Source organism: Gemmatimonadaceae bacterium, assembly GCA_035606695.1.
In the GTDB taxonomy this organism is placed as follows: domain Bacteria; phylum Gemmatimonadota; class Gemmatimonadetes; order Gemmatimonadales; family Gemmatimonadaceae; genus JAQBQB01.
The window spans coordinates 115,344-164,821 of sequence record DATNEW010000035.1; the positions used below are offsets into that span (position 1 = coordinate 115,344).

Consider the following 49,478-nt stretch of genomic DNA (forward strand, 5'->3'; position numbering starts at 1 on the left):
CGTCACGTCGGAGAGGTAGTCGTAGCGCTGCGACGGGTCGTCGTGCAGCCACTGCACGATGTCGTGCAGCCTGGCGGTGTCGACGATCACCGTCGTCTCACCCCACACGACCGTCACGGCCTTGATCGCGGCCCCGAACTGCTGCGTGAGCGCGGCGGCCGAGGGATTGGCCTCGCCCCCGCGATGCGGAACGTTTTTTTGCGTCGTCGGCGCGGGCGCGGACGGTCCCGCCGCGCTGCCTGCAACGACCGGTTGAAAGCTCGAGCTCACAGGCGTATCACAACCCGGAACGTGTCTGATGAACGGAGTTGCCGAACGGCTCCGACAGTTCGTCGATCACCTCCGGCGCAATGTAGAGCTGGCTCTTCGGATCAGGCTCCATCTCGTTGCGGAGCGAGGGATCGCCGGAGCGCTCGTTCATGACTTTCTTCTGCAGCATCAGGATGCCGTACAGCAGGCCCTCGGGACGCGGCGGACATCCCGGCACGTAGACGTCGACCGGAATGATGTTGTCGATGCCCTGCACCACCGCGTAATTGTCGAAGATGCCGTTGCCCGACGAGGCGCACGCGCCCATCGAGATGCACCACTTCGGCTGCGGCATCTGCTGCCAGATGCGCCGCAATACCGGCGCAAGCTTGAACGGCACACGGCCGGCGCAGATGAGCACGTCGGCTTGCCGCGGCGAGAACGCCTGCCGTTCCATGCCGAAACGGGCCAGATCGTACTTGCTCGCCGCGGACGCCATGAACTCGATCGCGCAGCACGCGGTGCCGAACGGCATCGGCCACAGCGAGTTCGAGCGGCCCCAGTTCACCAGCTTGTCGAGCGTCGTGAGCGTCCACGGGACGTCCGTGGTAATTGCGGTATTCTCGCGGTCGCGCGACGCGGATGAGTCGGTGCGTTCGCTGCGGCTCAGTCCCATTGCAACGCTCCCTTCTTCCACACGTAGATGAAGCCGACGAGCAGGATGGCGATGAACACAAGCATCTCGCTCAAGCCAAAGAGCGACATCTGTCCCTTCGGGCATATGTCGTTGACGAGCGGCGACGTACACGACAATTGCCGGTAGTACGCGCCCCACGGAATCATGAACACCGTCTCGATGTCGAACAGAATGAACAGCACGGCCACCATGTAGAACTTCACGGAGAAGCGCTCGTGCGCGTCTCCCAGGGGTGGCATGCCGGATTCGTACGGTGTGTCTTTGACGGCCGAGGGCCGGGGGCGGAGTGTGAGGTGGGAGAGCCCGAGCATCATCACCCCATTGAGGATGACGAAGCCGAGCAGGAGCAGGACTGGGAAGTACGTGTGAAGCATGTGTCTCCCAACTTCGTGAAATCTTTCACTAAGTCCAGCGTGGGAAAACTAATCAGTGCCTGAAACGCGGGTCAATGCGATGGGCGATGGGCGATGGGCGATGGGTGCTGGGCGTGATTCGTTCTCGCGGTTGAGTGTCATGCGCCGTTCGCATAGCTTCACGCGTCCAATGGCCGACGCATGGCTGCGCCGAGCCCGCCCATCGCCCACCGCCCATCGCCCAACGCATGACCATCATGTCCGACCGCTGGATCACCCGAATGGCTCGCGACCATCGTATGATCGAACCGTTCGAGGACCGGCAGGTCCGCAAAGGCGTGATCTCGTACGGCGTGAGCTCGTACGGCTACGACATGCGTGTCGCGCGCGAATTCAGGATCTTCACCAACGTCCTGAACTCGATCGTCGACCCCAAGGCGTTCGATCCGAAATCCTTCGTCGAATACGAAGGCGACGTCTGCATCGTGCCGCCTAACTCGTTCGCGCTCGCGCGATCGGTCGAATACTTCCGCATTCCGCGCAACGTGCTCACGGTGACCGTCGGCAAATCGACGTACGCGCGGTGCGGCATCATCACGAACGTCACGCCCTTCGAGCCCGAGTGGGAAGGCTTCGTGACGCTCGAGATCTCGAACACGACGCCGCTGCCGGCGAAGATCTACGCGAATGAAGGCATCGCGCAGGTGCTGTTCTTCCGCGGCGAGGAAGAGCCCGAGGTCTCGTACAAGGACAAGGGCGGCAAATATCAGAGCCAGGTCGGAGTCACGCTGCCGAAGCTCTGACGAAGCGCCCGTCAGCGCGTCAGCGCGTCAGCGCGTCAGCGTCTCAGCGTCTCGAGAGGGCGAGCCCGGCGAGCGCCTACCACTGTCCGAGCAATGCACCCTGAGCGTCGAAGAGAAACGCCTCGCGCTGCGCGAGGTACAGGCAACAGTCATTCGGGCGTTCCGGACAGACGACGACGACGTTCCATGGGCCCAGCGCTTCGTCCATCACCGTGAGAAAATTGGGACCCGGTCCGAACGTCCCGGCCGCCGGCGATCCCGAGAACGGCACCCCCGTCTGCGCCGGCGTGTAGGGCGGCACCCCGCTCGCACCGCCAACGACGGTCTCCGCTCCGTTGTTCACGGTGATCGGGAGCGAATTCCAGGTCAGGTTGTAGACGTAGATGGAGGCCATGCCCCAACATGGCTCGCTCGGCCGAGTTCGGCAACCGGCGCGCGCATTGGAGATTCCTAATGTCGCAGACCAGAAAAAGATCGCACGCGGACTAACGCTGGCACCGCACGGGCTAACGCGGACGAAAGCCACGGCCCCGGCACCGAGGCGAGAATCGGTTAGTGGACCCGCGGCTTTTCTTATTCTTTCGCTGTTGTGGTGTTCTGGTGTCGTCCGCGTTAGCCCGCGATGTGTCAGCGTTAGTCCGCGTGCGATCTTTTTCTGGTCTTCCGCGCTACCCGACGCCTCCCAGCACCTTCTCTTCCCGCTTCTTCGCGGTCGCCACCAGATAATCGCGATTCATCCGCGCGATGGTGTCGATCGAAATCTCCTTCGGACACGCCTCCTGGCATTCGCCATACAGCGTGCAATGGCCGAACTCCTCGGCATCCATCTGCGCGACCATGCGCAAGGCGCGGCGCGAACGCTCGGGCTGACCCTGCGGCATCAAGCCGAGATGCGAGATCTTCGCCGCGGTGAAGAGCGAGGCCGAGCCGTTCGGACACGCCGCGATGCATGCACCGCACCCGATGCACGCCGCCGCATCCATCGAGGCGTCGGCGTCCTGCTTCGGAACCAGGATCGCATTCGCGTCCCGCGCGCCGCCGGTGTTCACCGAGACGTAGCCGCCCGCGGCGATGATGCGATCGAGCGCGCCGCGATTCACCACCAGGTCCTTGATCACCGGAAACGCGCGTGACCGCCACGGCTCGATGTAGATCTCGTCACCGTCCTTGAAGCTGCGCATGTGCAGCTGGCACGTCGCGGTGCCTTTCATCGGTCCGTGCGCGACCCCGTTGATCATGATGCCGCACGACCCGCAAATACCTTCGCGGCAGTCATGATCGAACGCGATCGGTGCCTTGCCCGACTCGACCAGCGCTTCGTTCACCGTGTCGAGCATTTCGAGGAACGACATGTCCGGGCTGACGTCCGGCGCGTCGTAGCGCTCGAGCGCACCCGGTGCATCGGCGCTTGGTTGGCGCCACACGTGGAGTATCAACTTCATGCTGTCATCCCGAGCGAATGCGAGGGATCTGGTATCACGATAGAGAGGCCGGCTAGGCGCACGAGACGCAAGATGCCTCGTCGCTCCGCTCCTCGGAATGACGGGCGCTCGGTCACTTGTAACTCCGCTGCGAGAGCGCCACGTTCTCGAACGTCAGCGGCTCCTTGTTGAGCACGGGCGGTTGATTGTCACCGGCGTATTCCCACGCCGCGACATACGCAAACCGATCGTCGTGACGCAGTGCTTCGCCGTCCGGCGTCTGATGCTCGACGCGGAAATGCCCGCCGCACGACTCCTCGCGATGCAGCGCGTCGATACACATCAACTCGGCGAGCTCCAAGAAGTCCGCGACGCGACCCGCGTGCTCGAGCGACTGATTCAGCTCTTCGCCCGTGCCCATCACGCGCACGTCGCGCCAGAATTCTTCACGCAATTTCGGTATGAGCTCCAGCGCCTTGTTGAGTCCTTCGGCGCTTCGCGCCATCCCGCAGTATTCCCACATGATGTGGCCGAGCTCGCGATGAATCGACGCCACGGTGCGGCTGCCATTGATCGACAGCAGGCGTTGCGTGCGCTGGCGAACGCCATCGAGCGTCGTTGTCACTTCTGTTGAACTTTCCGAAATCGGCTCGAGCTTGTTCGCGCCGAAATAGTCGCCGAGCGTGAGCGGCAGGACGAAGTAGCCGTCGGCCAATCCCTGCATGAGCGCGCTCGCGCCCAAACGATTCGCGCCGTGATCCGAGAAATTCGCTTCGCCGCCGACGTGCAAGCCCGGGATCGTGCTCATGAGGTTGTAATCCACCCAGAGGCCGCCCATGGTGTAATGCGGCGCCGGGTAGATGCGCATGGGTACCTCGTACGGATTCTCATCCGTGATGCGCTCGTACATCTCGAACAGATTGCCGTATCGCTCGGCGATCTTCTCTTTGCCGACGCGTTTGATGGCGTCGGCGAAATCGAGATACACGCCGCGGCCGCCGGGACCGACCCCGCGCCCCTCGTCGCACACTTCCTTCGCGGCGCGCGACGCAATGTCGCGCGGCGAGAGATTGCCGAAGCTCGGATACTTGCGCTCGAGATAGTAGTCGCGGTCCTGCTCCGGAACGTCCTTCGGTGACTTGCCGCAATCTTCCTTGCGCTTCGGCACCCACACGCGGCCGTCGTTGCGCAGCGACTCCGACATCAGCGTGAGCTTCGACTGATGTTCGCCGCTCTGCGGAATGCACGTCGGGTGGATCTGCGTGAAGCACGGATTCGCGAACGCCGCGCCGCGCTTGTATGCGCGCCAGATCGCCGTGGCGTTCGAGCCTTTCGCGTTCGTCGAGAGGTAGAAGACGTTCGAGTAGCCGCCCGTCGCCAGCAGCACGGCGTCGCCCGCATGCGCGTCGATGGCGCCGGTGACCATGTCGCGCGTGACGATCCCGCGCGCACGACCGTTCACCACGATGAGATCGAGCATCTCGGTGCGCGGAAACATCGTGACGCCGCCCTTGGCGATCTCCTTCTCGAGCGCCTGGTACGCACCGAGCAACAACTGCTGTCCCGTTTGCCCGCGCGCGTAAAAGGTGCGCGACACCTGCGCGCCGCCGAACGAGCGATTGGTCAGCAGACCGCCGTACTCGCGCGCGAACGGCACGCCCTGCGCCACGCACTGGTCGATGATGTTCACGCTCACCTGCGCCAGGCGATACACGTTCGCCTCGCGCGAGCGGAAATCACCACCCTTCACCGTGTCGTAAAACAACCGCTGAACGCTGTCGCCGTCGTTCTGATAATTCTTCGCCGCGTTGATGCCGCCCTGCGCGGCGATCGAGTGCGCGCGCCGCGGCGAATCCTGGAAGCAGAAGCACTTGACGTTGTAGCCCAACTCCGACAGCGACGCGGCGGCCGCGCCGCCCGCCAACCCCGAGCCGACGACGATGACTGTGTATTTCCGCTTGTTCGCGGGATTTACCAGCTTCATCTCGAAGCGGTGCTTGTCCCATTTGCGCTCGAGCGGCCCGCTCGGAGTCTTCGACCGAAGGTCCAGTGTCATGGCTAACGAATGAGGCCGACGATGACGCCGACCGGAACGAGCGTGAATCCCGCCCACAGCGCGATCGCGACGATGGCCGCGACGCGGCGATGCAGCGGATTGGGCGACTGCTTGGCGTGGCCGAGCGTGCGCACCGACGACCAGGCGCCGTGATAGAGATGCAGTCCCAGAAACACCATCGCGACGATGTAGACGAGCGCCACCCACCAGATGCGAAAGCTCGCGACGACGTTGCCGTAGATGTCGTGCTGGCCGTGAATGTCCGTCATTCCGCGCCAACCCGCCGGATCGATCGTTTCCGTCGTGAAGTGCAGGATGTGGAAGATGATGAAGAGCAGCAGGAACACCCCGCCCCACTTCATGGTGCGCGACGCGAGCGTCGACACCTGCGGCACGCGGCGCTGATACCCGATCGGCCGCGCGGCTTGCGAGCGCATGGTGAGCTGATACGCCATCAGCACATGGAGCACGACCGACACGATCAGCACGATACGGACGAGCCACAGCAGCTCGCTCGCCGGGCCGTGCAGCATCGCGCTGTATTCGTTGAGTTTGGATTGACCTTCGAACGCCTGAAGGTTCCCGGCCACATGGAGGATCAGGAAGCCGATACCGATCAGCCCCGTCACCCCCATGATGATTTTCTTACCGATGGTCGAGCGGTAGAACGTCGCGAGCTGGCTCATCTCACAGCTTCACGGCCTTCATCGGATCGCGGACTGCTTCGGCGCTCTTCTCGAGCGCGGCGCGTTCGTCCTTCGTGAGCTCGACCTCGATCACCTTCTCGAGTCCCTTGCGTCCAAGCTTGCACGGCACGCCAAGGAACAGGCCCTTCATGCCGTACTCGCCGTCCAGCCAGGCGGCGCATGGCAGAATGCGCCGCTGATCGTTGACGATCGCTTCCGCCATCTGCACCGCGCCCGCCGACGGCGCATAGTATGCCGATCCGGTCTTGAGATGCTTCACGATCTCGGCGCCGCCGTTTCGCGTGCGGTCGACGATCGCGTCGAGCTTGCTCTTTTCCATGAGCTGCGTGATGGGAATCCCGCTCACGCTCGTGTAGCTGATCAACGGCACCATCGTGTCGCCGTGGCCGCCGAGCACCATGGCCTGAATGTCACGCACCGAACAATCGAGCTCCGTGGCGAGGAACGCGCGATAGCGCGCGGTGTCGAGCACTCCGGCCATGCCGAGCACGCGCTCGCGCGGGAAGCCGGTGACTTCTTTCGCGACGTAGCACATGACGTCGAGCGGATTGGAGACGACGATGACGATCGCCTTGGGCGACGTCTTCTTGATCTCTTCCGACACCGACTTGACGATGCCGGCGTTGGTGTTGAGCAGATCGTCGCGCGACATGCCCGGCTTGCGCGCGATGCCCGCCGTGATGATCACGATGTCCGAATCCGCCGTCTCGGCGTAGCCGTTCGTGCCGATGATGCGCGAATCGTAGCCTTCGATGGGCGCCGACTGCCACTGGTCGAGGCCTTTGCCCTGCGGCACGCCTTCGACGACGTCCACCATCACGACGGTGCGAGCGAGCTCTTTCTCCGCGACGCGCTGAGCGGTCGTCGCGCCGACATTGCCCGCGCCGACGACCGTAATTTTGTTGACCATGTTGGGTTCGCTTTAGAGGTGAGGTACGAAGCGAAAGCTAACAACTTCGAGCCGACGCGCGAAGCTTCGCTCCGGATGACAAACAGTCATCCGCCACGCGTGTGCATCTCCAGATGCGGATCGCGCTTCAACCGCTCGATGCCGACGAGCACATCGCGCTCCGGCACACTCGCCCGCACTTCGGCACCGCGATCGCGCCGAGCCGACCAGACTGATTCGATGATGTGGGCGATCTCCTCGTCGGTCGCGCCGTCTCGCAGCGGCCCGCGGAGATCCGTGCCGCGCGGCGAGTAGAGACACAAATACCACAGTCCGTCGGCGGTGAGGCGGCTGCGATCGCACGTGCGGCAGAAGGGCGCGGTCGTCGACGCGATGATGCCGAACGTCGTGCCGTCCGACAACCGGAATCGCTCGGCCGGCGCGGCGTCGACCGGCGCGAGCGCCTCGATCCACCCGAACCGCTCCTCGAGCCGCGCGAGCATCTCGGCGCGCGATACAACCTGGTCCATCGACCAGTGTGTCGCGCCGCCGACGTCCATGTACTCGATGAAGCGCACTTCGGCGTTCACGGCGCGGCCGAATTCGATCAGATCCGCGAGCTCGTCGTCGTTGCGGCCGCGGATGACCACCGAGTCGAGCTTGGTCGCCGTGAAGCCTGCGTCGCTCAGCGACGCAATGCCGCGCAGCACGCGGTCGTGCAGCGAACGACGCGTGAGCTCGGCGAAGCGGTCGGGTCGCAGCGTGTCGAGGCTCACCGTCACGCGCCGAAGACCCGCGGCGCGCAACGCTTCCGCATGCTCGGCCAGCAGCACGCCGTTCGTCGTCATCGCGAGATCGCGCACACGCTCGTCTTCATCGAGCAGCCGAATGAGGGTCGGCAGGTTGCTGCGCAGCAGCGGCTCGCCGCCGGTGAGGCGAATCTTGTCGACGCCAAGCGAAGTGAAGATCCGCGCGACGCGGGCGATCTCCTCGAAGCTGAGCAGGTCGGCGCGCGGCAGCCACTCGTAGCTCTCCTGCGGCATGCAGTAGCGGCAGCGCAGGTTGCAGCGATCGGTAACCGAAATCCGAAGGCTGCCGAGCGGCCGGCCTAGTGCGTCGGGTCGACCCATTCACGCCTCCCGTCGACGTAGTGCTCGCGCTTCCAGATCGGCACGCGCTTCTTGAGCTCCTCGATCACGTAGCGGCTCGCGTCGTATGCCTTGCCGCGGTGGGGGTGTGCAACCGCGATGACCACGCTCGCGTCGCCAAGCGCGAGCGTGCCGATCCGGTGCTCGACGACGATGTCGTCGCTGCCAAAGCATTCGACCGCCTCGCGCGCGATCGCATCGAGCTCACGCTCGGCCATTCCGCGATAGGCGCTGTATTCCATGCCGGTCACCGTGTGTCCGTCGTTCACGTTGCGCACGGTGCCGACGAACACGATGGCCGCGCCGTTCGCATCGTTGGCGACTTCACGAAGCAGTGCGGCCGGATCGAGCGCGCGCTCGACGATCGCGGTGCGCATCAACCACCCGCAACTGGTGGAATGATCGCGACTTCGTCGCCCGGCGATAGCCGGAAGTCGCGTTTGGCGTAGCTCTGATTTACCGCGACGAGCGGCTCGTCCGGCAAACGCTCGGCACCAGGCAACGTGCGGACGCGTCCCATCAACTCGCCGACCGTCGAGCCGTCGTCGAGCTCGACCGAAAGCGAGCTCGTGCCGAGCTTGTCGGCGTAGGAAGCGAAGAGGAGGACGGAGATTTTCATGAAGCGGGCGTATGGGCGTATGGGCGTATGGGCGTATGGGCGAACGTCAAAGAGCCTAGCGCGACTCGCACGAATATTATCCTGTCGGCACGCCCATGCGCCTACGCGTCCATACGCCCATACGCCCAGTCAACCCATAAACGACAACGGCCCGATGCCATTCGCATCGAGCCGCGCATGAAATCGGAACGCGAAAGTGCTTATGCCTCCGAGAGTTCCTCTTCGTCCTCGAGCTGACTGATGTCGACGCCGGCGACCATGGCGCGCAGTTCCTTCGAGGGCTTGAACACGGGAACGGGCCGGGCCGAGACTTCCACCGGTGAGCCGGTCCGAGGGTTCCGCGCCATGCGTGTCTTGCGATGGCGAATCTTGAAGGTGCCGAACCCGCGCACTTCGATGTTCTTTTGCGTCTGAAGCGCTTCCTTGATCGACTCGAGAAACGCGTCGACCACGCGGGCGCAATCTTTCTTGGAGATCATCGGCCCAGCGGTGCGGGAAATCTGAGCCGTGACGCGTTCGACCAGGTCAGCTTTGGTCATTCGAATGCCTCATGTTCAGGCGCCCTGGGAGGGGGGCACGCTTACCGAACTTAGCGACGTTAACTCTTATGTGTCAAGAGTTTGGCTCACTTGATGGCGTCGACGAGCCGGCGTGGGAACGAACGGTTTTGATGAACTCGTCGAACAGCGGGCGGGCGTCGTGCGGCCCGGGCGCCGCCTCGGGGTGGTATTGCACCGCAAAGATCGGCCGTTCGCGATGCTTGAGCCCTTCGACCGTGCCGTCGTTGAGATTCACGTGCGTGACCTCGAGCTCGGGCGCCCCTGGAATCGCGGTCTCGGTGCCTTCGACCGCGAATCCGTGATTCTGCGAGGTGATCAGGACGCGTCCCGTCGCGATCTCCTTCACCGGGTGATTTCCACCGCGGTGGCCGTACGGCATCTTCACCGTGCGCGCACCGTACGTGAGCCCCAAAATCTGATGTCCCAGGCAGATACCAAAAATCGGCACGCCGCGGTCCGCGATTTCGCGCACGATTTCCGGCGCATACGTCACCGCGTCGGGATCGCCGGGGCCGTTCGAGAGGAACACGCCGTTCGGTTCGAGACTCAGCGCTTCGTCAGCCGTCGTTTCGGCGGGAATGACGGTGATGCGACACTCGTGTTCGGCGAAGAGCCGTAAGATGTTGCGCTTGATGCCGTAATCGTACGCGACGATGTGATACGGCGCATCCGGATTGCCCCACGTGTAGCGCTCCGGCGTCGAAACGACGGATGCGAGGTCGAGGCCTTCCATCGGCGGACAGGCATCGAGCACGGCGAGCGCTTCGCGCGTCGGCTCGGTGCCGAGGGCGATGACACCGCGCATCACGCCGGCGCTGCGGAGATGTCGCGTGAGGCGCCGCGTATCAACTTCTTCGAGCGCGGGAACTTGTGCCTCATCGAGCCACGTGAGCAAATCGCCTTCGGCGCGCCAGTTCGAGTACGTGCGCGACAATTCGCGCGCGACCACGCCGGCCACCTGCGGCCGCGCCGATTCGGGATCGGCGGTGTTGACGCCGTAGTTGCCGATCATCGGCGCCGTCATCACCACGATCTGTCCGCGAAATGACGGATCCGTAAAGACTTCCTGATAGCCGCTCATGTTCGTCGTGAACACGACCTCCGCCACTGTGGTGGCTTCGGTTGTAGCTATTTGACCACGAAAAAGGGTTCCGTCTTCGAGGAGAAGGAACCCTGGCCGTCCACGACGCTGAGCCACGTGAGTTACGGCTTCTTCGTCGCAGGGTTCGCCGGCTGCGTGGTCGTTGCCGGAGGTGTCGCTGCACCTGGCGCTGCACCTGGCGCCGCACCAGTAGCGGGGGTGTTCGCGCTAGGCGCCGGTGAAAGCGGAACCGCGGGATTCGCACCGCCCGCCGGTGCTGCCGGCACGGGCGCGGTTGCCGGAGCGAACGTCTGATCGAGCACCGACTTGGGTGCACGGCCGCGCGTCGAAGCGAGCGCGAGCAAGAACGACAATCCGAGGAACAAACCGCCGCACCACCAGCTTGCCTTCGTCAGCAGGTTGCCCGTTTGCCGGGTGCCCAGGAACGAGCTTGCCGAGCTGGAGACGCCACCGAACGACGCCGCCATTCCACCGCCCTGACCGGACTGCATCAGCACGGCGACGATGAGGATGATGCTGTCAATGACGAGAAGGATGAGAAGGATGGTATACAGCATCGGGCTGGCTCAGCGTGGCGGGATGTAAGCCTTAAATATCACAAGACTTAGCCCGTGTCGTCAAGTGTCGTGTACCGGCGCGTGGCGGCGGTCTCAGGTGCGACAGGTCGTCACCCACGCGTCCACGTCGAGACTCGCCCCGCCAACCAGCAAGCCGTCGACCCACTCCGCGGACAACAGCGTCGAACAGTTGCCCGGTGTGACGCTGCCGCCGTAGAGGACCGGTGTCTCATTCGATGCAGCTCCGACAATTTCGGCCATCGCCTGTCGAATGACGGAATGCACCGCGTTGGCGTCGTGCGGCGTCGCGGTCTTGCCGGTGCCAATCGCCCACACCGGCTCGTATGCGATCGCCATGGCGGCAATCGCATCGGTCGCGAGCTCCGACACTCCGGCGCGCAGCTGACGCACCACGACGTCGTTCGTGATGCCCTGCTCCCGCTCACTCAACAGCTCGCCGACGCACAGGATCGGAGTGAGACCGTGGCGCACCGCGGCCGCGCATTTCTTCGCGGTCTGCTCATCGGTTTCGCCGAAGACGTGTCGACGCTCCGAGTGGCCGACGAGGACGTAGCTCGCGCCGGCGTCTTTCGCCATCGGCGCCGAGTTCTCGCCGGTGAATGCGCCTTTGTCTTCCGTCCAGATGTTCTGCACGCCGAGCGCGATGTCGGAGCGGCTCGCGAGCGCGTGCGCGACGGTCGTCAGCGAGAGCGCGGGCGGGAAAAAAATGATCGTGCGGTCCGAGCGCGGCGCCCATTTCGCGGTGAACGCCGCCATGAACGCGCGGGCCTCCGTCGGCCCGAGATTCATTTTCCAATTTGCCGCGAAGATGGGGCGACGCACGTGAGTATTGATCGTTACTTGTCGTCGAGCGCGGTGACGCCGGGCAGCGCCTTTCCCTCGAGGAATTCGAGCGAGGCGCCGCCGCCGGTCGAGACATGGCTCATCTCGTCCGCGAGGCCGAGCTCTTCGACGGCCGCCGCCGAATCGCCGCCGCCGACGATCGTCGTCGCGCCTTTTTTTGTGGCCTCGGTCATCGCGTGCGCGACGGCCTTCGTGCCGGCGTCGAACGGCTTGGTCTCGAAAACGCCCATCGGTCCGTTCCAGACGACCGTCTTCGCGGCGCCGATGATGCGCGCGAATTCCTGCGCCGACCTGGGACCGATGTCGAACATCGCTTCGCCGGCGGGAATCGCGTCGCGCGCGACGGCGTGGCTCTTCGCCGCCTCCTCCAACGATGGGGCGACCAGCGCATCACTCGGCAACACGAGCTTCTTGCCCCCGCGCGCGAGCAGGTCTTTCGCCATGTCGACTCGATCCCCTTCGACGAGCGACTTGCCGGTCTCCAGACCCATGGCGCGGAAGAACGTGCATGCCATGGCGCCGCCGATCACGAGCTGATCGACGTTCGGCAGCAGCTGTTCGATGACGTCGATCTTGCCCGAGATCTTGGCGCCGCCGAGCACGGCGACGAACGGGCGTTGAGCATTCTCTAATGCGTTGCCCAGGTAGTCGAGCTCCTTCTGCATGAGCAGGCCGGCGACGGCGGGCTTGAGGTGGTGCGCCACGCCTTCGGTCGACGCGTGCGCGCGATGCGCCGAGCCGAATGCGTCGTTCACGAAGAAGTCGCCGAGCTGCGCCAAACCCCGGGCAAGGCGTTCCTCGTTCGCCTCTTCGCCGCCCAGGAAGCGCGTGTTCTCGAGCAACACGACCTGCACGCGATCGTCGTGCGTGGCTTTCACGGCTTCGTCGCTGTCGGTGCTCTCGACGAACCCCACTTTGACGTCGGGCAACAACTCCTGCAGCCGGCGCGTGACGGGCTGGAGCGAATACTTGGCTTCGGGTTTTCCCTTCGGCCGCCCGAGGTGTGACATGAGGATGACGCGCGCGCCTTTGGCGAGCAGCGCCTTGATCGTGGGCAGCGCGGCGCGAATACGCGTGTCGTCGCCGACCTGTCCGTGCTCGAGCGGCACGTTGAAGTCGACGCGGACGAGGGCGCGGCGGCCTTTGATTTCGGCGGCGGAGAGATCGTTGATGGTTTTCTTATTCATGCTTGCCGAAGCAATTGAGCGGAGGAACAACGACAAGGTCTGACCAAATCCGACAACGTCGGTTTCCCGACCTGGTCAGATCGTGTCTGACGTGGTCGTCGAATCATTTTTGTTGCGCTACAATCTCGCTCCCACATACCGCAACAGATCCACACACCGCGACGAGTAGCCCCACTCGTTGTCATACCAGCCCGAAACCTTGAGCAGCGTGCCGTCCACCACGTTCGTCGTCTTCGAGTCGAAGATGCACGAATGCGGATTGCCGATGAAATCGGAGGAGACCAGCTCCTCTTCGGTGTACTGCAGAATGCCGCTCATCGGACCGTCCGCCGCCGCCTTGAACGCCGCGTTGATCTCGGCCACCGTGACCGGTTTCTCGACGACGACGGCCAGGTCGGTGAGTGACACGTCCGGCGTCGGCACCCGGATGGCGATGCCGTCGATCTTCCCCTTGAGCTCCGGAATCACGAGCGACGTCGCCTTCGCGGCGCCGGTCGTCGTCGGAATGATCGACATCGCCGCCGCGCGCGCGCGCCGCAGATCCTTGTGCGGCAGGTCGAGAATGTTCTGATCGTTGGTGTAGCTGTGCACCGTGACCATCGAGCCGCGCACGAAGCCGAAGTTGTCGCGGACCACTTTCACCATCGGCACGAGACAGTTCGTCGTGCACGACGCGTTCGAGATGATGTTGTGCTTGGCCGCGTCGTACTTCGTCTCGTTCACGCCCATCACGATGGTGATGTCTTCGTTCTTGGCGGGGGCGGAGATGATGACCTTCTTCGCGCCGGCGTCGAGGTGCGCCTTCGCTTTCGCCGACTCCGTGAAGCGCCCGGTCGATTCGAGCACGATGTCCACGCCGAGGTCCTTCCACTTGAGCTGCGCCGGATCCTTCTCGGCGAATACCTTGATGTCTTCGCCGTCCACGACGATCGATCCGTTCGCGGCTTCGACGTCGCCCTCGTAGGTGCGATGCACCGAGTCGTACTTGAAGAGATGCGCGAGCGTCTTCGTATCCGTCAGATCGTTGACCGCCACGATCTCGATGTCCGCCACGCCCTGCTGCCGCGCGGCGCGCAGCACCTGGCGTCCGATGCGTCCGAACCCGTTGATCCCGACCCGAATGGCCATCCCAAGTCTCCGTTTTTTTTATTGTTCCTTGCTTCGGCGCTTCGCACCTCCGCTCGGAATTTCACCGATCGAGTTCCTTGCTTCGGCGCTTCGCACCTCCGCTCGGAATTTCGCCGATCGAGTTCCTTGCTTCGGCGCGTTGCTCCGCTCGCCCCTACGCTCGGAATTCTAAATTCTGTCAGTGATTGCCGGCGCGCGGCCGAAGGTCACAAAACTAACAATGCGTGCGCCGCCATCGCAGAGCGCGGCAGCACACGCGTTCAATGTGGCGGCAGTGGTGACGACGTCGTCGACCAGCACAACGTGGCCGCCGCGAAGCACGTTTCGCGCCGATGGACTCGCGCGAAACGCGCCCGAAACGTTGCGGAGGCGCTCCCCCGGTGTCAACCGCGTCTGCGTCTCGGTGTACCGCACGCGTTCCAATGCATCGACGAGCAACGGCACGCGCCAATGACCGGCGAGCGCGCGCGCGAGCAGCTCACTCTGATTGTACCCGCGCTCGCGCCGGCGCTTCGCCGACAGCGGAACGGGAATCACCGCGCGGCGCTCCTCGATGACGTCGATCGGCCACGAGGCGCGGCTCATCCGCAGGGCGAGCTCGGGCGCCACCGCGTGCCAGCCGAGGTATTTGAGCGTGTGCACGATGCCGAGTCCGACGTCGCCGGCCGCCCAGCAGACGCTGCGTGCGGCGCGCACGTAAGGCGGGAGCAATTCGCACCAACGACAGGCGTGCCCATACGTGGGATGACCGCACCGATCGCACCGCGGTGCCGGCAACAGCGGCAAGCGGGCCCAGCATGCGCCGCAGACGAGTCCCGTTTCACGCCGGTCGAGCAAACGGTCGCAGACTGGGCAGGCGCGCGGAAGGAATAGCTCCAGCGCGGTCATCCTGAGCGCTGACAGCGCTGACAACGAAGGACGGGTCAGGCTGACGTGGCGGCCTCCCACATCACACTCCGCAGCGCGTCGGACCCGAGAGCGTGGCCGAACCATCGCTCGAACGCCAGTGCGCCTTGCTCGACCAGCATCGGCAGCCCATCGATCGCACGAATACCGCGATCGCGCAGCGTTCGCACGAAGCGAGTCTCGCCGCGGGCGTATACGAGATCGAAGACGAGCGTATCCGGCCCAAGCACGGAGGGGTCGAGCGGAAGATCGTCGGTCCGGATTCCAATGGACGTTGCATTCACGACAAGCTGTGCGCCTTCGATGACGCCGACGTCATCAACCGGTTGCGCCACGGTACTGAATCGCTCACACAGAATTCGCGCGCGCTCCGGCGTGCGATTGAAGACGTGCGCGTAGCACCCCGGCCACGCTTCGACCGCGGCGAGCACCGCCGCGGCAGCGCCGCCCGCGCCAAGCACGCCGATGGTGATGTCGCGGGGCTCGAGAATGAGTCGAGCTCGCACGGCGGCGTCGAATCCGCCAACGTCGGTGTTGTCGCCGACCAACCTCCCTTCACCGTCGACCCAGAACGTGTTTACCGCCCCGACGCGGCGCGCGAGCGGAGTGAGCACGTCACACGCGTCGTGCATGCGCTCCTTGAACGGCACTGTCACGTTTCCCGCGACGCCTTCGCCGCGCAGCTGCGCGATCACGGTCTCCAGATCATGCGGCGCGACGTCGACTGGCTCGTAGCGGACGTGGATACCCGCAGCCTGAAGCGCCGCGTTCTGAAACGTGGGAGACAGGGAGTGCACCACGGGATGTCCGAGCAGCACGAGCCGCTCGGGGACACGCATGTCGCTCGCTCCGCTCGCTTCGCTCGGTGCGTTCTGTGCGTTCTGTGCGTTCTGTGCGTTCTGTGCGTCCACGTCCGCCGTATCGCGCCTCACTCGGCGCGCGAGCCGCGCTCCGCGGTGATGCGATCGAGCACCCGGCGGATTTCTTCCTCGAGCTCGTCGGCGGTCGCGCGATACACCTCGAGCTCCGCGCCGATCGGATCGCTGATCGGCCGCGTGGACTGACCATGTGAGGCGTAGTCGGACAGCAGAAACGCCTTGCCCGCGCCGCCGAGTGCTTCGATTCGCTCGAGGTGGTGTGGCGCCATCGCGAGGATGAGATCTGCATCGCGCACGAGATCGCGCGTGAGCGTCTGCGCCGCGTGGCCGCCCAGGTCCATGTTGCGTTCGATGCCGACGAGCAGCGATCCGTCGCTGGCCGGCGAGCCGTCGTGCGCGCTCGTGCCGGCGCTCAACGCCTCGACGTCGTGCAGGCCGCGCTCGATCGCGATCTTGCGCGCGATGGCTTCGGACATCGGGCTGCGACACGTATTGCCGGTGCAGACGAATAAAATCTTCATAAGTGTCCTGTCCTGTTTGTCATCCTTCGCCTCGCTCAGGATGACCGCACGGGCATCACGCATCTCCGATCAAATTGGGCACGCTCTCTCGAAGGACCTTCGCCGGGATTTCGCCCGGCCGAATGACGCGAGGCAAGCGGCCCGTGCAATCCAGCACCGTCGATGGCTTCGAGTGATTGAGCGATCCGCCGTCGAGCACGCGCAGCTGGCCGCGCGCGACGGCGTCGCTCCATTGCTCAAGAATCTCTCGCGCGGAGTTGGCGGGCGGAACCCCCGGACGGTTGGCGCTCGTCGAAGTGATCGCGTCGCCGTGCGCGCGAATCAACCGCGCGACGGCGGGATGACTCGTCCATCGCACCGCGATGCCGCCTTCGGGTCCGCGCAACCGATCGGGCACCCGGTTCTCGCCGCCGGGCAACACGAGCGTCAGCGGCCCGGGCCAGTGACGCGCGACGAGATTCGTCGCATACGATGGCAGACGCAGCGCGAGCCGGTCCACCATGTCCGGGCCGGCGATGAGCAGCAAGAACGGCTTTCCGGGCGGGCGATTCTTGAGTCGCACGAGTGCGTCGACCGAGTCGCGATCGATGCCGCCGCCAAAGCCGTACACCGTTTCCGTCGGATACGCGAGCACGCGACGCGTCTCGATCTGCGCGAGCGCGGGGCGAATCGCGGTCTCGATTTCTTCGGGGGACCAGAATGGGATCGAGAGCGTGTCGACTCTCACGAGATGGTTCCTCGCGCCGGCGCTTCGCTCCGCTCGCACCTTCGCTCGGAATTCCGCTGCGAGGGTGGGATCATTCCGGCAACAGAAAATGCGCTTCGGCGCGCGCGAAGTCCCGCTCCTCGGTGATCTTCATCGCGCGCTCGCTCCCGCGGACCACGCGCACCGGCAGCCCGAGTCGTTCGCACAGCGCGGCGTCATCGGTGGCCGAGAGATGCTGCGTCTTGGCGTCGCGATGCGCACGCTCGATGAGCGCGCGCGGAAAGCCCTGCGGCGTCTGCGCGCGCCACAAGCGTTCGCGATCGATCGTGCGCACGATGGTGCCGTCGGCGTCCACTTCCTTGAGCGTGTCGACGACGGGCAGCGCGGCGATCGTCGCGCTGCCGGTGCGCACCGACTGCACGACGCGGTCGATCGTCTCGTCGCCGACCAGCGGACGCGCGGCATCGTGCACGAGCACGATCGCCGCTTCGTCGGGAAGGTCCTCGAGCCCGTTGCGAACCGATTCCGTGCGCGTGCGGCCACCCGTCGAGATCATCAAGCGATCGATGTCGCACTGGAAGATCCACGGTGGCGGATCCGCCGCATATTCGCGCGGCAACACACAGACGACAGAGATCACGTCCGGGCGCGCCATGAACGTCTGCAGGCTATGCAGGAGCGCGGGCTTCCCCGCCACCCAGCGAAACTGTTTGAGCTCGCCGCTCTCGCTGTCCTGCGCGACACGGCTGCCACTGCCTCCGGCGACGATGACGACACCAACGTCGCGCGCGGCGGCCGATGTTACCAGGTCACTCATGCAAAAAGTCGCTTGAGCAAATCCTGAATCGTGCGCACGGGCACGAGCTCGACCTCTCGCGACACCCGCTTGGGCACGCCGCGCTCCGCCAGATACACGCGCCGGAGTCCCATGTTGGCGGCTTCGGCGATTCGCCGATCGACCTGCGAGACGGTGCGTACCTCGCCGCCGAGCCCAACTTCGCCCACGAAGACGGCGTCGGTGGCGAGCGGGCGGTCGTACACGCTCGATGCGAGTGCCGCCGCGACCGCGAGGTCCCCGCCCGGCTCTTGCAGGCGCATACCGCCGACGACGTTCAGAAAGACGTCGAGCTGCGCGAACGACAATCCCGCGCGCTTGTCGAGGACGGCGAGCAGCAAGGCCAACCGGCGACCGTCGAATCCCGTCGCGACGCGCTGCGGCGTGCCGAAGCCGGCTTTGGCCGCGAGTGCCTGGATCTCGACGAGCACCGGGCGCGTGCCTTCGAGCAGCGCGGTCACCGCGCTTCCCGATGCGTGCGACGCGCGATCGCCCATGAACAACTCGGAGGGATTCGCCACCGGTTCCAACCCGCTCTCGAGCATCCGGAACACGCCGATTTCATCAACCGAACCGAAGCGATTCTTCGTCGCGCGCAACACGCGATGATCGAGCGTGGTTTCGCCCTCGAAGTAGAGCACCGTGTCGACGATGTGCTCGAGCGTCTTGGGCCCGGCAATGCCACCGCCCTTCGTGACGTGCCCGACGACGAACACGGTCGTTCCACTTTCTTTCGCGTACCGCATGAGCCGTGCGGCGCACTCGCGCACCTGGCCCACGTTGCCGGGCGCACCCTCGAGATCGGCGGTGAACACGGTTTGAATGGAATCGACGATCAACACCGCGGGATTCACGGTGGCCGACGTCGTGAGAATCGTCTCGAGATTCGTTTCGGCGAGCAGCGAGACTTCAGACGCGCTGTCTCCGAGCCGGTCGGCACGAAGCTTCACCTGGAGCGGCGACTCCTCTCCGCTTGCGTAGAGCGTCGCGTGCCCCGCCGCCTCGAGCTTCGCGGCGACCTGCAGCAGCAGCGTCGATTTGCCGATGCCGGGTTCGCCGCCGATGAGAATCATCGAGCCGGGAACGATGCCGCCGCCCAGGACGAAATCGAATTCATCGAGGCGGGTTTTCCAGCGTTGCGCCTGGGAGCCGGTGACCTCACGGAGCCTCGGCGTTGGGGCGACGCTTCCGCCTTCGGCGAGCGTACGCGCCCCCCCGATTCGGCGCGCGGTCTTGCTGCCGGAGACCGCGAGCTTGGGCGCGGCGATCTCCTCGACGAGTGTGTTCCACTCGCCGCAGGTCTCACACCGTCCTTGCCACTTGGAGTACTCGGACCCGCATTCGGTGCAGCGGTAGACCGTCTTGGACTTCGGCATGGGAGGAAAGTTAGCCACGGACGGAGGCGGAACAGCTTACCACGGACTTGACGGACGACCACGGACAGGCCGGAGACGGCGTTCCTGGTGAACGGCGGTCGATTGAATGAAGAACACCCTCGGGACGCTTCCATCACCGAAGCATCCCGAGGGTGTTCAAAAGAACTCATGTGCAACGCAGTTACAAACGCCGTCTCCGTACCGATCCGTGCATGTCCGAACGGTCCGTGGTCGATTTCGTTATGCGCGACGGCCTATCCTCTCTGGGTATACGACTCGAACCGCGTGTACTGCTTGTGAAAGAACAAATTCACCATGCCCGTCGGACCATTCCGTTGTTTTCCGACGATGACCTCCGCCTTCCCCTCGAGCGAATTCCCGTCCTTGTCCACCGGGCCGTCGTAGAACTCCTGCCGGTAGAGGAACATGATCAGGTCCGCGTCCTGTTCGATCGCGCCCGACTCGCGAAGGTCGGAGAGCTGCGGGCGCTTGTTGTCGCCCGTTCGCTGCTCCGGCGCGCGCGAGAGCTGCGACAGCGCCACCACCGGAACGTTGAGCTCCTTCGCGAGCGCCTTGAGGCCGCGTGAGATCTGGCTGACTTCCTGTTGGCGGCTCTCGACGCCGGCCGGCCCCGCCATGAGCTGCAGGTAGTCCACGATCACCAGGCCGACGCCCGCGTCCGACTTGAGCCGGCGCGCCTTGGAGCGCATTTCCAGAATGCTAATACCAGGAGTGTCATCGATCCACACCGGTGCCGAGCTCAGGATGCCCGCCGCGCGCGCGAGGCGCGGGAAATCGTCGTCGCGCAGCATGCCCTTGCGGAGTTTCTGCGCGTCGATGCGCGCCTCCGACGTGATCATGCGTTGCACCAGCGACTCCTTGCTCATTTCGAGCGAGAAGAACGCCACCGGCACGTTGTGCTCGATCGCGGCGTACTGCGCGATGTTCAGCGTAAACGCCGTCTTTCCCATCGACGGACGCGCCGCGACGATGATCAGGTCCGCCGGCTGAAACCCCGACGTCATCTCGTCGAGATCGCCGAAGCCCGTCGCGACGCCGGTGATCGTCTTGCCACCTTTCTGCAGCGCCTCGATGCGTTCCATCGTCGGCCACAGCAGCTCCTTGATGCGCGTGAACCCGTCGCGCGTCTGCTGCTGCGCCACCTGAAAGATCTTCGACTCCGCTTCGTCGAGCAGCGCGTTCGCCGTCAACTTGCCTTCGAACGCTTCGCTGACGATCGACGTCGAGACTTCGATCAGGCGGCGGAGAATCGCCTTCTCGCGCACGATCTGCGCGTGATACTCGATGTTCGCCGCGGTCGGCACCGCGTCGACGAGAAAGCCGATGTAGTCCTTGCCGCCGCTCGCATCGAGCTCGCCGCGGCGACCCAGCTCGTCGGAGAGCGTGAGCGGATCGACGACACCGCCGCGCTCCGCGATCGTCACCATCGCGCGGAAGATCCGCCGGTGCCGCTCGGCGTAGAACATGGTGTCGTCGACGAACTCGACCGCGCGGAGCACCGCGTCCTGGTCGATCAACATCGCCGAGAGTACCGCTTGTTCGGCGTCCTCGGAGTATGGCGGACGCCGGTCGCGATACGGATCACGCCCCAGGCTGGGGGTCTGCGGCGCCGGTGAGTATTCGATGGGCAAGCTGGACATCTTCCCAAGTCGGGCGCTTCCACGAGGGATTACGAAGAAGCGCCGCGGGGTGGTAAGTAACGACTAAAGGCACCCCGTGATACCGGTGCACCTGGCCGCGGAGTTTTCCGATCGGCGTTTTTGTAGAGAGGAGAGTCTGGGCTGCGAACGTGCCGAGTGCAAGGATCACTTTCGGTTTGACGAGCTCGATCTGGCGAATGAGGTACGGACTGCACGCCTCGACCTCGTTTGGCATCGGATTTCGATTGCCGGGCGGCCGATGCTTCAGAACGTTGCAGATGAACACGTCCTCCCGCGCCAACCCGATGGCGCCGAGAATTTTTGTGAGCAACTGGCCGGCGGCTCCGATGAACGGCCGTCCCGTTTCATCTTCGGTCGCGCCTGGCGCCTCGCCGACGCACATGAAGTCCGCGTCGGGATTCCCTTCGCCCGGCACGGGGTTGAGCGCGGTCGAATACAGCGGGCATCGCGTGCACGAAGCGACGTGCGCCGCGATGTCATTGAGCGAATCGAGCTGCTCCATGGTGACGCCGACAGGGTTCGACGGGGCTGCCGTCTGTTTTGTTGGCATGGCGTCGGGCGTCGCTCCCGCCGCGCGCAGCGCGGTGCGCCAATCGCCCACTTGTGGATCGTTCAAATCGCGAACGGGCGCCGCCACGTCGTCTTCGACGGCACGCGCGCGAGCGTCGCGGTTTCCCGCCGCCGTCTCTCGCTTGCCCGCCAGCAACGTCATCGCCTCATCGACCGACATGCGATCGAGCACGAGCTCCGATTCGCCCATCTCGCGCCGCTGCTCGAGGTAGCGCCGCAACAGATCCTTAGCGTCCACCGATCAATTTCTCCACGCGATCGAGAATGGCATCGGCCACGTCAGCCTTGGACATGAGCGGCAACTGTTCTTCGCCGCCGTCGCGCATGAGCAGCGTCACGCGATTGGTGTCGACGCCAAAGCCGGCGCCGGCTTCAGTCGCATCGTTGACGACGATCATGTCGAGCTCCTTGCCGGCGAGCTTCTTTCGTCCGCCCGCGAGCACGTCGTTCGTCTCGAGCGCGAAGCCGACGATCACCGATCCCGCTTTCCGCGCCGACGTCGTGGCGCGTAGAATATCGGGCGTCGGCGCCAGCGCCAGCGGCGCCGGCGACTCGGTCTTCTTGATCTTCAACGCCGCCGGTGCGGACGCACGAAAATCGGCCGGTGCGGCGGCCATCACCAACACGTCTGATCGCGGGAGCAATCGTTCGACCGCCGCGGCCATGTCGTCCGTGGACTCGACGCCGTGCACCGCGACTCCTGGCGGCGCCGGCACGGCGAGCGGTCCCGCGACGAGATCCACCGTCGCGCCACGACGCCACGCCGCGGCCGCGAGCGCCACACCCATTCTGCCGCTGCTGTGGTTCGAGATGAATCGTACGGGGTCGATGGCTTCGCGCGTCGGCCCTGCCGTCACCAGCACGCGCCGGCCGCCGAACCCCGCCGGCTCCAGTAAGCGGCTTACATGAGCAAATATTATTTCAGGTTCCGGCATACGTCCGGGGCCGCTGCCTTCGCCCGCGGCGAGCGCGCCTTCATCCGGCTCCAGCACACGATTCCCGAGCGACCGCAGATGCGCGACGTTCTGTTTCGTCTGCGGATGCGCCCACATGTGATCGTTCATCGCGGGCACGAACAGCACCGGCGAGCCCGCGGCGAGCAGTGTCGCCGAGAGCAGATCGTCGGCCTGCCCCGTCGCGGCGCGCGCGAGAAAATCGGCCGTCGCGGGCGCGACGACGATCGCATCCGCCTCGCGCGCCAATTTGATGTGATCGAGCGCCCGGCCCGCGTCGAACAGACCCGTGTGCACCGGACGGCCCGTCAGCGCCTCGAAGGTGATCGCGCCGACGAATTCCGTCGCCGCGCGCGTCATCACCACATCCACCTGGGCGCCCGCCTTGCTCAAGAGCCGCGCGAGCCACGCGGACTTGTAGCTCGCGATCCCGCCGGTGATGCCGAGGAGGATGCGTTTGCCGGTGAAAGGGCGCATGGGGGAAAAAATATGTCATCCCGAGCGGAGGCGCGAAGCGCCGAAGTCGAGGGACCCCCGTCCCGACGGAGGAGCCATACGCAGCGCTCCGCTGAGAAGGGGGTCCCTCATGCGCCCAGAGGGCACCCGGCTCCGCTCGCTCGGGATGACAACCGAGCGCGCTCGCGATAACTCGAGCTTACTCAGCCCGTCGGCGCGGCACCACGTGGTACACGATGTCGCCCTTCGACAGCTCTTCCAGCGACCGCGTCGTCAGCTTCTTCTCGCGCGACGACGAACGGTCGCGCGGAAACTCGTTGAGCACGCGCGCATACTTCGCGGCGACGAGCACTCCGAGATACTTGTTGGCGGCATGCTTGGCGATCTCGCCCGGCGTAAACACTCGCATGATGTCGTCTCTCGTCAGCTCGATGAATGGTGATGCACGGCCTGCTCCAGCCGATGAACCAACGCCTCGACGCTCTGCCGGAGCCCGGCCAGCCGAGCTTGGCTGACCACCTCCGCGTCGATGATCGAATTCACCCGCTGCACAGCCTGGTCGAGGTTGTCATTCACGACGACGTACTGGTATTCCTCGACCGCCCGCAATTCCTGCAATGCGGAATGTAATCTAGCGACAAGCTGTTGGGGGGACTCGGTTTTGCGGCTCTGGAGCCTGTCCAGGAGGACTTCCCCCGAGGGCGGGAGCACAAAGATGGTCACCGCCTTGGGAAAGACAGCCTGAATCAGCCGAGCCCCCTGCACGTCGATGTCCAGAATGACGTGGCGGCCGAGGCTCAGAACCCGCGAAATCTCGCTCTTGAGCGTCCCGTACAGGTTCCCGTGCACTTCCGCCGACTCGGCGAACTCGCCGGCGTCGCGCCGGGAGATAAATTCTTCTCTCGTGAGGAAGTAGTAATCCTTGCCATCCACCTCGCGCGGCCGCGGCGACCGGGTCGTGCACGAGACCGAGTAGCCGACGTCGGCGCGCCGCTCCAGCAGTAGCCGCGCGATGGTCGTCTTTCCGCCGCCCGACGGAGACGACAGGATGATCGGAAACGGATTCACTCCACGTTCTCCGACTGCTCGCGAATCCGCTCCAGCTCTTCCTTGATCACGATGACGTCCTGCAGGATCGCCGCATCGTTCGCCTTGCTGCCCGTGGTGTTCGCCTCGCGCAGCAACTCCTGAAGCAGGAAGCCCAGGCGCTTCCCCACTCCATCGGGCGAGGGCGACGCGAGCGCCGCGCGAAACGCCACGAAGTGCGAGTGGAATCGGCTGATCTCTTCCGACACGTCGAGCCGGTCGGCCAGCACCGCGATCTCCTGCGCCAGCCGCTGCTCGTCGAGGGCGATCCCGCCGGCGAGCTCCTGCACGGACGCCCGCAACCGATCCCGCTGCTCCACCAATCGCCCCGGCGCTCGCACGGCGATGCGGTTCACGGCGTGCTCGATGATTCCCAAGCGTTCCTCGAGATACGTCTTGAGCCGCGCCCCTTCGGCTGAACGCATCTGGTCGAGCGCGGTGAGCGCTCGTTCGACGATGTCGACGAGCTCCGGCGCGGTGCCTTCATCGCTCTCCTCGCCGCTCGTGATCACCTCGGGTAAGCGAAGCACCGTCCCGACGTCCACCGCGTCATGCAGATCGAACTTCTGTTGCAAGGCGCGAATCTGCTCGACGTACAATCGAAAGCGCTCTTCGTCGATGTGCAGCGCGTCGCCCGTGTGGCGCTCGACGCGCGCCGTCAGCGTGGCGTGTCCGCGCGCGATGCCCTTGCGCATCGCCTCGCGCACTTCCGCCTCCCAGCGACTCAGCTCCGACGGCAACTTGATCGACGGATTGAAGAATCGGTGGTTGACGGACCGCACCTCCACGGAGACGTGCGCGCCGCCCACGTCGCCGTCGGCCGAGCCGAAGCCGGTCATGCTCTTGATCATTGGACGGAGCCGCTCCAGAAACGTGATGAACCCGAGTCGCGCATCGTCAATCGACGAACGACCAGCGCACGCCGTAGAAGTTGGTCTGCCGTGGCATCAGGAAGCCAGGGACCTGCGAGTATCGCTCGCCGAGCACGTTGCGGAACTGCCACGAGATGGTGGCGGTGAGAATGCGAATCTCGAGGAGCGTCGAGATCGTGCGATAGCCGAGCGCCGTCGACGGCACCACGTTCGTCGTGCTCACGGTCGCGCCGTTGTCGAAGGTCGTGACACCGACCGGGAATCGCACGTTCGAGCGATACTCGTGAATGAGCGACGCCATGATGCCCAGGTGCCCGGACGGGAAACGATCGAGCATGTTCGTATGCACGTACAACTCGGTGCGCGTTTGATACCGCGGACGATAGTAGCCGAGCGTGTCGTTCCAGCGCACGGCCCAGGCGTCGATGTGAATGAGACGCCACACCTGCCCGCGAATGGCGGCGGTCGCCCCGGTCACCGGCGCTTCGCCCACTCGCGCGAACGTGGTGTCGTACACGTTGGGCGGCGTGAGCGATGCGCTGTCGCGCTTCAGAATCCCGCCCAGGAACCAGAGATTCTTGTAGCGAACCCCGGCTTCGGCGCGAAGGTACGACGCCGTGAAGCTGCTGTCCTTGATGCGGGAGTCCGTGCTGCGTCCCGCGCTCGCCAGCACGCTGACGAACGGCAACGGATTGAATTGCGCGGTGACGTCGGACCGGGAGATGGAATCCAGGTCCTTCGCTTGCGTGAAGGCGCTCACGCCAAACGGTCCCCACGCAAAGCTCCCGCGCGCCGAAGGCGAATTGATCGACTTGCCGCCGCCGCTCAAGAGCCGCTCGGTAAGGCTGACGCGCAACGGTCCGCGCACGGTGCCGCCGGTGATCAGATACTGTGAACGATACGTGCTCGTATCGAGCGGCTGATTGTTGAACGCCGTGTCCGCCGCGGTTTTCGGAAAGGCAATGACGCTGTCGGTTCGGACGCCCGTATAGTCGTACTTCGAGGCGCCGGCCATCGCTTGCAGCCAAAGGTGGCTGGTGTCGGGATCGGCGTAGCCGACGCGGAAGTACATGTCGGTGCGCGATGACGCGACATTGGGCATCGAATCGCCGCCGACTCCCGGATCGCGCCGCGTCAGGTCGCGCGTGCGGCTGATGTGCGACAGAAAACCATCGACGCTGAAATTCGGCTTCGCCCAGCCCAGGCGCGCGACCGTTCCGGTTTGTGTGCCGCTGCCGCCGAGGACCTGTGCCGGATTGCCGGCGTTGTTCTGTTGCGCGCCGAATTGAATGTCTTCGCCGTGATTCAACCGCTTGCCGTAGAAACCGCGGTACATCGTCGTCGCTTGATCGCCCGTGCTGACATCCGTTCGCGTTTCCGGATGCGTGTTCCGCTGGCGCCACGTTCGCAGATATACGCGCACTTCGCTGGCGGTCGGCTCGATCGTCGCCTCTTCCATTCCCCACAGGTTGACTTGCGTGAGATCGAGCGCGCCGTGATTGCGCGGATCGAGTCCGAGATACTCGAGGCCGTCGATGAAGACGCGCACGCGGCGGATGTCGCCCATGTATGCGTCAGTCGCGGGCGACGGCAGCCACCCCGAATGAAACGACGTCAGACCGGGCACGCGCTCGAGCAAGTCGGCGAGCGTGAGCGCGCCGGTGGCGAACAACGAGTCGCGGTCCCAATGCAGCGAACGTCCGATCGCGAGCTCCGTCGGCATCTCGGCGTGCGCGATCGGCGCCTTGATCGTGTCGGGACGTATCGTGTCCTTGGCGATTGGATGCAGCGAATCCTTCTTCGCCAGCGTGTCGCGAAGAATGGAATCGGCGCGCTGCGGAATCGGCACGAGGATGGTGTCGCGCTTCTTCACCGTGTCCGGACGCACGGGCACCTGCGCGCCGACGGTGTGCGGCCGCGCCTGCAAAACGGCCCCGGCCAGGAGCAGGCCGAGGCCGAAGCGTCGCCCGCGCGCCGCACGCGCGAGGGCGCGAAGGACTCGCGATGACGTCAGCGTGTGCGTCCTCGCACGAGCTCGACGAACGTTCCAACGGGCACGCCGGTCGGTCCCCGCGGCACCGTGCCCAGATCCGATTCCGTGTACGCCGTTCCCGCGATGTCCAGATGCACCCATGAGTAGCCTTCGGCGAACTCCTTGAGGAAGAGCGCCGCGGTGATGGTGCCCGCGGGCCGTCCGCCCGAGTTCTTGATGTCCGCAACGTCGGACTTGATGAGATCTTTATAATCGTCCCACAGCGGCAGCGGCCACCCCGGTTCACCAGAGCGCTTGCCCGCGTTCAGCACTTCCTGCACCAATGCTTCGTCGTTGCCCATCACGCCGGTGGCGGTGTGTCCGAGCGCGATGACGCACGCACCCGTCAGCGTCGCCGCGTCGACCACCGCGTCAGGCTCGAAGCGCTTGGCGTACACCAATACGTCGGCGAGAACGAGCCGGCCTTCCGCGTCGGTGTTGATGATCTCGATGAATTTTCCGTTCGACGCCTGCACCACGTCACCGGGCTTCACGGCTTCGCCCGAAGGCATGTTGGTCGTCGAGCCGATGAGACCCACGACGTTGACCGGAAGTTCCAAACGGCCGATCGCTTCCATGGCGCCAAGCACGCCGGCGGCGCCGCACATGTCGAACTTCATCCACTCCATGCCCTGCGCGGGCTTGATGGAGATGCCGCCCGAGTCGAAGCAGAGTCCCTTGCCGACGAGCGCGATCGGTTTGCCGTCCTTGGGCCCGCGGCGATACTCGATCGCGATCAGCTTGGGATCCTGCGTCGTGCCCTGCGCGACGCAGAGAAACGATCCCATCTTTTCGCGCGTCATCGCCTCGCGATCGAGCACCGTGATCTGCATGCCGAATCGCTTCGCGATGTCGCGCGCGGTCTCGGCGAGATAGTCCGGCGTGCAGATGTTGCCGGGCAGCATGCCCAGGCGGCGGGCGAGCGAGTGGCCTTCGCCGATCGCCTGCGCGGCGCGGACGCCGGCGTTGTTGGCGTCGGCGTTGGCATTGAGAATGGTTGCCTGGTCGAGCGGCGCGCGCTGCTCTTCGGCGGGCGGCGCCGTTTTCATTTCTTTAAAGTCCCATGCGCCGGCGATGAGCCCGAGGCCGGCGGCTTCGACTTCGTCCGCCGTCATGGAACCCGCGACGAATGCCAGTCTGCCGACGCCCATGCGATTCGCCTGCCGCGCCGCGATGGCGCCCGCACGGCGCAACGCGGAGGCGCGATCGGCGGCCGGCCCCATGCCGACGAGCAGAATGCGCTCGACGCCTCGCTCGCCGCCCGCGAGATGCAGCGTCTCGTCTCGACCGCCGCGGAAGTCGCGGCGGGAGAGGACTCGTCCGAGCGCGCCGGACGTGACGGCGTCGATCGGCTGCAGGTCGCTGGTCAACGTCGGTGCGCTCGAAGACGCGCTGGCGGGCGTGCTGGCGAGCGCGATGACGAGCAGCGGCGTCTCGAGCGTGCCGAAGTCGGACGGCAGCGCCGCGGCATTCAACGTGAGGGTCATGGGTGCGCGTGATCCTGTCGCCGGCGGCGACGATTGAAACCGGTTGAAGCCGTTAAGCCGACATGCCCTTGATGATCCCGTCGCCGAAGCCGGACGTCGAGACTTCGGACGCGCCGGGCATCTGGCGGGCGAGATCGTACGTGACCCGCTTCGACTTGATGGCGTTCTCGAGGCCGCGCTCGATGAGCCGCGCGGCTTCATTCCAACCCATATATTCAAACATCATCACACCGGACAGGATGACGCTGCCCGGGTTGATCTTGTCGAGATTGGCGTACTTGGGCGCGGTGCCGTGGGTCGCCTCGAACACGGCCACGCCGTCGCCGACGTTGCCGCCGGGCGCAATGCCCAGTCCGCCGACCTGCGCGGCCGCCGCGTCGGAGACGTAGTCGCCGTTCAGGTTCGGCGTCGCGATGACGGAATACTCATCGGGGCGCAGCAGCAGCTGCTGGAACATCGAGTCGGCGATGCGATCCTTGATGATCACCGCGTCGGCGCGCGCGCCCGGTCCGCCCTTCGCGAGGTCGGCTTCACTCACCAGCGTATCGGCGTACTTCTCGCGCGCCAGGTCATAGCCCCAGTCGCGGAACGCGCCTTCGGTGAATTTCATGATGTTGCCCTTGTGCATGAGCGTCACCGAGGGCAGGTCGTGCTTGAGCGCGTAACGAATCGCCATGTCGATCAGGCGCTTCGAGCCGAATTCCGACATCGGCTTGATGCCGATCGCCGAATGCTCGCGGATGTCCTTCTTGAATTCCTTCTGGATGAAGTCGCGGAGCTTGTCGGCTTCGGGCGATCCCGCCTTCCACTCGATGCCGGCGTACACGTCTTCGGTATTCTCGCGGAAGACGACGATGTTGAGCTTCCCCGGATCCTTCATCGGGCTGCCGACGCCCTCGAAGTAGCGGACGGGGCGAATGCAGGCGTAGAGGTCGAGGACCTGGCGCAGCGTCACGTTGAGCGAGCGAATGCCGCCGCCCACCGGCGTCGTGAGCGGACCCTTGATCGAGACGCGGAATTCCTGCATCGCGTCGACCGTTTCCTGCGGCAGCCAGTCGTTGTAATTCGTGAAGGCCTTTTCGCCGGCGAAGACTTCCATCCACGCCACGCGGCGTTCGCCGCCGTACGCCTTTTCGATGGCCGCGTCGAACACACGCACGGACGCGCGCCAGATGTCGGCGCCGGTCCCATCGCCTTCCACGAACGGGATGATCGGATTGTTCGGGACGTTGAGCACACCCTGCTCGTAACCGATGCGTTCTCCGTTCGACGGAACCTTGGCGAGCTTATACGTGGCCATGACGCTCGAGTGTTTGTGAAAGCACGAATAAAAGAGGGCGCCGAAAGCTATCGGCGCCCGTGTGCCCCTTCAAGTAAAGCGGTGTCAGCGCTTCTCACAACTCATTCCAGCGAATCCACCGTTCATGTGATCGAGGAGCTCGCCGCTCGGCACGATGCGCCAGGATCGTCCGCGTGCACGGAGCGTCAGCACGCGGTGAGTCATGTACATGGCCACGTCGTCGCTGACTTTACGAGCGTCGTCGACGATCGCGTACGCCGTGGTATCGTCGCTGAAGGCAACGCCCTTCACCACCTGCCTGGGCATGGACTCGGGCGGAGGCAGCGGAGACAGTGCGCTGCAGTTCGAGCGCTTCCACGCTTCGATCATGCGGTACCGCGGGTCCTTCGCCTCGATCCATCGCGCGAGCGCGTCGTGCGGATCGAGGGCAACGAGCTCCGCCGCAGACGTGATACGCGCGTACTCATGTCCGTAGTACAGGAATGGATCGTCGTTCGCGCGCTTGTTGAGTTGCTGCACCTGCCATTCGGCGACGATGCGCGGCATCGTCGTATCGGTCGCCATGTACTCTTCGACGCTCCACCTGTGCGGTATGGCGCTACGCAGGTTGCCGATCTGCTGGTGGAAATACCGCGCGAAAGGCTCGAAGATGACGAACGCCGCCGCGGAGTCGTAGTGCTGGGCGCCGACGGCGGTATAGAAGGAATCGAGAACGGCGCGCACGGCGCGTTCGTCAGGCTTCGCGCGAGATTGTGCTCGCGCCGGCGCCGGGGAGACACCCGCGATTACTGCCAGGATGAGCAGGCAGGCGGCCGTAAGGATAGGCGTTTTCACGCTGGCTCGGCTAGGTGTGTCGAGGAAGAAAACTGTCCTTGGGGGCGCGGCATCGCCAGTAGTCGCCGCCGACGGAATTAGTTGCGGGGTTCTACGCTGGGCTTTGGCAGTCGTCACAGGACGAGGTTTCGGAGTTCCAACGGGGCGGGCTGCCGGCCCATCATCTTTGTTTCGCACGCGACACGAGACGGTCGCGAGAAGGCCGCGCCGGCACGCGTACGTGTTCCAATGCGCGCGCGGCTGTCTCGACGCGAACCCCAGACAGCGCGTCACTCCAGCGAGAACAGGATCGGAGAACAAATCGGTGCGGTTCGCATGAGATTTCTCGACCCCCGTATCAGATAGGCGATCACCAGACGTTCGCCCCAGGATTGTGGTCCGCACGGGCTGCAGCGTTACGAACCAAGTCCTGTGTCGCAACATGGCCCTCTAATAATATATCTTGAAAATTGCATTAGTGATACTTATAGTCGGCGTCGACTACTGATTCGTCCATGACCATGCGCCATGACTTGGGGCCTGTATGCGTCACCGCAATCACATCGTGCTCAATGCGTTTGCACTCGGCGTTCTGGCCTGCAGCAACGACAGGCCGACCAGCCCGCGTTTCGCGGCTGCAGCCGTCGGCGTTCGCAGCTTAGGCACTCAGCCAGCCTCCCCGCTGGCGATTGGCGCTATTGATTCCATTTATCTCGCGATTACTGGTAGCTCGCCGGAGTTTGGCGGCATTGCCGCGGATCCCGACGATGGGATCGAACTCATGCTCACGGACACGCTTCGTCAATCTGAAGTGCGGGCAACTGTCTTGGCGGCGCTTGGTCAGCGTTTTAGCGCCCGGCACGCCGCCAAACCGTGGCATCGCGTTTCGGTCAAATACTCGTACGCGACACTGGCGGCATGGCGAAACGCCCTAATGGCTCCGGTCCTCAACGCGCCCGGCGGAGTGGGTATCGGTATCGATCACCGACGTAACCTCGTTCGAATCGGCGTTGCCGAAGATTCGACGATTGGAGCCACACGGGCCAAAGTCGCGCAGCTAGGAATACCGGAGGATGCTGTTCTCATTGAGGTGCAATCTCAGCCGCGACGCTTGAGTGGGACCCTCTGGGACACCTACCGACCGACTCGTGCTGGTTTTTTTATTGGCGTCTACTATACGGGGGGCGCTAGCGGCTGCACGCTCGGGCCGGTCGCGCAGGTCGGGCTTTCGTACTATTTCCTCACGGCAGCACACTGCACTGATGACTTTGGACTTAACGACCACAGTACCGTTGCACAAACAACCAACGGCCCCACAATCGGTTTTGAGACTGGCCTCAAGAGCCCACCCGGGTTTTTCTCGACGGGGCATTGCGACGCCGGCGCCCCCACATTCTGCGTCCACTCGGATGTCGTCGTAATATCGTACGCGATCGGCGTAACGAACGATCTCGGAACCATCGCGAGAACCATCAACAAAAACCAATTCGCGAATGGCTCTCTATTTTTAAGTTCGCCCGATTATACCACCATCGATAACGTGGAGGGCCATTCGGGCCAGGGCGCCGCACAAACTGGCTACGAAATCGACAAAGTCGGAGCTATTTCGGGCTGGACATACGGTTACGTCCAAGATCCTTGCTATACGTACAATGTTGCCGGCTCGGACCAGCGCAATGTGTGCTTCTACAATGTGAACGGCGCGTCATCCAATGGCGACAGCGGAGCACCGACGTTCGGGCCACCGACGAGCTTTGTCGGTGCGACGCTCTTTGGCGTTCTATCGACTGGGACATCCGCGTCTTTCCAGTACTCTTCAATGACCGCGATCTTCAGCGATCTGAGTCTCAGTCCCAGCTCGTGGTTCTTCTGCGCGTGTTAGCGCCGTGTCGAGACTACGGAGCGTGCTCGCCACATTCCTGATAGTAATCCCAAGCTGCGGTTCGCCTCAGCCGGACCTGTTCGTTCAATGCACGCGTCCCGATACGTGGGTGATTCATGACGGCAAGGCTGACACGATCCAGGTCTGCATCCGAGGCCGAATTACCACGCGAGGTCGACGAGTTGCCGAGATTGAGTTAGACCTCTACAACGGGGGAGCCGATGTTACGCGATTCTGGGCATCGGCTCGGCCTCCTCATGTCGAATTCAGCTTCGTGAACGAGTCCGGTAAACTCCTCTGGCAAACACCTGATACCCAGCCGCGCTCTATGATTCTGTCGCTATTATCCCTGGCGCCAGATCAAACACTGCCACTCAGAATGTCAGATGACATCGGATCAGTTGCACTGGACGAGCATTCGCGTGTCCGCGCCCGAATGCAGTTGAACCATGCGAGTTTTGAAACTTCGCTGATCCGGCTGTCCAGAATTCGTTGATGCTGCGTCGCTTTTCGCCGCGACGACTGCTTGCCGCGACGACAAAAGCGTCCCGGCTGCCTCGATCACGAACTGCAAGATTTGTCTTCAATGCCCAGGGCGAGACTCGAACTCGCAAGACCCGAAGGTCGGGGGATTTTGAGTCCCCTGCGTCTACCAATTCCACCACCTGGGCTCGAGTGCGCAATGTAGCGGTCGTGACGCGCGCGCTCAACGCCGCGGGCGTTATTGCGCCGGCGGTGGCCCCGGCGGCGGTCCGCCTCGACGACCCTGCGCAGTCAGATCCGCGATGCGGTGTTGCAGCTGCTCGCGCAGGGCCATGTACTTGGCGCGCTGCACCGGATTCAGGAACGCCGACAGATCCTTCTGCTCGCCCTCGAGGATGTCGGCGCGCTTGCGCTCTCCCTGCACGAGCCGGTTGAGATACTGATCCACCTTCCCCGCATCCGGCGTGGCCGTGGTATCCTCGAGCAGCGCGCGAAGTCCCTGCCGCGCCTCGCGCTCGTCGCGCTGCATGGACTGACGCTGCTGCTGGTACTTATCGTCGACCTGCTTGAGCTGCTTCGCCTGATCGTCGGTAAGGGCCAGCTGGCGCCGCACGACTTCGGCGAAGCGATCGCGAATCTGACGGCGCAGCGCCTGTTGCGGATCCGGCGCACCGCGACCCGCGCGACCACCGGCGGCACGTCCCCGACCGCCGGCGATGCGAGCGGAGTCATTTCGGCGGCCACCGCCGCCCTGCGCCTGCACCGTACCGCCTCCGGCCAGCAGCGTCGCCGCCACCGCCACCGCGAAGAGAGAGCGCGCGCGGGCATTCATCAGATATCTCCTGAGGTCCGCGTGTTGATGCGCAGCGACACCGGTTCGGGTTCCGCGACCGGGACCGCCGGCAACTTGTCGATGTCCTGCAGCAACGCCTTCAATTGCGATTCACTCAAATTCGACAAACTCGCGTCGCTGGCCGACACGGCCGGAGTCGTTTGATCGGCAGTCGTCGCGGCGACCTCCGTCGCACTCGGGTGCACTGTCGGCGCCGGCTGCGTCCGCGGAGCAGCGCCCGCCACCACGGCCGCATTCGGCGACGAGCTAACGCCAATCGAACTATCGGGCACCCGCGTCGTCGACGCGGACGCCGTGACGGTCGAGGAGGCGGCGCGAATGGATTCCGAGGATTCCGTCGCCGACGGACCACGATTGAGCAGCGCCACCGAGCTGCCACCCGCCACGAGCAGCGTCACCGCCGCCGCGACCCGCCAATCCGCCCACACCCGACGCCGCGGATCGAGCCGCACGACGCCAGGAACAGCAGCAACAGCGTGACCGCTTTGCGCCGGCGGCTTGGGCAGCGCCTGCATCACGAAATTCAAATCGACGCGCGGGGTGCGCGCTTCGATCGCCGCGCGAACCTCGGCGAGCAGGGCGAGCTCGTCGCGGCAGTCGACGCAGTCGGCGAGATGCGCCATCACCTGCGCACGCACGCCGTCGTTCAGGCGCTCGTGCAGCAGTTCCGGCAATCGATCGCGGATTTCCGCGTTGGTGCAGTCATTCATCGAGAGACTCCTTCACGGCGCGCATGGCGTTGTGATAGTGCACGCGCGCGGCGCCTTCCGTCGTGCCGACCGCGTCGGCGATTTCCTTGTACGACATTCCTTCCGTCACACGCAACGTGAACACCTCGCGCTGCGTCGGCGACAGGCGCTCGACGGCCTGCTGCAACCGAATCTTCGTTTCGTCGGCGACGACGCTGTCGAGCGCATCGTACTCCGTTGCCGCGTCGCCTTCCTTGACTTCATCGCGATCGCGCCGCCGCTTCTCGGCGCGCCGCCGGTCCAGGAGCAACCGGCGCTCGATCGTGAACAACCACGTTCGAAATGAGCTCTCGCCGCGAAACCCGTCGATCGAGTTGAATGCGCGAACGAACGTGTCCTGCACCAGCTCGTCCACCTCGTTGCGTTCACCGGAGCTGACGGCGAAGCGCGCCAGAGCCGACGCGTGCCGCTCGACCAACTCCGAGGCCGCACGCTCGTCCCCAGCCCGCCATTTGGCGATGAGCTCCCGGTCGCGGTCGTCATCGCTTCCCTTTCCCCTCCCCTGGGCATCGCTCATTCGGTCCAACAGGTAGACGCCACGGGCACTCGGCCGTTAAGGTGTTCGCGGACTGGCGGCAATATACATCCCACGACGTATTCCACTCCCTATCTCCAGACGTGCCATGCCGATAGAACGAATCGCCCACCGGGGAGCCAAGCGGGAGTTGCCCGAGAATACGATCCCCGCGTTTCGGCGGGCGTTCGAGCGCGGGGCGGATGCCATCGAGCTCGACGTTCACGCCACCTCGGACGGGGTCGTCGTCGTCCACCACGATCCCGGCGTTCGTCGTGGCGTGCGGATGGTCGAGATCGCTGAGACGCTGATCGACGGGCTCGGCACCCTGGACGGCGGGGGCCCAGCCCGACTGGCCGACGTCCTCGCCATGGTCCCGGCGAACCGAACCGTCTACGCGGAGATCAAGGGTCATGGCATCGAACGACTGGTGGCCGATTGCGTTGCCGCCGCGCCGCAAACCGTTCGCTGCGCCGTGCACTCGTTCGATCACGGGGCGATCGAAGTCATGCGCGACATCGCGCCCAACATTCCGCGCGGCGTTCTCTTCGAGAACGACACAGCCGGCATTCTCGACGTCATGGCGCGAACCGGCGCGCGCGACGTATGGCCCAACTGGAAGCTCGTCGATGCGTCGCTCGTGCACGCCGTGCATGATGCGGGCGGTCGCGTCATCGTGTGGACCGTGAACGACGTGGACGTCGCGCGCCGGCTGAGTGAGATCGGCGTCGACGGATTGTGCGGTGACGACGTCCGCCTCTTTTCAGATTCCTGATCCGCCCAGTCTGGCTCACGCCACCCGTCGCAGGTACGTTCGTGCCCAACCTCAACCACGATCGGATGCCACGACTCTCGACGCGGCTCTTCCTCGCCGCGCTTTCCGCTTCGCTCCTCGGCGCATCGAGCTGCACGACGACGGCGCATGCTGCGTCGCAGCCCAGTCCACAAACGCCGGCACCGCCGGCTGCGTCGACGACGCCGGCGGCTGATACCGGCAAATCGCCGCCACCCGGTCCCGGTGCGCTTTCCACGCCGCTCGCCGACCCATTTCCGAGCACGTACAAGCCGTTCGCGTCAACCCCGACGTACATCTACAACGTCACCATTCTCACCGCGGCGGGGCCGGCGATTCACAACGGCGCCGTCGTATTGAGCGATGGCAAGATCGCCGCGGTCGGCACGACGGCGATGGACGTTCCAGCCGGCGCCGTTCGCATCGACGGCAACGGCAAGTATCTCACGCCGGGAATCATCGACGTTCACTCGCATCTGGGCGTTTACGCCGCGCCCGGCGTCGACGCATTGAGCGACGGCAACGAGGCGACCAATCCCACGACGCCGTACGTGTGGGCGGAGCATTCGGTGTGGCCGCAGGATCCACAGTTCCCGCGCAATCTCGCCGGCGGTGTCACGACGCTGCAGGTGCTTCCAGGTTCGGCGAATCTCATCGGCGGCAGAAGTGTCGTCCTCAAGGTCGTGCCCGCGCGCACGGTGCAAGGCATGAAATTCCCCGGCGCCAAATACGGTCTCAAGATGGCGTGCGGCGAGAACCCCAAGCGCGTCTACGCGCAGCGCGGTCCGTCGACGCGCATGGGCAACGTGGCGGGCTATCGCGCCGCATGGATTGCGGCCGAGGAGTATCGGCGGCGCTGGGACAAGTGGAACGCGGATCACAAGGGCGATCCGCCGTCGCGCGACCTGGGCAACGAGACGCTCGCGGAGGTGCTGCGCGGCAACATCCTCGTGCACAACCACTGCTACCGCGCCGACGAGATGGCGCAGATGATCGACATCGCGCACGAATTCGGCTACAAGATCCGGGCATTCCATCACGGCGTCGAAGCGTACAAGATCGCCGACCTGCTCGCGAAAGAAGGTATCGGCGCCGCCGTGTGGGCCGATTGGGGCGGCTTCAAGATGGAAGCGGTCGACGCCATTCGCGGCAACCTGGCACTGCTCCAGCACGCGGGCGTGAAGACGATCGTGCATTCCGACGATCCATCCGGCTCGCAGCGCTTGAACCAGGAAGCGGCGAAAGGCATGGCCGAGGGGCGCAAGCTCGGCATCACGATCTCGGACGACGAGGCGATCAAGTGGCTCACGATCAATCCCGCGTGGGCGCTCGATCTCGATCGTCAGATCGGCTCGATCGAGACCGGCAAGAATGCCGACGTCGTCTTGTGGTCGGGCAATCCGTTCAGCGTCTACACGCGCGCCGAGAAAGTGTGGATCGACGGCGCGATGTTGTTCGATCGGCTCGATCCGCAGCAGCGCTGGCGCACCGATTTCGAGCTGGGATTCATTCCCGCCGACCGTGGAGGGAGCCGCTGATGCGCCGCTTCATGAGCATTCTCTTATTGCCGCTCTTGCCTGCCCTCGCGGCCGCGCAGACGATCGCCATCACGGGCGCGCGCGTCTTCCCGGTGAGCGGACCGGTGATCGAGAACGGCACCGTGGTGATCCGCGATGGAAAGATCGCGGCGGTCGGTGCGAACCTGGCCGTGCCCGCCGGCGCGCAGCACATCGACGCCACCGGCAAATGGGTCACGCCCGGGCTGATCGACGCGGAGACACAGCTTGGGCTGTTCGACATCGCGTATGGCTCCGGCCCGACCGACGTCGCCGCGAAAGGGCCGACGCCGAACACCGCCCTGACGCCGTCCTTCCGCGTCTGGGAGGGCGTGAATCCGCGATCGATCTACGTCGCGCCCGCGCGGCAAGGCGGCGTCACGAGCGTCATCGTCGCGCCGCAGACCAACAACGTCGTCGGCGGCCAGATGGCGCTGATCGACCTCGTCGACGGCGCACTCGGCGACCAGCTCATCAAGGCGCCGACGGCGATGTTCGCCAACTTCGATGCGCCGCCGGGCGACCAGATCGGCGCGCGGGGCGAGTTGTTCGCCAGACTGCGAGAGTTGCTCGAGGACACGCGCGTGTACGCGAAGAACCGCGCCGCGTTCGAGCGCAACCAGTCGCGGCCGTTCGTGGCCGGGCGCCTGGATCTCGAGGCGATGATCCCGGTCGTCGAAGGGCGGCTGCCCTTGATGCTGCAGGCGAGCCGCGCGAGCGACATCGAGACGGCATTACAGATCGCTAAAGAGTATTCTATAAAACTCATCCTCACCGGCGCGGCCGAGGGGTGGCTCGTCGCCGACAAGATCGCCGCCGCCAGGGTGCCGGTGCTGGTCGGCGCCATGAACAACATTCCGCTCTCGTTCAACACGCTGGGCTCGCGCCAGGAAAATGCCGGACAGCTTCGCGCGGCGGGCGTGTCCGTCGCCATGATCGGCAATGCGGGCGGCGGCGACGAGGAGCAGTTCAACATCCGCAACATCCGTCAGGAAGCGGGCAACGCGGTCGCGTACGGCCTGCCGTGGGCCGAAGCGTTGCGTGCGGTGACGCTGGCGCCGGCCGAGATCTTCGGCGCGGCGGATCGGGTCGGATCGCTTCAGCCGGGACGCGAAGCGAACGTCGTCATCTGGAGCGGCGATCCGTTCGAGCTGAGCACGACGCCCGAACATGTGTACGTCCGCGGGCGCGAGTACACCGCGCCCACGCGGCAGGATCTGTTGGAGCAGCGCTACAAGACGTTGCCGCCGGAGTACCGGCGGCCGTAGTGCGCCGGCGGTTACGGCGTCGTGGGCGGCTCTGCGGCCTTCGACGCCGGCGGATCGAACGGATTGACGCGCCCCTGCGCCGCCTCGGCGATCAGCGTCTCGAGGCGCGCGACCTCCGCCTCGGCTGCCGTCAGGTTGTTGATGTGGGCCGTGTACTCTTCGGCGGGCAGATCTGTCCCGCCTTTGCGCGCGCGAAATACCGCGTAGCCGAAGCGTTGGGCGAAGCGATCTGCCGACTGCCGCGCGCGATACAACTCCAGCCGCAAACGGCCTTCATCGAGCGCGCGCTGCGCCGATTTTCCCGCGCGATCGAGTTCCTGCCGCAGTCTGTCGAGCAATGCCATGTGAAACCTCCGCGAGAGTGGCCCCTGAGTATCTACGGGCCGCGATGCCAATGGTTGCAGTGGGTTCAACCGGGTTGCAAACGGGAAGCCCCCGCCGATGAACGGCGGGGGCTTCCTGACGTGCGTCTTCGGCGAGGTCCGAGCCTTACGCCGCCGACGTCGATTCGGCCGGATACACGCTGACTTTGTATCTCGACTTGCTATGGTGCTCGAACTTCACCGTGCCGTCGATCAGCGCGTAGATCGTGTAGTCCGTGCCCAGGCCGACGTTGCGGCCCGGGTGCCACTTGGTGCCGCACTGGCGGACGATGATGTTGCCGGCCACCACTTTCTCGCCGCCGTACTTCTTCACGCCGCGGTATTTCGGATTCGAATCGCGGCCGTTGCGCGATGAGCCGACGCCCTTTTTATGTGCCATAAGAAGATTAAATGAAGAATTCCGAGCGTAGGTGCGAAGCGCCGAAGCGAGGAACGATGTCGTCCTCGTATCTCGCTCAGCCGAGGGAAATGTCGTTGATGCGGACTTCGGTGAAGCCCTGCCGATGTCCACGCTTGCGCGCGTAATTCTTTCGGCGCTTCTGCTTGAAGACGATGATCTTGTCGCCGCGTCCATGCCGCACGATCTCGCCCGTGACGGTGGCGCCGGACAGCGAGGGGACGCCGGTCTTGACGTTCTTGCCGTCGTTGCCGAGCAGCACTTCGTTGAATTCGATCTTGCCGCCGGCTTCGCCGGCGAGCGACGGGATCTTGTAGGTGCGGCCCGGCTCGACACGGAACTGCTTGCCGCCGGTTTTGATGATGGCGTATGGCATGGAGTACGTACGAAAAGGCTCTGAACTTCGTGCGGGGTTAGCCTCTAAACCTAGATAACATCGGCGTTTGTGTCAACAACGGCAGGCCACCCGGGCTCGAGCGTGCGGGCGTCTGGCCCTCTCGTTCAAGCTCAACCGTGCCAGACCGATCACGCCACCGCGTACTGCTGCGTCACGTCGCGCCCGGCCGACTTCACGACCAGCTTGAATTCGTCCGGCTTGAGCAGCGGATCATCACGAAGCTCCAATCCGAATCCCACGGCTTTCTCGAGCTTCTTCAGCAAGTCCTTCTCGTTCTCGAGCACGTACATCGCCACTTCGGGATGAATGCGCACCACGAGCGGATCCTTGCGGCCCTCGAGACCGACGCGGCGAATCGAACGCTCGACGCGCCGTGCGATCGTCTCCGCCGTGAACACACGGCCCGTCCCGTGACAGGTCGGACAGGCTTCGGTCATGTTCTGGAGATGGCTCTGCCGCACGCGTTGGCGCGTCATCTCGATGAGACCGAGCTCGCTCACGGCGAACGCCTTGGTACGCGCGCGATCGCGGCCCAGGTGCGTGCGCAGCTCCTGCAGCACCTTGTCGCGATTCGCCTTGGTCTCCATGTCGATGAAGTCGCAGACGATGATGCCGCCCAGGTCGCGGAGGCGCGCCTGGCGAGCGACTTCGCGCGCCGCCTCGAGATTGGTGCGGAGAATGGTCTTCTCCGGATCCTTCTTGCCCGTGTAGCGGCCGGAATTCACGTCGACCGAGACGAGCGCTTCGGTCGGCTCGATGATCAGGTATCCACCCGACGGCAGATCGCAGCGGCGCTTGAACAGATCGCGCAGCTCCTGCTCGATGTTCGCCTTGTCGAAGAGCGGCGTCTGCTCCTCGTACAGCTTGATGCGATCCATCAGCTCGGGCGCAATGCCCTTCAGGTACTCGAGGATCTCGTTGTAGACCTGCTTCGAGTCCACGGTCACCTGTTCCACCTTCGTGCTGAACACGTCGCGCATGAGGCCGCGCGTGAGGCTCGTCTCGCGGTGGATGAGATTCGGCGCGCGCACGAAGTGCGTCTTGCGCTTGATTCGCTTCCACTGTCCGATGAGCGTGGTGAGCTCGCGTTCGAGCGTCTCCTTCGTCACGTCTTCGCCGACGGTGCGGACGATCACGCCGCCCGAATCTTTCGGCAGCACTTCCTCGACTTGCGCGCGCAGACGTTTGCGTGCTTCGCGATCGCCGATCTTGCGGCTCACGCCGACGCGTTCGGCGAACGGCATGAAGACCAGGAATCGTCCGGCGAGTGAGACCTGCGCCGTCACGCGCGGCCCTTTGGTCGAGATGGGCTCCTTCGACACCTGAACGACCAGGTCCTGGCCGCGCTTGAGCACGTCCTGAATGGTCGGCGCCTTGGTGCGCTGACGGCGTCCGCCGCCGTGCTCGTCGGCATCCTCGTCGGCGTCATCGTCGTGATCGCCGTCGTGCTCGTCCTCGGGGTACACGAGATCGGACGCGTGGAGAAACGCGCTCTTCTCGGTCCCGATGTCTACGAATGCCGCCTGAATGCCCGGCAGTACCGCTTCGACGCGTCCCAGGTAGATGTCGCCGACCATGCGGCGGGCATCGGGACGATCGACCAGAAGTTCAGCGAGCTGGTCGTCCTCGATGATGGCGACCCGCGTCTCGCGCGGGTTCGCGTTGATCAAAATTTCTCGTTTCATTGGTTCGCGACACGTCCACGGGGCCCGGCGACTCGGAGGTCCTGGTGCGTCGGATATCAGGGTGTTGTGCGGCGAGCCGAATGAATTGCATGCGTGGCATGCCCGCAGCCGCGAACGGCGGGTTCGCTGTTCGCGCGCGGTACTCGGCAACTCGCAAGAGGAAGGTCCTGAGAGCCGATGTGATCGACCACGTCGGTTCCGGCTGGAATGCGCAACGGCGCGCGAACGACGACAAGTGGGTCGTCGGTAGTCCCAGCGTGGATCGGAGCGACGTGCGATCGGCCCGAGTGAACAGGCCGTGCACCGGAAGCAGGACGAGCGCGATCAGCGCGGCCAACACAGCTTCGGCCGACGATTCACGCCAGGTGCTCACGCCCCCACTCGAGTCGCCGAGGGGCTGCGGAGCGATAGAAAACGAAAAAGAAGGCACTAGTGACTAATTAAGCAGCGAACTAGAGATTTGGCAATGACTTAGAGCACAACACGTCTTCCTGAGCGAAGCGAAGGATCTCGTTGGTTAGTCCGCAAGTTCCTTCAGGAGATGCCGGGCGATGACGATCCGCTGGATCTCCGACGTGCCCTCGCCGATCTCGCAGATTTTTGCATCGCGCATGAACCGCTCGACCGGGTAGTCCTTCGTGTACCCGTAACCGCCGTGCAGCTGGACCGCGGCGATCGTCGCGCGCATCGCGAGCTCGGAGCAGAAGAGCTTGGCCATCGCGGCTTCCTTGCCGAACGGCCGTCCGTTCTGCGCGAGCCATGCGGCGTGATACATCAAGTGCTTTCCCGCCTCGATCTCCGTCGCCATGTCGGAGAGCTTGAACTGCACGCCCTGGAAGTTCGCGACGGGCTGCCCGAACTGCTTCCGCACGCTCGTGTACTGCAGCGCCTGCTCGAACGCCCCTTCGGCGATGCCGAGGGAGAGCGATGCGATGCCGATGCGTCCGTTGTCCAGCGTCTTCATGAAATTCACGAAGCCCTTGCCCTCTTCGCCCAGCAAATTCTCGGCGGGAACCTCGACGTCTTCCATGATCAGCTCGCACGTATCGGACGCACGCCACCCCAGCTTGTCTTCTTTCTTGCCGGCGCGGAATCCCTTGAGCGCGGGCAGTGACGGCTCGTGTCCGACGCCCGCGGCGCGTGCGCCTTCGGGATCGTTGGTCGGCTTGGTGAGAATGAACGAGCTGATGCCCTTCGTACCCTGCGACGGATCCGTCACCGCCGTGACGACGAAGATCTCGCCGACACCGCCATGGGTGATGAATCGCTTGACGCCGTTCAGCACATAGTGGCCGTTCTTGCGCACCGCCGTCGTGCGCGTGCCGCCGGCATCGCTGCCCGCATCCGGCTCGGTCAAGCCGAAGCCGCCCATCACACGGCCCGTGGCCAGGAATGGCACGAAGCGGCGCTTCTGGTCGTCGTTGCCGAACTTCACGATCGGCGAGGTGCCGAGCGTGGTGTGCGCGGAAATGCTGAGACCGTGCGACGCGTCGACCTTGGCCAGCTCGTGGATCACGATCATGTAGCTGATCAGATCGAGACCGGCGCCGCCCAGCTCCTCGGGCCACGGAACGCCGAGCAGTCCGAGCTCGCCCATTTTGCGAATGTTCTCCCAGGGGAACTTCGCTTCGGCGTCGTACTTGGCGGCGACGGGTGCGACTTCGTCACGGGCGAACTGGCGAACCATTTCGCGCGTGGCGAGGTGATGTTCGTTGAAGTAGAGCGCGTCGTCCATTAGGCCGCTTCCGTTTCGTCGTAACTCCGCAACACTTCCAGAAACCTATCGCCGTACTTCTCGAGCTTGGCCGGTCCCACTCCACGAATCTGTCCAAGCGCGTCGACGTTCGTTGGACGCCGCACCGCCATTTCAGCGAGCGTGCGATCGGGAAACACCACGTACGCCGGCACTTGGTCTTCGCGCGAGATGGTTCGGCGAAGATCGCGCAGTCGCGCGAGCAGCGCTTCGTCCGCGCCGGAGAGCGTCGGCGCTTCGTCGTCCTGTCGTACCGGCGCATCGCCGCCGCGGCGCCGACCGCGCGGCTTTTCCCCGGCACGTCGTGACGACGGCGCCGCGCCCGCCTCTATCTCTACGCGGGAACCGAGGCAATTGTCACACCCGGCGCAGGAGGTGCGCGCCGCGGGGTCGCCGAAGTAGCGCAGCACGAACCCGCGCCGGCAACCCTTGGTGTACGCGTACTGCTGCATGGCGTCGAGCTTCTGCAAATCTGCCTTGCGCCGTCGGTCGATCGTGGTCCAGTCGATCTTGAACGCGGTCAGCGGCTTCTTGGGCGCCGTGAGCGCGGCGCCCGAGCCGCACCGACGCCACTCGAGGAACTGGCGCGATTGCAACGCGTCGAGGATCGGCATGGCCCCGACCGTCCCGCCGAATCCCGGCGGTAAGCCGTCGAGGTCAACCGGCGCTCCGTCGCTGAGGCCGCTGCCCGCGACACGCCAGAGCGCGCGGAGTAGCCCGAGCTCGAGCGAGTCATCAGCGGTGCCAAGCTCGCGCTTGATGCGATCCGGCGTCGCCATGAGTCGAATCATCACGCGGCCGCCGCCTTCGAGCTCGACGCGGTACGCGCCGGCTTGTGTCAGAATTCGTAATGTCGATTCCACCTCGCGGCCGGTGGCTTTGGTCTTGAGCCGGCCCGCGATTTCGTCGGGCGACAGCGCCACCGCCCCTTCACGATCCGCGTTGCGCTGGAGCGTCGTGTACACCTCTTCCACGAGCGAGCGCTCGGGATACGCGCCCTTGATGAAGAATTCGTGGGTGAATCGATCGGGAAACGCATGCAGGAGATAGCAGGCGGCGGGCAGTCCGTCGCGGCCCGCGCGCCCCGCCTCCTGATAGTACGCCTCGAGCGTGCCGGGCATGGCGTAGTGAAGCACCAGGCGCACGTTCGCCTTGTCGATGCCCATGCCGAACGCGTTGGTCGCGACGATGGCGCGCACCTTCTCGGACATGAAGGCGTCCTGCACCTCGTGCCGGCGCTCATCATCCAGGCCGGCGTGATAGGCCGCCGCCGGAATCTTCGCGCGCTCGAGCAGCATACCGATGCGCTCGACCGCTTTGCGCGTGGACGCGTAGACGACCGCCAGACCTTCGTTCGCGCGAAGCAGATGCACCAGCGCGTCGTCCTTGTCACTCTCCGTGCGCGTCGGCACGACGGCGTACGTGAGATTCTTGCGATCGAATCCGGTGATGATCGTCGTCGCATTGTCGAGCTTGAGCTGCGTGACGATGTCGCTGCGCACGTGCGGCGTCGCCGTCGCCGTGAGCGCGATTGTCGGCGGCCACCCGAGCTTCTCCCGCACCTGCGCAATGCGCAGATAGCTCGGCCTGAAATCATGTCCCCATTCGCTGATACAGTGCGCCTCGTCCACCGCCAGGAGCGAGATGCCCGCATCGCGCAGCCGCTCGGCCGTGGTTCCGGCGTCGAAGCGTTCGGGCGCGACGTAGAGCAGCTTCACGTCTCCCCGAATGGCCCGCGCCAGCCGATCAGAGATCTGTGATGGGGTCAGCGTACTGTTGACGAACGTCGCGGGCAGCCCGCGCGCCGTGAGCGCGTCGACCTGATCCTTCATCAGCGAGATGAGCGGCGAGATCACGACGGTGAGCTTGGGCAGCATCAGCGCCGGCACCTGATAGCACAGCGACTTGCCGCCGCCCGTGGGCAGCACGACCATCGTGTCGCGGCCGGCGAGGACCGACTCCACCGCGGCCTCCTGGCCGGGGCGGAACGCGGGATAGCCGAAGTGCTCGCGCAGCGCGGCGCGCGCATCTTCGAGCGTGTGGTGTGGTTGCTGTGTCATTCCGAGGGAGCGTGAGCGACCGAGGAATCTTTCGTCACGGCAGAGGGACAACCCTCAGACCAGAATAATGGATTCCTCGCTTGCGCTCGGAATGACGGCATTGCGAGGAACATCATATTGCCGCGCTACACCGCACGCGCGAAGTGCCCGCGCGTGAACTCGCCCTTGAACAGCTCGCGCACCGCGTCGACGTCCGGGCGCGCACCCGCAGCCAGTGCGTCGAGCGCGCCACGATACCCGCGTACGATCGATGCGACGTCGTCGACCGCGACGTTGAACACCATGTGATACCCGCGAAGCCCCAAGCGCCACAGCTTCGGCAGAAACTCCGAGCCGTCCACCGGACGTGAATGCAGCAAGCGATTGCGGCATGCGGAATCCGTCGCGACCGGGAATGTGTACCCCGCGGGATCGGTGAGCTCGACGTTGGTATGCTTCTGGACGCAGAGATCACGACACGTCGTCGGCGTGCGGTCGAATGCCGCCGACAAGACGCAGTGCTCGATCGTCATGCCTTCGGGGCGGCCATACAGGAATACGTCGAAGCCGTTGCCGTCCCAGGGCGATACCAGCTGCGCGAGCTCGTCCGCCGTCAGCTCGACCGAAGCGACGATCCGTCGCGCGCCAAGCCGAAAGATTTCGGCCGCCGTGTGTGCGTTGAACGCGTTGACGGCGTAATCGGCGGTCACGTCCCGGCCCGCCCGCCCGAATTCGGAAACCAGCCCGAGGTGTCCGCTCAATAACGGCAAGCCAAGGTCCAGCCACTTCTGCACGGCGCGCCGCTCCTCGGGGCGCACGATCGTCGGTGTGCGCAAGCGAAGCGAGACGGCGCGCGCGCGGAGTCGCTCCTCGAGCGCGCGCACGCGGGCAACGGGCGGCGCCGGATGACGCAGGAACGGATCGAACACGATCTCCGTCGCTCCCGCCTCGGCTGCGGCATCGGCGTCCTCGATGCGAAACACCTGCGCGCTGAGGTGAAATGGCGCGACGGACGATTCAGTCGAGTGCGCGACGGTCGGAACCGCATTCACCGCTGCTTCGATCGTCGCGCGGCGCTCGGCATGTCTCGCCTGCTCCGCCCAGTCGCGCCGCATCATCAACTCTTCCGCGGCTTGCTGCCGCAGATGATTGAGCTCGCTCACCGGGAGAAACATTCCGGGCGTCAACGCGGTGACGTCGAGCGCACCGAGCACGAACGGCGTATCGCCGAGCCGGCCGATCTGCTCGCGGAGTGCGGCCGCGTCGAGCGGGCGTTTGCTCGCCGGCGAGAGCGTGATCTCCGTGCGAACTGTGACTGTCTCGCCGTCGGCGCTGAAGACGCCCTTGAGTGGCGTGCCGGGCGCGCCGAACAACCGTACGTCGAGACGGGACTTGCGCGCGCGAATTTCCGCGGGAAGCGAGGCGTACGTCGCGCGAGCGCGCTCGAGCAGCTTCGCGTGGGTCGATCGCACGACCCGCCAGCCCGTCGCCACGCGCGTGCGGGTGGGGATTGCTTGCCGCACCGTCGCACGCTTCGAGAGCGTGCGTACTTCGGCGACCGTGAATCCGGTGGTCGGACCGCCGACGCCTTCCGGCGCCTCGAAGCCGAGTCCATCGCCGACTTCGATCGGCGCGCTCACGTCGACGATCAGTTCGCCGCGCTCGTAACCGACGACCGAGCCCAGTACGACGCCGCGATTGTCCGGCTGCGTTCGCGTGACGTAGTGACGCCCGTCGCGGCCGCCGTACATCCCGCCGGTGAAGCCGCGGCTGAAGATCTGCACGAGCGGCTCGACTTCCTCGTCGCTCGGACGAAACGCTTCGCCGCGCTCGACGTGATTCAAGAACTCGCGATAGGATTTTGTAACGGTCGCGACGTATTCGGGCTTCTTCTTCCGCCCCTCCACCTTGAGACAGCCCACGCCCGCCTCGGCGATCGCGGCGAGATGCTCGTAGGCGCCCAGGTCTTTGCTCGAGATGAGATACCCGCGGTCGAGCTCCGTGCCGTTCGTGACGTCGGTCAGGACGTAATCCTTGCGGCATGATTGCGCGCAGGAGCCGCGATTGGCGCTGCGCTCGGAGATCATCCCGGACATGAAGCATTGCCCGGAGTACGAGATGCACAGCGCGCCGTGCACGAACGTCTCGAGCCCAAGATCGGGAACCGCGGCGCGAATGGCGCGAATGTCCTCGAGCGTATTCTCGCGCGCGAGCACGACGCGCTCGATACCGATGTCCTTCATCACCGCGGCGCCGGTTTCGTCGTGCACCGTCATTTGCGTCGAGCCGTGAATCTCGAGCTGCGGATAAACGCGCTGAATCAACCGAACGAGCCCCACATCCTGCACGATCACGGCGTCGATGCCCAAATCGACGGCCTCGCCGAGTAGCAGGAGGGCGTCGACGAGCTCGGTGGGCTTGATGAGGATGTTGAGGGTGAGGTAAATGCGTTTGCCGCGCTCGTGCGCGATGCGGCAGGCTTCGCCGAGCTCGTCCATCGTGAGCTGCGCGCCTTCGTCGCGGGCGTTGAACCGCGACGCGCCGAGGTAAACGGCGTCCGCGCCGTTCGCGACCGCGGCCCGAACGGCCTCGAGCGAGCCGGCCGGAGCGAGAAGCTCTGGGATGCTGCGGTGTGCCATAAGCGTTGAAATATAACGGCTTACGGCGCTCAGGATGACACGTTGTCGTTTTTTTTCCAGAACCTCAACAGGAACGCCGCCGCGAACAATCCGAGGCCGATCCACGTCAGCCGCCCGTCGTTCCCGCGCATGCCGAAACCCCACGCGACCAGGCCGACAATCAGCAGCGCGATCTGGATTGGCGTGCGGTGCGCCATGAGTACTCCTTTATTCCTTCGGCGAGCGCGTGTATGCCGGCCACTGCTTTTTGTACCCGGGCACTCCGAGGCGCTTCGCCGCGTCGTCCGGTACGTCGATCTCCATGCGCAGCATCGCCGTCGAATAGACCTTGCCTTGCGCGTCCGTCTTGAGCGACAGCGTGCCGCCGCCGTCGAGCGCCCCGTGCAACAGGAAGTTGAGCGCTTTCAAATTCGGAAGCTCATATCGCTCCACCGGACCGTCGATCACGCCCTTGAAGTGCGCTTCAACTGCAGGCAGCGTCACGTACTCGCGGAGCAGGTCGTACCACTGTGGTTGGAGCGCAATGAGGCCGACGTTTGCGGTGTCCCCCTTGTCGCCCGAGCGCGCGTGCGCGATGTCCAATAGCCGAATTCGTGTCATTGGATCTCGACCTTCGTCTGAACCACCGTCTTGTCGACGAGCGCCGGCCAGTACGCGACGATTTCTTCGACCTTCGGCCGGCCACCGGCGAAGCCCGTCACGCTCGGTGGACCATTCAGGACGAGCGGCGCGAGCTCGCGCGTGAACCGCTCGACCGCGGCCTTATCGCCGCCGCGCACGCCGAAGCGCAGCTGTACTTCCGGCGGATCGTGCGACTCGCCGGCGAGGCGGCCATGCGTCGCCGACACGCCGACGAATTCGGTGAGGATGTGATCGAATTTGAGGCCGAGGCGATCGAGACGCTCGCGCAGGACGCGGTCGGCGAGTTGCGCCTTGGGATACGCATCGGGCCACGCGTAGACGAGCGTGCCGACCGCCTTGAAGCCGGCGCGGTACGCAATCGACACCTTGAGCTTGTCGGTCGGCGGTCGTCCCTTGATGCCGAACACGCGTACGCGATTCTCGCCGGCTTGCTCCAGGTGAATCGTCGTGAAATCGGCAACGACGTCCGGCGTGATGTACGAGCGCGGATCGCCCATCTCATACACGAGCTGCTCGCTCACTGAAGGCACGGAGATGACGCCGCCGGTCTTCGGATGCTTGTAGATCACGAACGTGCCGTCGGCGTGCCCTTCGACGATCGGATAGCCGACGTTCGCGAGATCCGGAATGTT

51 protein-coding genes and 1 tRNA gene (1 of these 52 only partly in view) are annotated in these 49,478 nt (G+C 64.8%); 5 read left to right on the forward strand and 47 right to left on the reverse strand.

All coding sequences use genetic code 11. The features are described 5' to 3' along the window. The 3 genes in view from VN706_19440 to ndhC are tightly spaced (at most 7 nt apart) and all read right to left on the reverse strand, a layout consistent with a single transcriptional unit that may run on beyond the window. Nucleotides 1-270, reverse strand: the 5' portion of a protein-coding gene (locus tag VN706_19440; GenBank protein ID HXT17820.1) for an NADH-quinone oxidoreductase subunit C. The gene continues 435 nt to the left of window position 1, outside the view; the window shows 270 of its 705 coding nt (coding positions 1-270); the start codon lies at nt 268-270; its stop codon lies beyond the left edge, outside the window. Between the two features lie 7 nt (nt 271-277). Continuing rightward, nucleotides 278-925, reverse strand: a complete 648-nt coding sequence (locus VN706_19445) for an NADH-quinone oxidoreductase subunit B family protein (protein HXT17821.1) — start codon at nt 923-925, stop codon at nt 278-280. After that, nucleotides 916-1,320, reverse strand: a complete 405-nt coding sequence (ndhC, locus tag VN706_19450) for an NADH-quinone oxidoreductase subunit A (GenBank protein ID HXT17822.1) — start codon at nt 1,318-1,320, stop codon at nt 916-918. Before ndhC ends, VN706_19445 begins: the two co-directional genes overlap by 10 nt. A gap of 227 nt (nt 1,321-1,547) precedes the next feature. Between ndhC and dcd the strand changes: the two genes are divergently transcribed. Further along, the gene (gene dcd, locus VN706_19455) at nt 1,548-2,102 is read left to right on the forward strand and encodes a dCTP deaminase (GenBank protein HXT17823.1); all 555 of its coding nucleotides are present in this window, start codon (nt 1,548-1,550) and stop codon (nt 2,100-2,102) included. 76 nt (nt 2,103-2,178) lie between these two features. On the opposite strand, the gene VN706_19460 is transcribed toward dcd, so the two are convergent. From VN706_19460 to VN706_19605, 30 genes are all read right to left on the reverse strand, one after another. Next, nucleotides 2,179-2,496, reverse strand: coding sequence for a hypothetical protein (locus VN706_19460; protein ID HXT17824.1), 318 nt, complete (start codon nt 2,494-2,496; stop codon nt 2,179-2,181). A 274-nt stretch (nt 2,497-2,770) separates the two neighbouring features. Continuing rightward, the gene (locus VN706_19465; GenBank protein ID HXT17825.1) at nt 2,771-3,544 is read right to left on the reverse strand and encodes a succinate dehydrogenase/fumarate reductase iron-sulfur subunit; all 774 of its coding nucleotides are present in this window, start codon (nt 3,542-3,544) and stop codon (nt 2,771-2,773) included. 112 nt (nt 3,545-3,656) lie between these two features. Beyond that, the gene (locus tag VN706_19470; protein HXT17826.1) at nt 3,657-5,579 is read right to left on the reverse strand and encodes a fumarate reductase/succinate dehydrogenase flavoprotein subunit; all 1,923 of its coding nucleotides are present in this window, start codon (nt 5,577-5,579) and stop codon (nt 3,657-3,659) included. 2 nt (nt 5,580-5,581) lie between these two features. Next, nucleotides 5,582-6,265: a succinate dehydrogenase cytochrome b subunit gene (locus VN706_19475; GenBank protein ID HXT17827.1), complete on the reverse strand. Its 684-nt coding sequence runs from the start codon at nt 6,263-6,265 to the stop codon at nt 5,582-5,584. A gap of 1 nt (nt 6,266) precedes the next feature. Beyond that, nucleotides 6,267-7,196: a malate dehydrogenase gene (gene mdh, locus VN706_19480; protein HXT17828.1), complete on the reverse strand. Its 930-nt coding sequence runs from the start codon at nt 7,194-7,196 to the stop codon at nt 6,267-6,269. Nucleotides 7,197-7,282: 86 nt separating this feature from the next. Continuing rightward, nucleotides 7,283-8,305, reverse strand: coding sequence for a GTP 3',8-cyclase MoaA (moaA, locus tag VN706_19485; protein HXT17829.1), 1,023 nt, complete (start codon nt 8,303-8,305; stop codon nt 7,283-7,285). Then, a complete protein-coding gene (locus VN706_19490) occupies nt 8,284-8,700 on the reverse strand; it encodes a molybdenum cofactor biosynthesis protein MoaE (protein HXT17830.1) in 417 nt (138 codons plus the stop codon). The genes moaA and VN706_19490 overlap by 22 nt, the downstream gene beginning before the upstream one ends. Then, a complete protein-coding gene (gene moaD, locus VN706_19495) occupies nt 8,700-8,942 on the reverse strand; it encodes a molybdopterin converting factor subunit 1 (protein HXT17831.1) in 243 nt (80 codons plus the stop codon). Before moaD ends, VN706_19490 begins: the two co-directional genes overlap by 1 nt. A gap of 200 nt (nt 8,943-9,142) precedes the next feature. Further along, the gene (locus tag VN706_19500; GenBank protein ID HXT17832.1) at nt 9,143-9,481 is read right to left on the reverse strand and encodes an HU family DNA-binding protein; all 339 of its coding nucleotides are present in this window, start codon (nt 9,479-9,481) and stop codon (nt 9,143-9,145) included. A gap of 73 nt (nt 9,482-9,554) precedes the next feature. Beyond that, nucleotides 9,555-10,700 carry a glutamine-hydrolyzing carbamoyl-phosphate synthase small subunit gene (gene carA / locus VN706_19505; GenBank protein HXT17833.1) on the reverse strand — a complete coding sequence of 382 codons (1,146 nt, stop codon included), beginning with the start codon at nt 10,698-10,700 and terminating at the stop codon, nt 9,555-9,557. A 5-nt stretch (nt 10,701-10,705) separates the two neighbouring features. Continuing rightward, the gene (gene secG, locus VN706_19510) at nt 10,706-11,161 is read right to left on the reverse strand and encodes a preprotein translocase subunit SecG (GenBank protein ID HXT17834.1); all 456 of its coding nucleotides are present in this window, start codon (nt 11,159-11,161) and stop codon (nt 10,706-10,708) included. 93 nt (nt 11,162-11,254) lie between these two features. Beyond that, nucleotides 11,255-12,004, reverse strand: a complete 750-nt coding sequence (gene tpiA / locus VN706_19515; GenBank protein HXT17835.1) for a triose-phosphate isomerase — start codon at nt 12,002-12,004, stop codon at nt 11,255-11,257. A gap of 14 nt (nt 12,005-12,018) precedes the next feature. Continuing rightward, nucleotides 12,019-13,212 carry a phosphoglycerate kinase gene (locus VN706_19520; protein HXT17836.1) on the reverse strand — a complete coding sequence of 398 codons (1,194 nt, stop codon included), beginning with the start codon at nt 13,210-13,212 and terminating at the stop codon, nt 12,019-12,021. Between the two features lie 117 nt (nt 13,213-13,329). Next, a complete protein-coding gene (gene gap / locus VN706_19525) occupies nt 13,330-14,340 on the reverse strand; it encodes a type I glyceraldehyde-3-phosphate dehydrogenase (GenBank protein HXT17837.1) in 1,011 nt (336 codons plus the stop codon). A gap of 168 nt (nt 14,341-14,508) precedes the next feature. Beyond that, a complete protein-coding gene (locus VN706_19530) occupies nt 14,509-15,036 on the reverse strand; it encodes a phosphoribosyltransferase family protein (GenBank protein ID HXT17838.1) in 528 nt (175 codons plus the stop codon). 227 nt (nt 15,037-15,263) lie between these two features. Further along, nucleotides 15,264-16,157, reverse strand: coding sequence for a shikimate dehydrogenase (locus VN706_19535; protein ID HXT17839.1), 894 nt, complete (start codon nt 16,155-16,157; stop codon nt 15,264-15,266). Between the two features lie 17 nt (nt 16,158-16,174). Next, the gene (locus VN706_19540) at nt 16,175-16,708 is read right to left on the reverse strand and encodes a low molecular weight protein arginine phosphatase (GenBank protein HXT17840.1); all 534 of its coding nucleotides are present in this window, start codon (nt 16,706-16,708) and stop codon (nt 16,175-16,177) included. Further along, entirely contained in the window at nt 16,701-17,372 is a 672-nt protein-coding gene (locus VN706_19545; protein HXT17841.1) for an L-threonylcarbamoyladenylate synthase, read from the reverse strand. Before VN706_19545 ends, VN706_19540 begins: the two co-directional genes overlap by 8 nt. 70 nt (nt 17,373-17,442) lie before the next feature. Beyond that, nucleotides 17,443-18,168, reverse strand: a complete 726-nt coding sequence (gene ispD, locus VN706_19550) for a 2-C-methyl-D-erythritol 4-phosphate cytidylyltransferase (GenBank protein HXT17842.1) — start codon at nt 18,166-18,168, stop codon at nt 17,443-17,445. After that, nucleotides 18,165-19,562, reverse strand: coding sequence for a DNA repair protein RadA (gene radA, locus VN706_19555; GenBank protein ID HXT17843.1), 1,398 nt, complete (start codon nt 19,560-19,562; stop codon nt 18,165-18,167). The genes ispD and radA overlap by 4 nt, the downstream gene beginning before the upstream one ends. 254 nt (nt 19,563-19,816) lie before the next feature. Beyond that, nucleotides 19,817-21,223 carry a replicative DNA helicase gene (gene dnaB / locus VN706_19560; GenBank protein HXT17844.1) on the reverse strand — a complete coding sequence of 469 codons (1,407 nt, stop codon included), beginning with the start codon at nt 21,221-21,223 and terminating at the stop codon, nt 19,817-19,819. Further along, on the reverse strand, nt 21,165-22,052 hold the full coding sequence (locus VN706_19565) for a uracil-DNA glycosylase (GenBank protein ID HXT17845.1): 888 nt from the start codon (nt 22,050-22,052) through the stop codon (nt 21,165-21,167). Before VN706_19565 ends, dnaB begins: the two co-directional genes overlap by 59 nt. Then, nucleotides 22,042-23,244: a bifunctional phosphopantothenoylcysteine decarboxylase/phosphopantothenate--cysteine ligase CoaBC gene (gene coaBC, locus VN706_19570; GenBank protein ID HXT17846.1), complete on the reverse strand. Its 1,203-nt coding sequence runs from the start codon at nt 23,242-23,244 to the stop codon at nt 22,042-22,044. The genes VN706_19565 and coaBC overlap by 11 nt, the downstream gene beginning before the upstream one ends. 178 nt (nt 23,245-23,422) lie before the next feature. Beyond that, entirely contained in the window at nt 23,423-23,632 is a 210-nt protein-coding gene (locus VN706_19575; GenBank protein ID HXT17847.1) for a DNA-directed RNA polymerase subunit omega, read from the reverse strand. A gap of 14 nt (nt 23,633-23,646) precedes the next feature. Beyond that, a complete protein-coding gene (gene gmk / locus VN706_19580; GenBank protein HXT17848.1) occupies nt 23,647-24,291 on the reverse strand; it encodes a guanylate kinase in 645 nt (214 codons plus the stop codon). Continuing rightward, complete coding sequence (locus tag VN706_19585) at nt 24,288-25,160, reverse strand: YicC/YloC family endoribonuclease (protein HXT17849.1); 873 nt, start codon at nt 25,158-25,160, stop codon at nt 24,288-24,290. Before VN706_19585 ends, gmk begins: the two co-directional genes overlap by 4 nt. Nucleotides 25,161-25,206: 46 nt before the next feature. Then, on the reverse strand, nt 25,207-27,108 hold the full coding sequence (locus VN706_19590; protein ID HXT17850.1) for a hypothetical protein: 1,902 nt from the start codon (nt 27,106-27,108) through the stop codon (nt 25,207-25,209). An 83-nt stretch (nt 27,109-27,191) separates the two neighbouring features. After that, nucleotides 27,192-28,700 carry a leucyl aminopeptidase gene (locus VN706_19595; protein HXT17851.1) on the reverse strand — a complete coding sequence of 503 codons (1,509 nt, stop codon included), beginning with the start codon at nt 28,698-28,700 and terminating at the stop codon, nt 27,192-27,194. Between the two features lie 52 nt (nt 28,701-28,752). Continuing rightward, nucleotides 28,753-30,000 carry an isocitrate dehydrogenase (NADP(+)) gene (gene icd / locus VN706_19600; protein ID HXT17852.1) on the reverse strand — a complete coding sequence of 416 codons (1,248 nt, stop codon included), beginning with the start codon at nt 29,998-30,000 and terminating at the stop codon, nt 28,753-28,755. Between the two features lie 84 nt (nt 30,001-30,084). Further along, nucleotides 30,085-30,723, reverse strand: coding sequence for a hypothetical protein (locus tag VN706_19605; GenBank protein ID HXT17853.1), 639 nt, complete (start codon nt 30,721-30,723; stop codon nt 30,085-30,087). A gap of 634 nt (nt 30,724-31,357) precedes the next feature. Between VN706_19605 and VN706_19610 the strand changes: the two genes are divergently transcribed. Then, nucleotides 31,358-32,695, forward strand: a complete 1,338-nt coding sequence (locus VN706_19610) for a hypothetical protein (GenBank protein ID HXT17854.1) — start codon at nt 31,358-31,360, stop codon at nt 32,693-32,695. Nucleotides 32,696-33,282: 587 nt separating this feature from the next. Here the strand turns inward: VN706_19610 and VN706_19615 are convergent. The 4 genes from VN706_19615 to VN706_19630 all read right to left on the reverse strand — a co-directional run bounded on the left by VN706_19615 (nt 33,283) and on the right by VN706_19630 (nt 35,297). Further along, nucleotides 33,283-33,366, reverse strand: a tRNA-Leu gene (locus VN706_19615). Nucleotides 33,367-33,416: 50 nt separating this feature from the next. After that, a complete protein-coding gene (locus tag VN706_19620; GenBank protein ID HXT17855.1) occupies nt 33,417-34,010 on the reverse strand; it encodes a Spy/CpxP family protein refolding chaperone in 594 nt (197 codons plus the stop codon). After that, on the reverse strand, nt 34,010-34,741 hold the full coding sequence (locus tag VN706_19625) for a zf-HC2 domain-containing protein (GenBank protein HXT17856.1): 732 nt from the start codon (nt 34,739-34,741) through the stop codon (nt 34,010-34,012). Before VN706_19625 ends, VN706_19620 begins: the two co-directional genes overlap by 1 nt. After that, nucleotides 34,734-35,297 (reverse strand): RNA polymerase sigma factor, encoded by a 564-nt coding sequence (locus tag VN706_19630; GenBank protein ID HXT17857.1) that lies wholly within the window; start codon nt 35,295-35,297, stop codon nt 34,734-34,736. Before VN706_19630 ends, VN706_19625 begins: the two co-directional genes overlap by 8 nt. 106 nt (nt 35,298-35,403) lie before the next feature. Here VN706_19630 and VN706_19635 point away from each other — a divergent pair, with 106 nt between their 5' ends. The 3 genes from VN706_19635 to VN706_19645 all read left to right on the forward strand — a co-directional run bounded on the left by VN706_19635 (nt 35,404) and on the right by VN706_19645 (nt 38,911). Next, nucleotides 35,404-36,069 carry a glycerophosphodiester phosphodiesterase gene (locus VN706_19635; protein ID HXT17858.1) on the forward strand — a complete coding sequence of 222 codons (666 nt, stop codon included), beginning with the start codon at nt 35,404-35,406 and terminating at the stop codon, nt 36,067-36,069. Nucleotides 36,070-36,134: 65 nt separating this feature from the next. Further along, nucleotides 36,135-37,625 (forward strand): amidohydrolase family protein, encoded by a 1,491-nt coding sequence (locus VN706_19640; GenBank protein ID HXT17859.1) that lies wholly within the window; start codon nt 36,135-36,137, stop codon nt 37,623-37,625. Beyond that, nucleotides 37,625-38,911, forward strand: a complete 1,287-nt coding sequence (locus tag VN706_19645) for an amidohydrolase family protein (GenBank protein ID HXT17860.1) — start codon at nt 37,625-37,627, stop codon at nt 38,909-38,911. The genes VN706_19640 and VN706_19645 overlap by 1 nt, the downstream gene beginning before the upstream one ends. An 11-nt stretch (nt 38,912-38,922) precedes the next feature. On the opposite strand, the gene VN706_19650 is transcribed toward VN706_19645, so the two are convergent. From VN706_19650 to VN706_19695, 10 genes are all read right to left on the reverse strand, one after another. Continuing rightward, nucleotides 38,923-39,255, reverse strand: coding sequence for a hypothetical protein (locus tag VN706_19650; GenBank protein HXT17861.1), 333 nt, complete (start codon nt 39,253-39,255; stop codon nt 38,923-38,925). 145 nt (nt 39,256-39,400) lie between these two features. Then, a complete protein-coding gene (rpmA, locus tag VN706_19655; GenBank protein HXT17862.1) occupies nt 39,401-39,673 on the reverse strand; it encodes a 50S ribosomal protein L27 in 273 nt (90 codons plus the stop codon). 76 nt (nt 39,674-39,749) lie between these two features. After that, the gene (gene rplU / locus VN706_19660; protein HXT17863.1) at nt 39,750-40,067 is read right to left on the reverse strand and encodes a 50S ribosomal protein L21; all 318 of its coding nucleotides are present in this window, start codon (nt 40,065-40,067) and stop codon (nt 39,750-39,752) included. A 149-nt stretch (nt 40,068-40,216) separates the two neighbouring features. Further along, nucleotides 40,217-41,773 (reverse strand): Rne/Rng family ribonuclease, encoded by a 1,557-nt coding sequence (locus tag VN706_19665; GenBank protein HXT17864.1) that lies wholly within the window; start codon nt 41,771-41,773, stop codon nt 40,217-40,219. Between the two features lie 517 nt (nt 41,774-42,290). Then, nucleotides 42,291-43,508 carry an acyl-CoA dehydrogenase gene (locus VN706_19670; GenBank protein ID HXT17865.1) on the reverse strand — a complete coding sequence of 406 codons (1,218 nt, stop codon included), beginning with the start codon at nt 43,506-43,508 and terminating at the stop codon, nt 42,291-42,293. Beyond that, nucleotides 43,508-45,586, reverse strand: a complete 2,079-nt coding sequence (locus VN706_19675) for an ATP-dependent DNA helicase RecQ (protein ID HXT17866.1) — start codon at nt 45,584-45,586, stop codon at nt 43,508-43,510. Before VN706_19675 ends, VN706_19670 begins: the two co-directional genes overlap by 1 nt. A 125-nt stretch (nt 45,587-45,711) precedes the next feature. Continuing rightward, complete coding sequence (locus tag VN706_19680; protein HXT17867.1) at nt 45,712-48,204, reverse strand: U32 family peptidase; 2,493 nt, start codon at nt 48,202-48,204, stop codon at nt 45,712-45,714. Nucleotides 48,205-48,233: 29 nt separating this feature from the next. Beyond that, nucleotides 48,234-48,401, reverse strand: coding sequence for a hypothetical protein (locus tag VN706_19685; GenBank protein ID HXT17868.1), 168 nt, complete (start codon nt 48,399-48,401; stop codon nt 48,234-48,236). A gap of 10 nt (nt 48,402-48,411) precedes the next feature. Continuing rightward, nucleotides 48,412-48,804 (reverse strand): hypothetical protein, encoded by a 393-nt coding sequence (locus VN706_19690; GenBank protein HXT17869.1) that lies wholly within the window; start codon nt 48,802-48,804, stop codon nt 48,412-48,414. Continuing rightward, nucleotides 48,801-49,478, reverse strand: a 678-nt coding sequence (locus tag VN706_19695; protein HXT17870.1) for an acyclic terpene utilization AtuA family protein, incomplete at its 5' end; no start/stop codon positions are given. The genes VN706_19695 and VN706_19690, both read right to left, overlap by 4 nt.

Excerpts from the sequence above, each read along its gene's own strand:
- VN706_19445 (HXT17821.1), bottom strand. The coding sequence starts at position 925 with ATGGGACTGAGCCGCAGCGAACGCACCGACTCATCCGCGTCGCGCGAC.
- ndhC (HXT17822.1), bottom strand. The coding sequence starts at position 1,320 with ATGCTTCACACGTACTTCCCAGTCCTGCTCCTGCTCGGCTTCGTCATC.
- dcd (HXT17823.1), top strand. The coding sequence starts at position 1,548 with ATGACCATCATGTCCGACCGCTGGATCACCCGAATGGCTCGCGACCAT.
- VN706_19460 (HXT17824.1), bottom strand. The coding sequence starts at position 2,496 with ATGGCCTCCATCTACGTCTACAACCTGACCTGGAATTCGCTCCCGATC.
- VN706_19465 (HXT17825.1), bottom strand. The coding sequence starts at position 3,544 with ATGAAGTTGATACTCCACGTGTGGCGCCAACCAAGCGCCGATGCACCG.
- VN706_19470 (HXT17826.1), bottom strand. The coding sequence starts at position 5,579 with ATGACACTGGACCTTCGGTCGAAGACTCCGAGCGGGCCGCTCGAGCGC.
- VN706_19475 (HXT17827.1), bottom strand. The coding sequence starts at position 6,265 with ATGAGCCAGCTCGCGACGTTCTACCGCTCGACCATCGGTAAGAAAATC.
- mdh (HXT17828.1), bottom strand. The coding sequence starts at position 7,196 with ATGGTCAACAAAATTACGGTCGTCGGCGCGGGCAATGTCGGCGCGACG.
- moaA (HXT17829.1), bottom strand. The coding sequence starts at position 8,305 with ATGGGTCGACCCGACGCACTAGGCCGGCCGCTCGGCAGCCTTCGGATT.
- VN706_19490 (HXT17830.1), bottom strand. The coding sequence starts at position 8,700 with ATGCGCACCGCGATCGTCGAGCGCGCGCTCGATCCGGCCGCACTGCTT.
- moaD (HXT17831.1), bottom strand. The coding sequence starts at position 8,942 with ATGAAAATCTCCGTCCTCCTCTTCGCTTCCTACGCCGACAAGCTCGGC.
- VN706_19500 (HXT17832.1), bottom strand. The coding sequence starts at position 9,481 with ATGACCAAAGCTGACCTGGTCGAACGCGTCACGGCTCAGATTTCCCGC.
- secG (HXT17834.1), bottom strand. The coding sequence starts at position 11,161 with ATGCTGTATACCATCCTTCTCATCCTTCTCGTCATTGACAGCATCATC.
- VN706_19520 (HXT17836.1), bottom strand. The coding sequence starts at position 13,212 with ATGAATAAGAAAACCATCAACGATCTCTCCGCCGCCGAAATCAAAGGC.
- gap (HXT17837.1), bottom strand. The coding sequence starts at position 14,340 with ATGGCCATTCGGGTCGGGATCAACGGGTTCGGACGCATCGGACGCCAG.
- VN706_19540 (HXT17840.1), bottom strand. The coding sequence starts at position 16,708 with ATGCGTGATGCCCGTGCGGTCATCCTGAGCGAGGCGAAGGATGACAAA.
- ispD (HXT17842.1), bottom strand. The coding sequence starts at position 18,168 with ATGAGTGACCTGGTAACATCGGCCGCCGCGCGCGACGTTGGTGTCGTC.
- radA (HXT17843.1), bottom strand. The coding sequence starts at position 19,562 with ATGCCGAAGTCCAAGACGGTCTACCGCTGCACCGAATGCGGGTCCGAG.
- dnaB (HXT17844.1), bottom strand. The coding sequence starts at position 21,223 with ATGTCCAGCTTGCCCATCGAATACTCACCGGCGCCGCAGACCCCCAGC.
- coaBC (HXT17846.1), bottom strand. The coding sequence starts at position 23,244 with ATGCGCCCTTTCACCGGCAAACGCATCCTCCTCGGCATCACCGGCGGG.
- VN706_19575 (HXT17847.1), bottom strand. The coding sequence starts at position 23,632 with ATGCGAGTGTTTACGCCGGGCGAGATCGCCAAGCATGCCGCCAACAAG.
- VN706_19585 (HXT17849.1), bottom strand. The coding sequence starts at position 25,160 with ATGATCAAGAGCATGACCGGCTTCGGCTCGGCCGACGGCGACGTGGGC.
- VN706_19595 (HXT17851.1), bottom strand. The coding sequence starts at position 28,700 with ATGACCCTCACGTTGAATGCCGCGGCGCTGCCGTCCGACTTCGGCACG.
- icd (HXT17852.1), bottom strand. The coding sequence starts at position 30,000 with ATGGCCACGTATAAGCTCGCCAAGGTTCCGTCGAACGGAGAACGCATC.
- VN706_19610 (HXT17854.1), top strand. The coding sequence starts at position 31,358 with ATGCGTCACCGCAATCACATCGTGCTCAATGCGTTTGCACTCGGCGTT.
- VN706_19620 (HXT17855.1), bottom strand. The coding sequence starts at position 34,010 with ATGAATGCCCGCGCGCGCTCTCTCTTCGCGGTGGCGGTGGCGGCGACG.
- VN706_19625 (HXT17856.1), bottom strand. The coding sequence starts at position 34,741 with ATGAATGACTGCACCAACGCGGAAATCCGCGATCGATTGCCGGAACTG.
- VN706_19630 (HXT17857.1), bottom strand. The coding sequence starts at position 35,297 with ATGAGCGATGCCCAGGGGAGGGGAAAGGGAAGCGATGACGACCGCGAC.
- VN706_19635 (HXT17858.1), top strand. The coding sequence starts at position 35,404 with ATGCCGATAGAACGAATCGCCCACCGGGGAGCCAAGCGGGAGTTGCCC.
- VN706_19640 (HXT17859.1), top strand. The coding sequence starts at position 36,135 with ATGCCACGACTCTCGACGCGGCTCTTCCTCGCCGCGCTTTCCGCTTCG.
- VN706_19645 (HXT17860.1), top strand. The coding sequence starts at position 37,625 with ATGCGCCGCTTCATGAGCATTCTCTTATTGCCGCTCTTGCCTGCCCTC.
- VN706_19650 (HXT17861.1), bottom strand. The coding sequence starts at position 39,255 with ATGGCATTGCTCGACAGACTGCGGCAGGAACTCGATCGCGCGGGAAAA.
- rpmA (HXT17862.1), bottom strand. The coding sequence starts at position 39,673 with ATGGCACATAAAAAGGGCGTCGGCTCATCGCGCAACGGCCGCGATTCG.
- rplU (HXT17863.1), bottom strand. The coding sequence starts at position 40,067 with ATGCCATACGCCATCATCAAAACCGGCGGCAAGCAGTTCCGTGTCGAG.
- VN706_19665 (HXT17864.1), bottom strand. The coding sequence starts at position 41,773 with ATGAAACGAGAAATTTTGATCAACGCGAACCCGCGCGAGACGCGGGTC.
- VN706_19670 (HXT17865.1), bottom strand. The coding sequence starts at position 43,508 with ATGGACGACGCGCTCTACTTCAACGAACATCACCTCGCCACGCGCGAA.
- VN706_19675 (HXT17866.1), bottom strand. The coding sequence starts at position 45,586 with ATGACACAGCAACCACACCACACGCTCGAAGATGCGCGCGCCGCGCTG.
- VN706_19680 (HXT17867.1), bottom strand. The coding sequence starts at position 48,204 with ATGGCACACCGCAGCATCCCAGAGCTTCTCGCTCCGGCCGGCTCGCTC.
- VN706_19685 (HXT17868.1), bottom strand. The coding sequence starts at position 48,401 with ATGGCGCACCGCACGCCAATCCAGATCGCGCTGCTGATTGTCGGCCTG.
- VN706_19690 (HXT17869.1), bottom strand. The coding sequence starts at position 48,804 with ATGACACGAATTCGGCTATTGGACATCGCGCACGCGCGCTCGGGCGAC.